Origin of the sequence: Bacillus cereus group sp. MYBK5-2 (assembly GCF_051915685.1) — a bacterium.
GTDB lineage: Bacteria > Bacillota > Bacilli > Bacillales > Bacillaceae_G > Bacillus_A > Bacillus_A cereus.
This window is the reverse complement of record NZ_JBQAFE010000013.1, coordinates 1-57,671: the sequence shown is the minus strand read 5'-3', so window position 1 is coordinate 57,671 and position 57,671 is coordinate 1. Positions and strand designations below refer to the sequence as shown.

Sequence of the window (57,671 nt, the reverse complement as noted above, 5' to 3'; positions counted from 1 at the left end):
TTTCAGGTTTGAAAGTCATCAATTTTTTCACGTTATGTTTCGAGATTTTATCTAGATACGCCATTAATTTAGCCTGTTTTTCCGGATGAACCGCTAGCAGTAAATCTACTAATTCATCAATCGGTTGTAAATTTAGTAACTTTTTAGCTTTGTTTTCAGATAAGTGAATTAAGATATTATATTTTTCTTCTGCACTCATATATTGAAGAATTTTAGAGCTTTTTAATACAGGAATCGTATTTAGCAATATGACTTGATTTTCAATTGAAAACTGTTTTACTTCTTGTGCAATATCATACGATGGATGACGTAAAACTTTCTCTGCATCCAAGTTATTTTTGGTTATAAGTAATTCCTTTAATAATTTCTTCATGTTAACTCCTCCTCATATTGCTAAGGGAGACTCTAGAGTTTCATGAGTGGTTTTGTTTTATTTTATCTGCCTTAAATTTTTTATTAGAGCAATAATAGTTACATTGCAATCAATTCATTAGTTAGAATTACCTCCTTTTTGAATATAGACCAGATAAAAATAAATAAAATTAAACAGAAAAACCTTTACTCAAAAAGGAGTAAAGGTTTTTTCACAATACAAATAAATGATTATTAAGACAGCTCTGCCAAAATCACAGAGGTGTCTTTCTATCAAATCGTATACCACTCCCTCGTTGAGTTTTAGCACTGTATAGCATAGGTTTTTATAACCAGCTACATTAAGAAGGGCCTTAATCCGACCGTTCCTGTTGACCCATTGGCGTCTCTCGACATTTTTGGGCAGCAGCGTTTCTCTATACAGGAGCCTCACCTAACAAAGCTTATTGAATTACTTCAAAATTTAAACCAGAATTTAATATTTGTCAACTGACTTTCAATTCCATTCATAAAAAAATCTTTTATAGAAAATGAAATTATATTTTATTATAAATTTAAAATTCCTCTTAAAAAACATAGAATTCAAATAGATTTAATTCGATCAAACGTTATAAAACATATGAACCTTATTGTTTTTAATCAAATTCCAACTTTATAACAGAAGATGAATAATTAGTCATTCTGTATATCAAAAGAACATTCTTAAAAAAATCTTCTTTTATGATTAAAATCTTCTTTACCATTTATCAAATTTATATGATTAAATTACTTAATCGAACTATACACTACAAGTCGAAAATATGTATTTATACGAAATGATTACATACATTTTCGTACATCATTTCTCAAAGGGCTATAAAACAATAAAATATATAAAATTAGCAATACGGTTACTTGACAATCAAAAAAAATATATTTATGCTTGCCACACGAAACAAATACATAAAATTTATATTGCTGAACCTGTTAGGTGAGGCTCCTATACAAACACAGGCTATTGCCCAAAAATGTCGAAAGACGCCAATGGGTAGAACAGGAATTGTCGGATTAAGGCTCTTCTTAAGATAGCTAAGTAATGAATTTTCATTACTTTACGTTGTATAGTGCCAAAGCTCTACTAGGGGGAGAAAAGCCTTATTTAGTCATGCCATTTTAAATCCCTCTAGTTACATACTAGGGGGATTTTTGCGTTAAAAAAACCGGGAGTAAGCGATAGAATCTTCCTAAACACAAGTCATATTTATTAATTGACGAGAACAAGATTCTATTCATTAGCAAATGTAATATTATGTTTTGTTTTAAATTAGGAGGATATTAAAATGAAAAAAATATTAAAACTCGATTATTTATTGCTCCTTCCTCTATTCATAACATGTACTTTAGGTATTATCATGATGTATAGTGCGAGCTCCATTGTCGCTGTCCAGCATTACGGTTATAACAGTAGACACTTTGTTGATTCTCAATTAACAAAGCTACTTTTAGGAACAATAGGATTAATAGTTTGTGCTATACTCCCATATGAAATATGGAAAAAACGAATAATCTCTGTCTGTATTATGGTTGGGGGGATTTTTTTATTAATTATGGTTTTATGGAAAGGAAAAGTGGTAAATAATGCTCAATCATGGATCTTTGGAATACAGCCAGCTGAATTTCTTAAATTAGGAACAATACTTGTAACAGCCCGTTTTTTTGCACTACGACAAGAACAAGCTAAAAATAACTGGAGTAGTATGGGAAAACTTTTATTTTTTTTAGCTACAATTTTTTTTCTTATCTTTAAACAACCAAATTTAGGATCTGCACTTTTAATATTAGGTATAGGTTTTAGCATATTTCTTTGCTCAGGAATAAATATAAATCTACTAATCAAAAGAACTACCATCGGTTCTATTTTATGGTTACCTATTTTATATTATTTGATTCAATATAGTTTATCAGAAGTTCAAAAGATACGTATTACTACGATTTTCAATCCCTTTGTTGATGCGCAAGGAAATGGATACCAGCTTGTAAATTCTTTTATTGCCATTGGCTCTGGAGGAATCACTGGTCGTGGATTTGGAAATAGTATACAAAAAACAGGTTATCTTCCAGAACCACACACTGATTTTATAATGGCAATAGTTTCTGAAGAACTAGGATTTATTGGTGTATTTATTCTATTGGCTGGAGTTTTGACTATAGTACTTCGCTCCTTAAAAATTGCACAATTATGTGTAGATCCATTCGGCAGTTTTATAGCGATTGGTATAGGATGTATGATCGGTATGCAATCTGTTGTAAATTTAGGTGGTATTACAGGACTATTTCCTCTTACAGGTACCCCATTTCCATTTGTAAGTTTTGGTGGAAGCTCTTTAATGGTTAATTTAATAGCAATAGGAATATTAATTAATATTTCAATTTTCAACAAAATTAAGTCTAATAATTAGAATATATATTATGTAATATTTTTCAGAAAAATATTACATTCAACCTCATTGAGTAATCTATATTTAAAGAATTTCTAATTAATTTTTTAACTGTATGAATACAAATATCTATGTTCATTTTAATACAAAAAAAAGGCAAGCATAAATTTATGCTTGCCTTCCGTTCTCAAAATCAATTACACCTAAAACAACGTGTGGTTAACCAAATTCAGATACTGTCTTCTAAGCCCTATTTTTTATTTTTCTAAAACAATTCCTGCTATTTCATTAGCATATTTTTTAGAGTCAAATTCATCATAGTTACTTAGTACCACAACAGACAAATATTCTTTTGGAAACCGCATGAAGTGTGAGCGGTAACCTGCCCAACTTCCTGAATGTTCCAAGTATCGAAAGTTAAAACCTTCAACAAGCCTTAACCCAAAAGCATAATCTTCATTGTCAATAATTGTATCCCCAGTTGAAGAAATTTTCGGACCTATTTCGCTCATTCTTTTAACGAGTTTTTTTCCACCAACGGTACCTGTAGTTAAATTTTCTCCCCATTTTACCAGGTCTTCAACTGTTGTATGAACTGCCCCATCCCCTGTATGTTCCCAAGGGCTTTGATAGATTTTATATGTTCCTTGCTCATTCCTCGAATATCCACTAGCAATTGAAATAGTAGTTGGGTAGCAATCCACAATCGCTGTGTCTTTCATGTGTAAAGGATCAAAAATACGTTCCTTTACAAACTGATGTAGGGACTTGCCACTTACCTTCTCTACCACTAGTGACAATAAAAATTATCCTGTATTGCTATACTCAAATTTTGTGCCAACAGGGAACCTTGCAATTTGATGCCCATTAAGGTGTTTTAGCGATTCTTCCACAGTTAATATATCAGTAAATTCAATATTTTCTGCTCCAGCCAATGCCATGTAATCAACTAGTCCACCAGTATGATGAATTAGATGTCTCAATTTTAAATAGTTACAATACTTGTATTGCTTCAATAATATATAATCATTCTTAAGAATGTCATTGAAATGTATCAATAGATTCTAGTGTAGCAAAATAAATTGTGCTATGATGTGAGCAAATATAAAGCTATCTAACGGAGGGATTCACATGCCACATGTTGTGTTTCGTGGAATTACTACTGAACAATTAAAACACATAAGCAAGCCATTAGTAGAAGAGCTCGCAGAGATTTGTGAGTGTGATACGGATAATTTTACGTTGGAACTACCAAGTTCTACGTTTGTATTCAATGGAGAAGAAATAGAAGCGTTTCCTCTTATTGAAGTGAAATGGTTCGAGCGTGGACAGGAAATTCGTGATCGATTTGCCAAGGCCATTACTACATATGTAATGGATTTTGGACTTCCAGAAGTAGAGGTTGTATTTACGGTTTTCACAGAATCAGCGTATTATATTAACGGGAAGCATTGTGCAAGTTAGAGCTATTTGAAAGATTTTTGTAACATTTATAAGGGGTAGCACCACACATCCATCAACTTAAGGATTTAGACTATTTTTGAAGTTAAAAGCACGTTACTATTTTCTTATGTTAATGAGAAAGGGTGACGTGCTTTTTATGAATATGAATCAAAAACAGGAATTATCTTTATTTGCTGAAGAGTTATATCGATATATGTCTCCCGCTACACTTAATCAATTAGCCATAGAAGCAGGCGGGATGAAACGAAAACGTAAGTGCCACGGGCACCATTTCTTATCTTTGTATGTATGGCTAAATCAACAAGTCGCTACTACCTCTCTTACTCAACTATGTAGTCAATTAGAAACTTCAACAGGAGTTTTATTAAGTCCGGAAGGACTTAATCGGCGATTTAACTCGGCTTCTGTAGCCTTCTTTCGAACTGTATTTACTACACTTCTACAAGCTAAAATTGGAGGCGTATCTAAGATTTCTCATTCTCTTTCTTCCTACTTTGAGCGCATTCGCATCCTTGATTCTACAACCTTTCAAGTTCCAGATCGATTCGCATCTACTTATCCTGGTGCCGGAGGATGTAGTCATAAAGCTGGTGTGAAAATTCAACTAGAGTATGACTTGTTAAGTGGAGAATTTTCTGATGTGAAAATTGAACCAGGAAAACGAAGTGATCAGGCGTATGGTGCGACTCGAACAGGCATGATACAAAAGAATGAGCTGTATATTCGTGACTTAGGATATTTTCGTCTACAGGACTTTAAGTCTATTCAAGACAAGCAGGGGTATTATTTATCTCGTCTTAAATTACCAACTAAAATATATTGAAAAGAGTTCGAAACAGTGGTATTTAAAACAAAATCCTCTCAATTAAAACCGGTATATATACAAATTCATTTGGAAGACATTATGAAACAACTACAACCTGGCCAAGTGTATGAATTACACGATGTATATGTAGGGAGTAAAGACAAACTGCCTACTCGTATTGTAGTTTATAGGTGTACCGAGGAGCAAAAACAAAAATGCCTACGTGACCGAGCTATTCGCGAAAAGAAAAAAGGAATTACATATACAGAGCGCACGAAGCTTTTACAAGGTATTACGGTATATATGACAAACATTCCTACGGAATGGGTACCAAAAGAGAAAATCTATGATTTATATTCATTACGTTGGCAAATTGAGCTGTTATTTAAAATATGGAAATCTTGGTTTCAAATTCATCGTTGTAAATCTATTAAACAAGAGCGATTAGAATGTCATCTTTATGGGCAACTCATTAGTATTCTATTATGTTCTTCTACTATGTTTAAAATGCGAGAACTCCTATTACGTAAGAAACAGAAAGAGCTAAGTGAATATAAAGCGATGTACATAATTAAGGATTATTTTTCACTTTTTTACCAAGCATTACACAAAAACACCCAAGAATTATCAAAGGTTCTCCTTCGTCTGTTTAACCTCCTACAGCACAACGGACGAAAATCTCATCGATACGAGAAAAAGACAGTCTTTGATATTTTGGGTGTTGTCTATGAGTATACCACTTCCATTCATCAGGTAGCATAATTATAGTGAAAAAATTGTAACCCGTCAGGGTTTATTTGATATGCCTACTTTTAGGATATCTATAAAAAATAATGAAAAACTAAATAGAAATATCTGTCTTTGTATAAACATATACCTTAAGTTGATGGATGTGTGGTGAGACCCCTAATTTAGTTTAATAATATTAATAGCCGCACCACTTTCAACAGCATCACAAAGAGCTAGAACATCTGCTTCTACACTTGTATTTCTTAATGAAAGAGTTGAATTAGCTGGTATTCTTAAAATAGCTATTCCTGAAAATTGGTCACATGATTCTTCAGAGCTAGCTACTACTCCAAAAGATGTTTGGAAATTAGGAACTGGCACTCCGTTTAGGATAGCAGTTACTATTTGTGATGAAAAACCTGTACTTGATATATTACTAGTTGTAATTACATAGTTAATTGCATAATCTCCAGCTATTGGAATCGATATGGTAGTAGGATTAAGTAAACTAATTCCTCCTGCTGTAGCTATACTTTGATTATTAAATGGAATATCCTGTCCGTTAGGTACCCTAACAAATGTATTTTGCCAAAAGTTACGATAAGCTGGTGAAAAAACACCTGTTGGCCCTGTTGGCCCTGTTTGACCTGTCGGTCCTGTTGATCCCGTTGATCCCGTTGGTCCTGTTGGCCCTGTTTGACCTGTCGGTCCTGTTGATCCCGTTGATCCCGTTGGTCCTGTTGGCCCTGTTTGACCTGTTTGACCTGTTGATCCCGTTGGCCCTGTTTGACCTGTCGGTCCTGTTGATCCCGTTGGCCCTGTTTGACCTGTCGGTCCTGTCGGTCCTGTTGGTCCTGTTGATCCCGTTGGCCCTGTTGGAAATGTAAAGGAAGGAATAGGTGGTAATGTAGGACCAATCAAATTTGGATCTAATGCAGTAGCACTCAACAATTCATTCGATATAAGACCTTTCCATTTTTTATTATTTAACATAATTCACCTCCAAAAAACTCTTACCATAACTAATAAATGCAACAGAAAAACAAAATGACCCAAATACAATATAAAAAAGAGTAACTTTTGCTACTCCATACATACATTTATTAAAAAATAAATGTCCTAACATACAAATAATAGATAAGCCCATTAATAAATAAAAACAATGGGCTTATTTTTATTTAAAATCTAAAAACTACCAAAGTAAACTTTTAAATATTAGTTTACTTTCAAATTGTTGATTTTATTGAATTTATCTCAACTTATCCATTTTCCTCAAAAATGAATAGAAAAATATACATTCAAAATACTATAAATAAAGAATCCAAAAACTTCATGAACAAAAACAAACATCTCATTGATATAAAACTGATTCGAAGTAATTCACCTCACTCTAAGGACTATCAAAAGTAATAATGACCCATACTAAAAATAGATGTAAACGCTTAGATGAAATGGGTGATCAATATGTATATGCCAATGGAACAAGAGGTTAAAGGATATTTAGTTACAGGTCCCTGTCTTGTAATTATAATTTCTTTAATACTTCTAATTTATTGGCTTATTAAATACAAAGAAAAAAATATCATCTGGTTTATTGCACATTTCTTAACCCTTGCTTTAAGTTTATTCCTTCTAATAAATCTTCTAATCGGACCTAACTTTTCTAATTACCCTATGGCATCAGAGAAAAATTCACTTCAATTGGCCCTATCAGGAATCACTTGGATAGTAAGTATTATTTTCCTTTCAAAAGGAATTTTGGAATTTATTAAACGAAACGTTCATAATTAAAAATAGCACCTAACCTTATTTTAAATTAGATAAGATTAGGTGCTATTTTAGTTACCGTAATACAACTTATCGGTAGCCCAACGGGTAGCATAATGTGCCTGTCCATAAAAATGTACGTATTCTTCAACTTATTAGCCGTTTCTATTTATAGTAAGTTATCATCTACTAATAACAGGGATTCATCTTGTTAATTCTTAATCATATTTCTTGAATCCCTTACAATAAATTGAAGGGGTCATGATATATTTGTCTAATTTATTAAACGACTTACAAACATTTCAGTATAGAATCGTATCTTTACGTCTCGTTTCAGGCGACACAATTGAAGGACTTTTATCCCAGATTAATATGATTAACGGGACATTGGTAATCAATAATATCAATGGGACAACAGAGATTGCAGCTGATGAAGTTGTTTCGTTTACCGTTATTCCTTTTGCCTATGTCACAAATGCAAGTACTAATACTGTTTCAGTGATTAATACGTCGACCAATGACGTTATCGGTTCTCCTATTCCCGTTGGATCCTTCCCTATTGGAATCGCGATTACACCTAATGGTCTTGCCGCTTATGTCACTAATCAAGGTTCTGATACGGTTTCTATCATTAATACGTCGACCAATGACGTTATCGGTTCTCCTATTCCCGTTGGAAATGATCCTACTGGGATCGCGATCACACCCAATGGTACCCGGGCTTATGTCACTAATCAGAGTTCTAACACGGTCTCTGTGATTAACATGTTTACGAACACCGTCATCGGTCCCCCTATTCCTGTTGGAGTCGGTCCTGTAGGAATCGCCATCACACCCGATGGTACTCGGGCTTATGTCACTAATGTAGGTGCTAACACAGTCTCTGTGATTAACACGTCGACCAACACCGTCATTGGTTCTCCTATTCCCGTTGGAGACGATCCTGTCGGGATCGCCATCACACCCACTGGTACCCGAGCTTATGTCACTAATCAGGGTTCTAATACAGTTTCAGTAATTAACACGTCGACCAACACCGTCATCGGTTCTCCTATTCCTGTTGGAAATGGTCCCACTGGAATCGCCATTACACCCAATGACATTCGAGCTTATGTCACAAATTTATTTGATAGTACAGTTTCGGTGATTAATACATCCACCAATACCGTGATTAGTTCCCCTATTCCTGTTGATGACCATCCTATTGGAATTACGATCACACCTGATGCCACTCGAGCTTATGTGGTTAATCAAGTTGCTAATACTTTCTCAGTCATTGACATTGCAACTAACAACATCATTGTCTCTTCTATTTTTGTTGGCTTCTTTCCTCATGGAATCGCCATTACACCAATTACGTTTTAAGAGTCCCGTCCACATATCATTTGATATTTGTCGCTACTAGTTTAAACATCTTTTTAGTAAATCTATATTAACTATATACCCTATACACGACCAGTTAATATAACATATCAAATTATTGCAACTCAATGTGTTTAAAAGACTATTAAAAATCCTCCAGATTTTTTAATTGGGGAACTTTTATATTCACATAATTAGACTTATCCGTATTCAATATTTCTAGAAACCTAGAAAAGTCTCTTCAAAAGATCTGAAGAGACTTTTCTTTCTCATAATCAATCAATTAGTTTTTAAACAAACCTAAAAAACCTTTTCGTTTTTGTTTCTGATTTTGCTTTTGCATATCTCTAATGTTTTCAAGCAATAATTGATCTCGTTTTTCTAACTTCTTCTCTATAAAAACTTCTAATTCACTATTTTTACTTTCAACTTCCATTAATTTTTTCTCTGTATTAACCAAATGCTCTTTTGTCGTTACTAATTCATTCGTAATTTCTTGTAATTTTTGAACAAGTGCTTGATTGAATTGATTTTGTAATTGCTGATTTTCTAAAACCTCATCCAATTTCTTTTCTAATTCCGATTTTTCTTCTTTTGAAACAAATGAATCAAGTTCCCCATTCCGCCATGCTCGAACCTGATCATAAGACCACTTTTGTACCTGTATTTTTTCTTTAATTGCTGTTAATTCTTCTATATTTTCTTTAGAATACCTACGATGCCCACCTGGGCTTCGTTCCGTCTGTATATTAAATTCGTTTGACCATACTTTTAATAAATCCGGAGTCATCCCTAAACGTTCCGCAACAATTTTCGGTGTATACATTTCCGATTTTAGTTCCAAATTTCATTCCTCCTCCAAAAACGGAATACATTTTCACTCACAAAACATTATTAAATCAATATTTTAATCAAAATCGGAATGCACTCACAACTGATATTACAACTGATTTTGAAATCGAATTAATTTCGAAATACATTTCGATTTTAACACTAATACTCATTACTTCTCGATAATAACATCAAAATCTTTTTTATTTATACAAGATTTTATGCAAAAAAAGGGTAGAGAGAATTCCCCAGATCCCCACTATATCAACCATGTATAAAATCCTGTATACGAGATAACGAGACAAAGAAAGAAGAATCCCTGTAAATACAAAGATTCTATAAAAAACTTGCTACCGATAATAGGACGTTATGTTAACTCTCTATGAATACTTATTCATAGAGAGTTTTTTCTTTTATATAGCTTTGTTCTTGTCTTTTGACCTAAAATTTGAGTTTTGTCTGTCAGCTTGGCAAAAAAAGCATATCAAGCCGAAAACTCATTTTTCATAAAAAATAGTGTCACATTTTTTATTGATGTCATTTTGTTTTTTTAATGCATTTATTAGTTATGATAAGAGTTTTTTGGGGAGGTTAATTATGTTAAATGAAAAATTCTCAAAGGGTTTCATATTAGATGAAAGTTTGAGTGTTTCTGCATTAGATCCAAATTTGGTTGGTCCTACATTATCACCTATTCCACCACTTACTTTGCCAACAGGACCAACAGGACCTCAAGGACCTCAAGGAAATACTGGACCTCAAGGACTCCAAGGAAATACTGGACCTCAAGGACTCCAAGGAAACACAGGGCCTCAAGGACTCCAAGGAAACACAGGGCCTCAAGGACTCCAAGGAAATACAGGGCCTCAAGGACTCCAAGGAAACACAGGGCCTCAAGGACTCCAAGGAAATACAGGGCCTCAAGGACTCCAAGGAAATACAGGGCCTCAAGGACTCCAAGGAAATACAGGGCCTCAAGGACTCCAAGGAAATACAGGGCCTCAAGGACTCCAAGGAAACACAGGGCCTCAAGGACTCCAAGGAAATACAGGGCCTCAAGGACTCCAAGGAAATACAGGGCCTCAAGGACTCCAAGGAAATACAGGGCCTCAAGGACTCCAAGGAAATACAGGGCCAAGTCCCGACAACGCTTGTCTCCAAAACCTCCGTAGTAAACTGCTGAACTGTACAGGTCAGTTGATTTCGTTAACCATTAAGGGATGTTGCGATCCTCTCCAAGGGCGTTTAACCGAAGTAGAGGATGCGGTGCTCATCTTAGACAGTACCCGTGTTTTTCCCATTTGTGATGTGACCTCCTTTTCTCCTGTTTTTATTGCCTATGTCTCTAATCCTGAGGAAATATCTGTGTTCAGTACAGTGACAAACACGGAAATAGCAGCGAGAATCCCTGTGGGAATAAATCCCCTCCAAATTGCCATCACGCCGGATGGAACGAGGGCTTATGTCGTCAAGCGTTTTGATGGTAATGTTTCAGTGATCAGTACAGCCACCAACACCGAAATTGTCCCGCGAATCCCTGTGGGAAATGCTCCCGAATGGGTTGCCATCACGCCGGATGGAACGAGGGCTTATATCAGCAATTCGAATGATAATACAGTCTCGGTCATTAACACTACCACCAACACCGAAATCCTCCCGCGAATCCCTGTGGGATCCATCCCCCAAGGGATTGCGATAACACCGGATGGAACAAGAGCTTATATCACGAATTCATTTAGTGATAATGTCTCAGTAATCAACACTGCCACCAACACCGAAATTCTCCCGCGAATCCCCGTTGGAAACGGACCAAGAGGAATTGCGATTATGCCGGATGGAACGAGGGCTTATGTCGTCAATTTTAGTGATGATAATGTCTCGATTATTAACATCGCTACCAACACCGAAATTCTCCCGAGGATTCCTATTGGAAACCAACCAACAGGAATTGCGATTATGCCAAATGGTTCGAAGGCTTATGTCATCAATTCATTAGATAGTAATGTCTCGGTGATTAACACTGCCACCAACACTGAACTTCTTCCAAGAATCCCCGTCGGAGACCTTTTAAATAACTTTGGAATCGCGATCACTCCTGATGGCTCAAGGGTTTATGTCTGCAATACTTTTGATGATAATATCTCGGTGATTAACACCGCTACCGACACCGAAATCCTCCCGCGGTTCTCCGTTGGAACCAGTCCATCAAGAATTGCCATCACGCCGAACTGTGTCTAAATCAATGGATGTATCCTAATTTTCTATGTCCCATTTAGGAAGGAATGAACATAAAAATAAAAGACATTCTTGTTTCTATCAAAAAGGAATTAGAGGAGAATCTTCGATTGAAAGAACCTTTTTTCAATACCGATAACGAGAATTATGTAAATGAACTGTCCAAATGGATGGCTTATTTTATTTTTTCTTAGCGTGGGTTTTTTCCGATTATCTTAACTCCAAAGTGACAATCATTGTTAAATCAATGGTTGTCACTTTGTTTACATGTATTCAATGTAGTTTTAAGTTGTTTAATTAACTCTGTTCGAGGAAAATTTATACTAATCCGGCTTTATAAACAAAAAACTAGTCAATAACACTTTATTATCGTGTTATTGACTAGTTTTTTGGTTTATTGCATTATCGATCCCCGTGAGCGGAACAAAAAAGGTTTGAGTCTCTTTGTCTGGCTGCTTTCGACCAGCTGTCCCGACGGTCGGATTCACATCGGCAAGTTCGTCGGCACACACAGTCCCCGCCATCAGCGGACGCAAGCTGCCATCTCCCAGCAAATTTTCGGCTTCCGGTAGCGGTGCATGTCCGTTTCCTTCAACACGTTGATCGCCCATCCGTCAAACAACCGACGCATATCTGCTTCGTCAAAAAAACGTTTCCGCCGCCCCTCATGCTCGTAATAACGGGGTTCCAATTCGATGCCCTGGCCGGCACCGTAATGAACATCGCACGTGGAATTCAAGCGGGCTAGCAGCAATCCGCCAGTACCGACAACTCTCGCAATTTCGCTAACAATAGAAACAGTATCGTCCCAGTGAAAATAATGCAGGGACAAATCCGCGACAACCGCCCTCGCGCTACCATCCGGAAACGGCAATCCTCCTGTCATATCGAATAGGTTTGTTTCAACGCCTGGCACATATTTGCGTATAATCGCCAACGACTCAGAGGAGAAGTCGCAGGCGATGACCCGATAACCTCGTTCTGTTAAAAACAAAGAGTCGCTGCCATATCCGCAGCCAAGATCAATGACCGGTCCATCTTGGGCCAATTCTAGCATCGGCTCGTATTTTTCCAGCCAAAAATCTACTTGCAGCTTGCCGAGATTCACATCGGCAAACACCTCGTTCCAATGTTCAGCTTCTGAACGTCTCGTCATGGTCAGAACCTCACTTTCTGCGGAGAAGAGCGTAATAATTAGATGCTTGCTATCATTTTGACAAAAGGAACGCTTCCTTCTTTTCGATGTACAATGAATTAGAACTGTTATTAGTAACTGACTAAAATTTAACTTTTTACAGAACTTTCCATTTACTGTAAAAATAAATCAATTGAAAGAGCACTATAACAACAGAAACAAAAGTAATAAGCAAAAAAGTAGTTAATTCTAGTTGTACAGAAGATAATATAAATAAAGCTAAAGCAACTAAAGGGATTGAAAAAACAGAATTATAAAAACGTTTTTTATGTATTGAATTATACTTTCTAGTTTCACACGTATTATTAACCACTAATGAATCACCTCAATATTTTTAATCGTGTGTAAGTTTATTGTAAAGATGGAAAAGTAATGCATATAAATATATTATCATACAATCTCTTTATTCGTCTAAAATTTCTGATTATTTAAATGTTGCAAGGATGATAAATTCTCTTTATTGATACCTAAAGTTATTTAAAATGAAATATTGGGTTCTGTTACAAAGATTCTCAAAAACCGTTAAACTCTAGAAAAAAGTCATGAGGAGAATACTGCGTAGGATATTATTTTGGTTATTTTTGGTTTGATAACTGAAAATTAAAACTCTCCAAACGAGAAAGATTGGTAATTTGCCAACCTTTCTTGTTTACTATCAATCAATTTAAAAAAAGAAAAATTTTCGTTTAGGGGCTACTTTAAAATCTTAAGTTGATGGGCATGGGGTACCGCCAGCATTTCGAAAAAAAACCACGTTAAGTAAATTTCAACAAAAAATAGCCAACTTTAACCTCTTTAAGACTAAATCGGCTGTTTTATATTCAAAACTTAGTTGTTTGTAATATCAAAAGAAAATGTTTCTTTTAGTCCCTTTTTCCCATCAGAAGTGATTTTTATTGCTCTTGTTTTAGGTAAACGTTGAACCCAATTTAGTTCTAATAGTCTTTCTAGAAGGGCATTTCCTAATGCTCCCGCAAGGTGGTGACGTCTTTCACTCCAATCTAAACATTTATGTGTAAATGAACGACGCTTTTTCTTAACCCTTTCAAGATCAATTTGAAAATTTGTAAAGAATGACTCCCCTTTTTCAGTAACAGTAAACCCGTCCTTTTCTTCATAAATAACACCTATTTTAATTAAAGAATCTGTTAATTGTACTCCTAAATTTCCCGCAAGATGATCATAACATGTTCTTGCAAAACGCATCGCTTTATCTTCCAAAGCCTGTTTTAATGATTTAATTTCAATTGGTGGAGCTATTGATAAAAATGACTCCATAACTTGAGCAACTTCCGGATTTCGAATTCCATAATATCGATGTCTCCCCTGTTTCTCCACTATAACTACATTCGCATTGACCATTTTTGTCAAATGGAAACTGGCCGTCTGTGGTTTGATTCCTGCCATATATGCTAATTCGCTTGCAGGGTGGAATCTACCATCTAATAAGACTGTTAATATTGCTGCACGAGAAGCTTCACTCACAAGAGTAGCAATCATTGCTACATTTGGATTTGCATTCATTTTAATCCTCCTCTAATGTAATCCATATTTCGATGATAATCGAAATGTTTATATTCTACAATAAATAAGGAAGAACATATGAATAGGAGGAGAAATAAAGATGAAAAAAATGGCTCATGTTCCAAATACAGAAATTATTAAACCTAAAATTCTATACTACGGAACTCCTGTGATTTTACTAAATTCGCTAAATGAAGATGGAACAGTAAATATCAGCCCTCTGTCATCATCATGGGCATTAGGAGATTGTATTATATTAGGGATTGGAATTGGCGGGAAAGCGATTGAAAATTTAGAACGACATCCTGAATGTGTAATCAATGTTCCGAGTCCTTCATTATGGGAGAATGTTGAACAGTTAGCCCCCTATACAGGGAAAAATCCCGTTCCAGATTATAAGAAAAAGAATGGATTTACATATGAAAAAGAAAAATATGATATTAGTAGATTAACACCTACTAAGTCTAAATCGGTAAAACCTACTCGAATTATGGAATGTCCAATTCAAATTGAGGCAAGGGTGAAACACATTCGAATTCCTGATTATTCTTCTGATTTTGCAATTGTTGAGACACAAGCTATACATGTGCATGCTCACAAGGAAATCATTATTGAAGAAAATCATATTGACCCAAATAAATGGAGCCCACTTATATATAATTTTCGTCATTACTTTGGTCTTGGTAACCAGTTAGGTAAAACCTTCCGATCCGAACTATAAATAAATATATTATCTTTTAAAGGGGACAATCTTTTCCTAATTGCAGTTAAATATTGTAGTAAGAAACCGAATTCCACCTGTCAAGGCATTCAGTTTCTTTATTATTTTTTCTTTTGCAATGATATAAAATGTTTATTAGAAAAGGAGAACAAGGATATTTAATTTAAAAATAAGACAAATATGTTGAGAAAACTCGGAATGGATTGAATATTTATATGTGCTTATTTATAATTGATTAAGAGTTGGAGTAGTAATCTGTCATCTGTTCCTTTTTTAAAGAAGATTGATCTCAATCTTCTATTTTTTTGTGTTTTTTCCTCTTCTCCCGAAAAAAGGAAAAAGAATTACTTAAGAATTGTAGAAATTATTTGCTTGTAGACTAGTTGTTGCTTACCATGAGACATCATTAGGACGGTAAATTTATCTGTTGCAAGGATCTGCCCACGTACTGGAACACCATTCTTTAAAAATACAGTTACTTCCCCTTTTTTCTCTTTCAATTGTTCATACATATCTTCTTGTAAGTTATACGTGAAATACGCCCTTCTATTTGTATCTACTTTTCTTTTAATACTTGCTGCCGCTCATTGTTATCTATTTGAATTTCCCATTTCCCTTCTATTTTTCTAAACCATTTTCCTATTTTGCTTACATAATATTTTTTCACTTCACCATTTGGAATCCATATTTCTTGTTCCTGTATTTAATTCATCACTTCATGAAGAATCTCATCATGCTCGTTTTTTCTAGGTTTTCGATGATGAATCCTTACAAATTGTATGTATTCCCTACGTAACCAATTCGAAATATAATCTTTTTGTTTTTGCCGGAAATGTGACCATTTTTTGTCTGAAGGAGTTTTCCATTTACTTTTATATGGTTTTTCATCAACACTCATCCCCTTTTACCATCTAAATGCATATATACAATTATCGTATCACATTTAAATTAACATACGGCTCTAGATACATATTTCGCAAGAAATCTATCGGAAATAAAAATAATATCTCCATTTCACATAAAATAGTATTCAAAATAGACGAAACCGAATCGATTAAGCGAATTAATTAGAGAGTCCCACCAATAAAACGCGAATTTCGTATGCTAAGGATTTATTTCTTTAAAGAACTTGGTTTTTTCATACGTTAAGAAGGTCCCTTAAATGGTATTTGATGTTTGTTATGATACTTTGTTTTTGGCAATGATTTTTAGAACTAGTTTTTGACCGTATTTTTTAAGTTTTGTTAGAACTAAATAGAGTTCCTTAAACAGTCGTTTATGGCACTTAGTTGATTACACTAATTTACTAAATATATCCCCTTTTATTTATTGTATATATTTCGAAAAAATTACCATTTACACACAATCAGTATTAGTGTATTATTCGTCTAGTACACTAATACTGAGGAGGGAAGAAATGGAAAATGAGTTTTCTCCTAATATCCCGATTTATATTCAGGTAATGGAATACATAAAAAAGGAAATTGTAACAGGTCGTTTAGCACCGGGTGATAAAATCCCAGCTGTACGTGAACTAGCCAGTGAATTACAAGTGAATCCAAATACAATTCAACGCACATTTCAAGAACTAGAACGAGAAGGTATTGCTGTGACACGAAGAGGAACAGGGAGATTTGTAACGAGTGAAGGAGAAAAAATTACTGAACTACGCAAAGAAATGGCAACAGAGTTGCTTGATAATTTTATAAATGGAATGGACAATTTAGGTTTTACGAAAGAAGAAATTCTTACAATCCTCCATTCTTCATTAGAAAAGAAAAGGAAGGAAAACGAATGACAGAGTTATTAAAAATTGAAAATCTGTGGAAAAGATATAACTTAAAAACAGTGCTTCAAGATTTAAGTGTAACAATTTCTGAAGGGAAAATTATTGGTCTTGTTGGTGATAATGGTAGCGGAAAAACGACATTATTAAAAATGATTGCTGGTTTACGTTATCCATCTAAAGGAACTATCACAATTGAAGGTCAGAAGGTAGGAATAGAAACAAAGAAAATTGTTTCATTTATGCCTGATGGTCCTATTTTTGACGAGTGGATGACGATAAAAGATGCTGTGGCTTTCTATCGAAATTTTCATCCTGATTTTGATTTAAACCAAGCAATGGAATTAATAACTGAATTTAAAATGCCATTAGAAGAGCATATAGTTACTTTATCAAAAGGTGAAGTGGAAAAATTACAACTTATCTTAACTTTCTCCAGGAAAGCAAAGTTATATATATTAGATGAGCCATTGGGTGGAATTGATCTTGTTTCCAGAAAACATGTACTAGATTTAATTCTTAAATTTTACCGAGAAGATTGTACCATTCTCATTTCAACTCATTTAATAGAAGAAATCGAAAGTATATTTGATGAGGTAATCTTTTTAAAAGACGGAAATATTGTATTACATGAAAACGTGGAGGAAATTCGTTTTCATCAAGGGAAAGCAGTACATGAGTTGTTTAGGGAGGTTTTTGAGAAATGAATCCACTTTTTCTCTATTTATATAAGTGCAATAGAAAAAAAATAGCTGTTTTTTATTCTGGTTTTATTATTATTTCTTTACTTCTTTTATTTAGTACGATAGGACTCTCAAGGGTACTACCTCCGTTTATAAAGGATTTAGTCTTAATCATATTCCTGATGATAATTGGTATAGCTGCATTTTTACTTCTTTTAATAGCGCTGCCTTCTTTCAATAAAATATTAAAAAATTCTATGATTCGTTATACAGCCATCCCAACCCAAAAATATATATATGCGAATTTATTATTTTTCACAGTAATGTTTATTATTTTATTAGGTATAGGCTTAATTTTTTCATATTATTTTTCACAAAGTCTTGATGATGGAAAAGTAATTGGTTATGATCCCAGTCTTTATGGTGGGCAAATAACCGGAGAATTCCGACGAGAATATCACAAGTTGTATAGTTATGGAATCTTCCAACACATATTTGCTTTTCTTTTATGGGGAATCGATTTCATGAGTATCCTTATTTCTTGTTATTTTATCATAGCAATTATACAGCTGTTTCCAGTGAAGTCATGGATGAGTAAAATAATTTTATTTATCATTTTCGTTGCTATTTTTTCAACAATACAAACAATGGTAATGAATGTGTTAAGTAAATTAGAGAAATATGCAGTTACTATTAAGAGTTCTGGGTTCATGGATAAGAATAATTTTTTTGATACATCATTTTACCCTATTGAAGATTTCACTATTTTTGGTCTATGTTTTGATTGCTTGTTAATAATTATACTCGTAGCGATTACAGGTCGCATTATCAATAAGAAATTAGAGATATAAAAATTCAATTTAAAAGTAAAAAATATTTTAGGAGGAAAACATGAGAACATCTAATCCAATGTTAAAAAAAGACAAATTTCATGAAGAGAAGACAAACGCTTCTACGATGACTATAGGTGGAACAATAGGAAAAACATTTATTATGCTTATCTTACTTCTTGCAGCATCTGTCTATTCATACTTACAAATGATGCAAGGTTCAATGAAAACATCAGTATTAATTGGAGTAGCAATAGTTAATATAGTAGTTGCATTTTTAGCTATATTTATCCCTCGTATATCACCAATTTGTGCACCGATTTATGCTGTGGTAAAAGGGATTGTACTAGGAAGTATTTCTGCATATTATACAATCCGTTTTGGAAATTCTATTCTTTTAACTGCTGTATTATTAACCATTTCGATTTTATTTGCAATGTTAGTATTATATGCTACTCGTATAATAAAAGTAACTGAAAAGTTCCGTACAGTTTTAACAGCTGCAACACTTGGCATTTTAATTATGTATTTGATTGTCTTCTTACTAAACACCTTTGTTTTGACTGTTCCATACATTCACCAAGATGGGGCAATCAGTATCATTATTAGTGCTGTTGTGATTGTCGTTGCTGCATTAAATCTATTACTAGATTTTGATTCGATTGAAAATGGTGCACGTAGTGGGGCAGCAAAACATATGGAGTGGTATAGCGCAATAGGGCTCATGATGACATTAGTATGGTTATACCTTGAAATTCTTCGTTGTGTTTCTTACTTTATGAAAAATGAAGAATAGAAAAAATCCTGCATGTTTCAAACATGCAGGATTTTTTTATCTAGTAGTGTCAATTTGAACACGAGAAAGTATAAAGATGCTTTACAACGGTTTCAACCATTGCATGTAAATTGTCAGTATCCCTTTTCTATAATATTCTTTCGACCACCACAAATAAATTAACATTAAAGAACTGATTCCCCCTTAGCGCACGAAATTCGCGTTTTATTGGTGTTCCCCCTTATATTTTTGACCGTATTTTTTAAGTTTTGTTAGAACTAAATAGCATTCCTAAAATGGTCGTTTTTAGAATTTGATAATCGAGTATATTTTATTGAAAAATTAGAGTTGACCATAAAACCAATATCCGATATATTGGTTTTATGAAAAAAGATATTATTAAACCCATTAAACGTATGTCATTTAGAGATGAAGTATATCTAACTTTGAAAAAAGCAATCATTACATTAAAGCTGCAACCGGAGCAACGCTTAAATGACAAAGAATTAGCAGAAGAATTTGGAATTAGCCGTACTCCAGTTAGAGAGGCGTTGAAGCGTCTTGAGGATGAAGGACTTGTTGAATCTATTCCTGGTTCAGTTACTCGTGTTGCACCATTAAATATTGAGGAGGCGAAACACGCATTTACTGTGGTAGCAGTTTTACACTCGTTAGCTGCCCGTTTAGCAGTACCATTATTAAAAGAATCGGATATTCAAGAATTAGAGTTCAGTAATAAGGCTTTACTATTATCTATTGAGAAAAAAGATATTATAAAAGCAATTGAAGCTGACGAGTTATTCCACAATGTTTTTTTAGATGTGGCAGGAAATCCTGAAATCATTCGTGCGTTAGAACGAAGTATATCTAAGATTCAACGTCTCGAAATTTCTCAGTTCACTTCGATAAATGGTCTAAAGTCAGTAGAACAACATCAGCAGATTATAGAGGCGTGCAAAAATAAAGATAAAGAAACAACAGCGCACCTTGTAGAACAAAACTGGTTAAGTCTTGAGAAATTAATGACTTATGAGGCAGATTGAGGTGAGAAATTTGCGTCCTATTTTTTTAGGTATATGTGCTGCTTTCTTTTTTGCTTTCACATTTATATTAAATCGAGCAATGGAATTATCAGGTGGTAGCTGGATATGGAGTGCTTCATTAAGGTTTATTTTCATGCTGCCATTCCTTTTACTTCTTGTTATGAGTCGAAAAAAATTAAAAATATTATTACAAGTTATGAGAGAGGATTTAAGTGCATGGTTTTTATGGAGTTTTGTAGGTTTTGGTCTATTTTATGCTCCATTATGTTTTGCCGCTGCACATGCACCAGGATGGATTATTGCGGGGACATGGCAAGTTACTATTATATCAGGATCTTTGTTAGCTCCTCTTTTTATCCAAACCTATCAAACACCAGATGGAATTATTAAGAAAAGAGGAAAAATTCCAATGAAGGGTATGAGTATGTCACTGATTATCCTTCTTGGTATTTTCCTTATGCAAATAGAACAAGCAAAATCGCTTGCTGTAAAAGATATTATGTTAGGTATTATCCCTGTTATTGTAGCTTCTTTTGCTTACCCACTCGGGAATCGTAAGATGATGGAGGTTTGTGGAGATCGTCTAGATGCTTATCAACGTGTCCTTGGAATGACGTTAGCTAGCTTTCCATTTTGGTTTTTATTATCCTTGTACGGTCTTTTTACAGCAGGAATACCTAGTAAGGAGCAAACCATGCAATCTATTTTAGTTGCCATTTGCTCTGGTGTAATTGCAACTATCTTATTTTTTAAAGCGACTGATATGGTTAAAGGAGATATGCAGCAACTTGCAACCGTTGAAGCAACACAATCCATGGAGGTGCTTTTTGCTATTATCGGAGAACTAATCTTATTACATTCTTCATTCCCCTCTATTTTATCTTGGTGTGGCATATTTGTAATAATGCTAGGAATGATAGCACACAGTTATGTTTCCCATAAAGGTGAAACGGTGCATAACCAAAATATTAGTGCTTAATTGATATTTTAAAATGTAAAGTATCAACCCTTTTCTAGCTAGTAAAAGTAATGTTATTATTATAAGTTTTATGTCAGAAATTGATTAAGTAAAAGAATATGAACAAAAGCCGATACCCTTAATATGTAGGGAAATCGGCTTTTTCTTTATAAAAATTTTTCTTAGCTTCCTTTACATTAAAGGATTAGTTTGTATATTTAAGGGGATGTGCGAGACAGGTGCACATTTAGGTTAATCTAATATTTTCCATTTGAATATGATAGAATAGAAGTATATCCAAAATGGAGGAATAGCAAATGAACTCAAACACAAAACAGTTTATTTATGATATCCAGCAAAGAAAGAACAATTATATAGAAAATGCTTTAATAGCAATACAACACCCTCAAAAAGAGCAATCTGAACAGGTCATTCAAAATATAGTAGAAAAGATGGATATGATGATTAGTCTAGTTACTACGTACATGAAGATTGAATCAGGATCTACGGAAGAGTTAAAAGAACTTCAGAAAGAAATTATCCATGCTCAAGCATATATCAAAAAAAGAAAATTTGAAGAAACACAGAGATAAACCCCTGTGTTTTTCTTTGGACGTCTATGAAACCAATTTTTTATAAATCAAATTACATATAATTTGATCATTGTTTTGGCATAATCCATACAATTTGTTGAATTCGTACAATATACGGTACCGTATCTTCAATGAGCAAATGATCTGGTTTCACATCCTTTAACTTTCCTCTTACATTACCTCTTACAGTTTCAATAACCACATGTTTACCAATTACTGATTGTAATGTCTGATATACATAGGGATTAGGCACACTTACCATATTTTGTTCACTAAAGTCATTTCCCTCCAAATAACTCATTCTATAATGCTCCCTTCTAACTTGCATTCTTTCTCCTAATATATGATATAAATCTTATAAATATGCTAGAAGGATAATTCATTATAGGAACGGAAATAACATTTTAATAAGGTACGGTTTCTATTCCTAAATTGCTAAAAAACTATTTATATAAAGTTACTTTTACTAGTTAGTAGGTGATGATATAGGGATATTTTGAATGTACATCTAGTTTGTTCCTTTCAGGATATGTATCATTTTAAATACGCCCTTTATTAGAATAGTGCTCATACTTTTTTTGAGATTCTTTCATAATACGTGCGTTAAGTAAAATTGCTAACAACAAAAACACTCCATATTTTCCCCCTGTAGCTCCTATGATAATTACACTACTACAAACAAGTACTATTAATAGGATAAATGAGATTAAATAAATACGTTCATAGTTCCTTGACATCTTCTCGTATTCTATGCGTTCTTTCCTTGCATCCATCTAAATCCCTCTTCGCCTTCATTATATTCTTTAGTAGTATCGTATGGATTCCCACCTTTAATAGACGAGGGGTGTCTTTGATTCGGGCCTATCTCATCTTGAAAAGTATTTACTTGATTTTGGTTAGACCCACTTATGTCTTCTTGAATAAAAAGATTTTTATGCTTCCGGTAATTTTGATGTTTTTGAATTAAAGCTAAGAACGAATTCTTCAACCTTGGTACCAAAAATCACCTATTATGAGCTCACAAAAGATTTTAAGTACTTTTAATTGTGGATTTAAAACAAAGTTAAACTTCTTATATGTGGAATTTTGATAATGTAGGATTTTTTCTTATTAAGCAAACGGGCCATTTTATTGAATAATTCTAACCGTTTCCTCTAGAAACGGTTAGAAAGCTTATTCACTCGTATTTCTTTAAAACAATAGCTGCATTATGACCTCCGAAACCAAATGAGTTAGATAGACCTATATTTATTTTCACTTGGCGAGCAACAGATGGTACATAATCCAGATCACATAATGGATCAGGGTTTTCTAAGTTAATTGTTGGAGGAACTATACCTTCCTTTAAGCTCATTGCTAAAGCAATTGCTTCAACTCCACCAGCTGCCCCTAACATATGACCCAGCATAGATTTATTAGCTGTTACCGGAATCTGATAAGCTTGTTTTCCAAACAGCTGCTTAATAGCCATCGTTTCAGAGATGTCCCCCACTTTTGTACTTGTTGCATGGGCACTAATAACATCAACTGCTTCAGACGATATATTGGCATTTTTTAAAGCAGATCTCATTGCAAGATAAGCACCTTTACCTTCCGGATGTGTAGCTACGATATGGTGCGCATCTGAACTTGCACCATATCCAATGACTTCTGCATAAATCTTTGCCTCTCTACGTAAAGCGTGAGATAAAGATTCTAAAATTAAAATTCCAGCTCCTTCTGACATGACAAATCCATCTCGATTTTCATCAAATGGACGACTAGCCTTAGTGGGATTATCGTTTCTTGTTGATAATGCTGTAGCGTTACCAAAGCTGGCTATTGATAAGTCTATTATAGCTGACTCTGTTCCACCCGCAAATATAACGTCAGCTTCCCCAGAACGAATTAGTCTAAAGGCTTCTCCGATAGCTGTATTTCCAATTGCGCAAGCAGAAACAGGTGACATAGAAGGCCCCATCGCATTCCACTTGATACTAATTTGTGCTGCAGCAGCATTAGACATTATGGCAGGTACTAGAGTTGGGCTGACTCTTCTTGGTCCCTTCTGCCTAAGCGCATCAACATTTTCAATCAAGGTTTCAATCCCTCCGATACCTGAACCTACGTATACGCCTAACCTTTCTACATCTATACGATCGAGGTCTAACTTAGAATCTGACCAAGCTTGTTCAGCTGCAGCCAAAGCAAATTGAGAAAAACGATCTAAACGTCTTGCTTCTTTCTTTCCTAAAACTTCATCTGCATCAAAATCTTGGACGATACCCGCAATTTTTGTTTTATGATTGGTAACATCGAAAGTATCGATATTGACTATACCAGATTCCCCTTTAATTAGATTGTTCCAAAATGTTTTGATGTCGTTTCCTATAGGAGAAACTACTCCCATACCAGTAATCACAACTCTTTCCACTTTGCATTCCCTCCAATCAATAATATACTTGTATTTTACAGTCAATTTATCCTATTACAAGGGGGGGATTTATCCTAGTATAACTACTACTAGGATAAATTGATAAGATAAGGAGTTTTAAAAATGAATAATAAAACAAGGCTTAAAGCTCTGTCGGCATTCTTAAAAGCTAAGCGCGCCCAAATTAGTCCAGAGTCTATTGGTTTGTCTGCCGGAAACCGGAGAAGAACACCTGGGTTACGAAGAGAAGAGGTTGCGCAGTTAGCAGGTGTAAGCACCACTTGGTATACATGGCTAGAGCAAGGAAGAGATATAAAGGTTTCTACACTCGTACTTGATTGTATTTCTAAAGCTTTGCAATTAAATATTGATGAAACCGACTACTTATATGACCTAGCATTCGAAACAAATTCAGAAATTACAAGTCAAAAAAAAGATCAATCAAAGATTAGCCCTTCTTTAATACGAATACTAGATGAGTTAACATATTGTCCGACTATCATTACGGATCGACATTGCCATATTGTAGGCTGGAATCCTGCAGCAGCTTATGTTTTTTTAGATTTTGAACAAATACCGAATGATCAAAGAAATTTGATTCGTTTAGTATTCACTAGAAAGGAATTAAAAGCATTGGCTGTCAATTGGGACCATTTTGTGAAAGGTTTTCTTGCGATTTTTCGTACCTATTATGGACGCTATTTAGACGATGAATGGTATAGCCAGTTTATTAAAGAAATGAGTAATTCCCATCCAGAATTCCAGGATTTATGGAAAGAAAGTCAAGTGAGTAAGGCTCCAGACATGATAATTGAATTCAGACATGCTAAAGCAGGCAAAATGTTGTTTAATTTAACTTCTCTTCAAGTTCAAGGTGATATGGATTTACGGTGCAGTATCTACACGCCAGTAGGGGAAACAGATACTGAAAATAAATTAAAGCGATTAATGAAGAGGGTTTCCGTTGAAAATTAATAAAGTAGGTTCATTACATTAGCAAAATGATACTGATTATTAAACAAAGTTATTATTCCTTATGGGGAAAATGTTAACTTTACCATGGATAGATGGCGTTAGTTGAAGGAAAATAAGCTAATTTGCATTCGAATTTCTATTTTCGGTATTCCATTATAGAGCGCTTTAATGAAGAAAAAATCACAAAAATGATCAAACTTTTTTATGAAAGATAAATAGTCAATCTCAAAAGTGGAATCAATTTTAATCAAGGATTTTTCAAACTGGATTCTTTTTCTTACCATCCAAATAAAGAAAAATATTACACAAACTCAGATCCAAAAATCAGTGCAAAAAATAAAAAAGCCTAACATATTAGTCATATATAATATGTTAGGACTCTTATATTTTAGGTTTCTTTGAATTTAGGTCTTGATAACGTACGATATCCGCATTTTGTAGTTGGTAGCCCTTGATGGGCTAGTACCACATACCCATCAACTGAAGGATTTGGTAGTTCCCACAAACGAAGAAAATGAGTTAAACTCTCATAAACAACTATAAAATAATAAAATTTTCGTTTTGGAGATACTTTAAAATATTAGCGTGATGAGCATGTAAGGTGACTCTCAATTAAAAATTTCAAAATAGCATAAGTTAACTCTTAGAAATTCATTTTTTCTAATTTATGTATAGCATTTAACTGATTGTCCGATTAATCTTCTGTGCTACTTTTAGATCCTTAGTTTTAAATCCGCTATTTATAGCCCATCTATAAAATAGAAAAGAAACAATTGAAATGAGTACCATATCCCATCCGTAAGTTATAATATTTAACCCACCAAATCTTTCACTTCCAATGTACGATATACAAATCATAAATAATAAATACCCCACAATCCATAATCCAGCTAAAAAATTCTTCTTAAATCCAACCCATTTTGTTTTTAATTGATAATAAAAATATATAGGTAAGCCCATAAGAATAATAAACATTACTTCTCCTGTTAATGGCCATCTTGCCCAATATAATGTTAATGATGCAAATATGAACCCTAAAGGCGCAATAATGTTTAATCTCTTTATATAGAAAGGACGATGAAAATTAGGTGCAGTTTTTCTCAAAGTCATTACTGTTATAGGTCCAGTAACATATGAAATTAATGTAGCTACTGAAATAACTTCAGCTAAAACACCCCATCCTTTAAATAAAAATAAAAAAACAAAACAAATCAATAAATTAAACATCATGGCAAATCTAGGCACACCATATATAGGATGTAATGTCCCAAAAACTTTTGGAAAATATCCATTCTTCTCCATTCCGTATAGCATGCGTGATGTGGTTGCCATATAAGTAGTACCTGTACCAGAAGGAGATACAAAAGCATCTAAATATAATACAATAACTAGCCAATTAATATTTAGTGCTATCGCTAAATCAGCAAATGGTGAATTAAAATTTAAATTTGACCATCCGTTAATTATCATATTAGGATTCACAGCACCGATAAAAGCAATTTGTAATAATACATATATTACAGTTGCAATTAAAATGGATCCCACAACTGCCCGAGGAATGGATTTCCCTGGATTCTTTGCTTCACCAGCCATATTAATCGGGCTTTGAAAACCATTGAATGCAAAAATAACACCAGATGTTGCCATAGCAGTTAATACATTTGACCAATTAGATACATGAAAGTCCTGATGACTAGTAAAGTTCTCTCCATGAAATCCAACAAATAGCAATGCACCAATTGTAAGACCAGGAATTATAATTTTAAATATAGTAATTAACGAATTCACTTTTGCAAATAGACTAACTGTCCAATAATTTAAAAAGAAATATATGATTATAAGTAAAGAAGCAGCTGCAAGACCTTTTGAAGTCAGCATTCCATTATCCACTAAATCCTTGGCCCAACTTGCCCACTCCCAAGGCCACGAACTCATATATTGTATTGAGGCTATAGCTTCAACCGGAATAACTGAGACGATGGCTATCCAATTAGCCCATGCTGCAATAAATCCTACGAAATCTCCATGTGAATATTGGGTATATTTTACCATTCCGCCAGCCTCTGGAATCATGGCTCCTAACTCGCTATATGGTAAGGCAATAAATAATATTACAATCATTCCTAAGACCCAAGAAAAGATAGCGGCCCCCCCTGATATTTTGGCGGCCTTCCATGCACCAAATAACCAGCCAGACCCTAAAATCGAACCAATCCCAGTCATTGTAAGTGCAAAGGTTCCTAGCTTACGTTTCATATTTTTCATTTTTCACACGCTCCCCGTTTACAAAATAAATAGAATCCTCTTATTCATTAACCTTTTACTCATATATACTCCCCCTTTTTATTTAAAGTAAGAATGTAAGTTTTATAGACCAATTTAAAGTTTATCTCCAATTAACTCTTTATAATGTATGTATACCCTCTATAACTCTCTCTAAACCTAAAAACTTTTAACTACATTTGTTACGGAAAAACATCATAATCTAGTATGCCTCTATATTGAGGGTTCAACGAATCATGTAAGTGAAGCATTAATAACCACATTTGTAAGAGTCTACCTCTACATTAAGAATATTTTAGTTCTAATAGACGAAGTTCATCTTGTCTATGTTCTTAATTTGATAGGCATGGGATTTTCCCCCAGATGCATTCAAGATAAACACGGAAATGAAGGAAACTGTTATAGAAATCTCTATATTTCTTTGGTAATTTATCGCTCCTTTCTTACAAAAAACCCAACTCTATTACGTCAAAAAGGTTCTGTATGAAAATATGTAGAATTAGTACATATACGGTATTTTATAAATGAAGAGGTGATTGTGTTGAGTTATTTAACAAAATCAAAAAACTCATCAACAGGTCTGAGAGGGTATTTGGAATCCTATCCGTTAACTTCATTTTTTGTAATGGCATATTTATTCTCATGGGCTGTATTAATTCCATTTATCTTATCCCAATGGGGTATTTTCCCTAAAACAAAGGCATTTGATATATTCTTTTTTGCCAATGCATTTGCAGGCCCAATGTTAGCAGCGTGTATCATGTTTCGCACTCTTGAAGGCAAAGAGTCATGGAAAAAAGTTAGAAAAAGCATTCTATCTACTAAGGTCAGTTTGAAGTGGTACTTGTTTACTCTCATCGTTATCCCCGCTGCAATGTTTCTGGGGATGGTGATAGTAAATGGAGAGATACCTACTTTCCGTGACCTTAATTTTGAATTTTTTATAACCTATCTCTTCTCTTTTGTAGCAATTTTCTTTCTCGGTGGGCCTTTACCTGAGGAAATCGGATGGCGTGGTTTCGCTCTGCCTCGATTACAATCGAAATTTGGACCGTTAAAAGCTACTTTACTACTTAGTGTTTTGTGGACTTTTTGGCATCTTCCACATTTCTTAACGGCTGCACAAAGGGGGGGCCCGGGTTCTGACCTTTCTCTCCTATATATTCATTTACCAATTTTTATTTTACTATGTTTGCCGATTTCAATTATTCTTACTTGGGTCTATAACTGCAATCACGGTAACTTATTTATTGTCATGCTAATTCATGCGAGTGTAAATACGTTTAGTTTGGTACAAACTCATTCCACCAACCCTGTTTTAAAGAATACGGATATATTTGTAGTGATAGGATTGGGATTTGTTGCTTTACTTATTCTTATTTTCACACGGGGCAACCTGGGATATAGCCAAATTTTTAATGAAGTAGAGTTCAGTAACAATGAAAATATTAGTAAGAGGTAGAATCTGCCGCCCTCACGCTTGGCCCATGCAGCAGCTGTTTTCTTCGGTAACACATTGTTTTCTAATTTTTGGGCTAAATATTGAGTCAGCACATTTTGCCCTAATCCCGGCAATAATTCATATGTGCGCTCTCTCAAAAATTCGCCCCGATGGTCACATAGCTTACATTGAGTATGACGAAAGAGAAAACTGTAAAGATTGAAAATAAAGTTGAATGATTTAAAAAAACTACTATTTATGGCATGAAGTAAGAACTTTCTAGTATAAACATTAAAACAATAGAGTTTCATATGCCCCCACAACTATCAGTGGGGGCATTTTATATTAAATGAATTGCATTAAAACCAACTTCTAACTGAAATTTTCCAATTAATTCCCTATATTGATTAATAATACTAATATCTATTTCCAATATTACATTCATGTTTTTTCAACTCTAAGGTCACCACGGATACTAAACATTACCCTCAAAATTCTTCACATATTCTAATAATGTTTGATATTGTTGATCAAGGGCATACTCATCTGCTCCAATTGGTGATTTAAAAAAGAGTGAAAGATGTTCCATTATTCCTACTTTCCTCTCTCTAAGTGCATGATCCATAAAACGGGACAAATCAATTATTAGAGGCGCAGCTAAAATCGAATCGATACCTAGCCAATTAATTTTCATTGTCATTCGTTCTCCTAACCAACCTTCAAAGTCAATCGTATCCCAGGCCTCTTTCCTATCTCCTCGGACAGGAAAGTAATCAATTCTTACTTTATGATCAAAATTACTGTATCCCAATATTTGTTCTAACCCAATGGATTTCGAATCAATTTTTGTTGAAGAATGTATTGGATGTTCCAAAACTGCACCATCTTGATTCCCTAAGATATTCGTGCTATACCACCCGACAATATTCAATCCGCGTTGTTTAAACATTTTTCCTAAAACATGTTTATATAAAGTCTGCCCTGTCCGTCCATCTTTTCCTGCTGTCGGAACAGCTTGTAATTCTGCTAATTCCTGTAGTGCTGGTATCTCAGTCGTCACACTTGGCGTGAAATTTACATAGGCACATTTTGATTTCATAGCTGCATAGGCATAAAGCATACTCGGTCGAATATCCGATGAATTTTCCCTTAACCCTGTCTCAAATGCTTTTAAAGACTGATATAATGAATGATTTTTTGTCTTTGCTTCCGTTGAAGCAGTATTTATCACAACAATTCTCTCAAGATTATATTTTTTTCTAAAATCTTCAATGTCTGCCTGAATTTGATTCACTGCGCTCATTAAGTTCTCAGGCTCTCCTGTCAGACTATAGACTCCTTTAACAAAATCATTTACATTAGCCAGTGGTGCTTGCCAAATAGGAACATCATTGAGTTGCACTTCAATTTTCTGCAAAATAGATTCCTGAATGATACCATATTTTTGTACTACTTCTATCAATGAATCCTTTTGTATATCCCATCCACCAAAAGCAATCTGATCGAGTGGAGTTAGCTGTAGTGTCTCGAATTCTTTCTCTGTAGAAATAACGCCCTTTAGTGGAGCAAGATTTTGATTGACTGCAAAGATTCCGGAAATTGTTGTTGTTGCCACTGCGCCTAGTACTCCAACAAATAACACACCTATCTGATATGTCATTCTTTCACCACCCCTCATTCCCCACAAGTTTTAGCAACAAGTCATGGACTTCGGTTGCTTCTAATGTATCTGGAAGTTCAAAATCTCTCCCTGTTACTACAAGTGACACATAATCTCCTTTATCCTTTGCTAGTAAACCATGAGATCCTTTGATTCGCTCCGGTTCTAGTGGTATTTGGAATGTCTTTGGATTTACAAACAGCTCTACCGGATCATAACCAGGCTTCCTATGAATATCTACATTGTATGCAAATTCTGGTGCCTGTTCATCGTTCAACCACCAGTAATACACAAACCAACTGTCAGGTTCCGCAATTGCAATTAATTGCCCTGAAAGCTCGTGATTAATCTTATGAGCCCGCTTCTCCTCTTCTCCCCATACCTCGGCTATACCTGGTATTCTCTCCAGAATTGCTTTCACTACCCCAATATCACGTGAATCTTGAATATATACATGGGCCAATTGATGGTCTGCTAAAGCAAAAGCTTTTGACATCTCTAAATCGAGAAAATCCATATTTTCAATATGCTTGATAGCCACATATCCCTCTTTATTCAACGTTTGATTGATAAATATAGGTCTATTAACTGTCTTAAAGTTGTATTCTGATAAAATAACTAGCCGTGTTTGCTCCTTCAAGTTGCGCTCTTCCAATTGCTCGACAAAGTTTCCAATTAAACTGTCAATTTCTTTAATGGATCTCTTCGCAGCTTCACTTTCAGGCCCAAACCTTTGTGCGTTATAATCTATATTGGGTAGATATACAAGTGATAATCTTGGTTTATATTCTTCTAAAACATCTATTGCTGCATCTAATATCCATTCACTGGATTTAACTGAAGAGAGCGGACCCCAGAAGCTCTTCAAATCGAACTCCCCATATTTCCCCCTCAATTTTTCATATAGCCCCCTCGGCTTTGAATCACACCACATAATTGTTTTTTTATCGAGATGAATTGGGGCAGGAGTAACTACATAGTCTGCTGTACTCAACTTACTGAACTGCCAAAACAACACTGCTGTTTCAGCTGTCAAATCTTCTTCCTTCAACTTCTCCCATATCTTTTTACCTTCAACAGGTAGCATTGTTTGATTCCACATTGTTATCTCTTTTGTATCCCAATTTGGAAGACCGTTACAAATAATTCCATGTTCAGCTGGTGAGGTTCCAGTAATATACGTAGCCTGCATTGAACCAGTTACAGCCGGAAATACAGGTTTAATTTTTGCTTGTTGGCCATTCTCTAGCAACTTCTGAATATTTGGGGTTAATTCAGCATCATTTAGATGCTCCTCCGTCAAACTAATAATATCTAATACAACCACGTTCTTTTTCTCCATAGATATCATCCTTTCATCTATGTAACGGGAAAGATATGAGACATGATATAGCTTATAATTAGGAAAGAAGATACAGAAAAGAAAGCTGGCCATCCTCCAAATGAAGCAGCAATTGCTCCATCCAATAATGGAAGACCAATTATACATGTTCCTACTGCTTTTTTAATATTAGATGATATTGGATTTGCTAATGCTGGTAAAATTCCTGAAAAAGTCCATAATAAAAAAACTATTACCGTAATAACAGTTGTTCCCCATACACCATAGAAATGCAAAAGCAAAATAGCAATAGCACATGTTAAGACCGCTCCTGCCATAATTCTTACTCGTATAGGATAGAGGCCGGATCCAACCTCACCTTTAGACATTACAGTAACAGTGAAAATATATATAAACCCTAATCCCGCTAACCACCAAAATTCTACTAATTTATCTGGTACAATACTTAATCCTAGTAACAAGTTAACTCCTCTACAAAGCCCCATCGTTAATGGTCCTAAAACGTCATAATGCTTTGAATAGCGATTATATACAAATACCAATATAATGAGGATACAAGCAATTAAAAAGCTGATACCTGAAACAAAACATACAGATATGATACCTACAGTAAGAAGCACAAAACTAAAACATAAAGCAGAATGAATTGATATACGACCAGATGGTAAAGGTCTCTCAGGACGCTCACTTTTATCTATTTCAAAATCAAAAAAATCATTTAAAATAATCCCTGACGCATATATACATGCGCTTGCTAACAGAAGAAGAATAATCTGACTGAAATAACTTTGATTCAAAACTATTCCTGCAATCCAGGTTCCTGCCAATATATCTGCCATCGCTGTAAAGGTATTTGGAAATCTTATCAGTTCAAAATAAGTACGAATTCTTCTCATAGGCTGTTAAGGATACTTTGCACATAGTCATAAGATTCTTTGGCAGCCGATATTGCATGATTTTCATAAGGATATAATTCAATGGTAATAAAACCGTCATAACCCGTTTTCTTTATAGATTGTAAAACTTCCAGGATAGGAATAGCACCGTGACCAGGAATTAGATGCTCATGTACACGATTTGCTGCAATATCCTCCAGATGATAATGTTGTGTATATGGTAGCAATTTATAAACCAATGCAGCGGGATCTTCTCCAACACAAAAGAAATGTCCTATATCAAAATTTAATGCAATTGCCTGCGAAGGAACAGCCTTCTTAAATTCTATAAATTGATCTGATGTTTCAATTAATAAATCAGGCTCAGGTTCAACGAGGATTGTTACGCCAGACTTTTCGGCATGATCAGCCAATTCTTCCATTGCAGAAATAAAAACTTTATTTGCCCATTCCCTCCCTACATTGATGAGTGGCCCCCCTGGTTCGGTAGATAGTGTCTTTGCACCGAGTTTTTGAGCTAAATCAATACAGTTATGGGTATGTTCTATACGTTGTATTCTTTCTGTTTCATCTATCTCTACAAAAGACGGGTGCCAATTATCTTTTATTCCATACAGCATGAATGCATTTAAATTTGATATAGTCATGTTCCGTTGCTTCAATTTGTCTTTTATCATGAGTATTTTCTCATTCGTTACTTCAGGTGGAAAAGCATGCGGGATATCTAGTAAGATTTCTATGCCTTCATATCCGATTTCGGATAATATATCTATTGTTTTTAACAGGTCATATCTTTTAAATCCATTACTGCTATATGCAAGTTTCATAATCTTTTCACCCCTTATGAATCTAGTTTTAATTTTCCAGATTGCTCATAAAAACGAACTGGATTATTCCAAACTAGTTCTTGAATGATATTTTCCGCATGCCCTTTCTTTCGCATCTCAAGCGCAGTTTTTACAACATTAAGAGGATTAGATGGTCCCCAATCTGCTGCAGTGTTAACCATAATCTTATTTATGCTGTAATGTTCAATTATTTCAATTGCTTCATCAGTTGAAACTTTCGTCGGATAAATTGTCATTCCGCTCCAGCCTCCATATTCAAAGGAAAGATCAATAGTATCTGAATTATTATGATCTATTAATACCCTATCAGGTTCAAGCCCTTCTTCCCTTAGGATTTCTATTGTTCTTCTTGTTCCCTCCCGCTTATTTTGATGGGGAGTATGCACCATAACTAACATATCGAGGTCTTTAGCCAATTTCAGTTGTCTCCGCATCACATCTTCTTCCTCAGGAGTAATCCTATCAAATCCAATCTCCCCAATTGCAAGACACCGCTCATGTTGCAAATACTCGGACAATCCATCAATTACTTGATAGGCAATATCAATGTTATTTGCTTCTTTTGGATTCATAGCTAAACAACAATAATGAGTGATTCCATATTGCTTAGCACGCTCAGGTTCAAAGGTAAGCAAATGTTGGAAGTAATCAAAATAGGTTTCAGGATAACGGCGTTCGCTTCCAAGCCAAAATGCGGGTTCTACAACAGCGCGTACACCGGCCAGACTCATATTTTCATAATCATCGGTTGTACGAGAATAACAATGGATGTGCGGATCAAAATATTTCATAAATTATCTCCCCTCATAAAAGGCTATTCTTAAAATATGGTGTAAGGAATTCTATAGATTCCTTTGCTGCCAGTACTGGATCATTGCAATAGGTATATAATTCTACTGTAATAAATCCCTTATATTTAATTTGCTTTACATAATTAAATAATTGATTAAAATCAATATTCCCATGACCAGGTATAAGATGATAGTGTTTATGATCTGCTATATCCTCTAGGTGGATGTTCCATATCCTAGACTTTAAACTTGATAATAAAGTGGGAATATCCTCTCTTATTACATCTGCATGCCCGAGATCAAGGTTTGCACCCAGCCTATTTGATCCCACTATTTGAATTAATTCATTCAATTCTTTTCCATTTTCTATTAAAAGGCCAGGTTCGTACTCAATCCCTACGTTGATTTCACGTCGTTCAGCATAGTCCATAATCTCTATTAGTGAATTTATAAGATGATTAATTGCTTGATCTGGTGGGTTCCCTGAAAGACACTTTCCACTTGTAATACTGATGTTTTTGGCATTAACTATTACAGCTAAATCTATTAATTGTTTTGTATATTTAATTCTCTGATTCCTCACCTCTTCTCTTGCATTACATAATGAAGGCTCAAATGTAGGTTCTCCAGTAGAATATGGAAAAAATCCAGCTGCTGTATTTCCGTTTATATTTGAGACCTCGAGGCCATATTTTTCTAGTTTTTGTTGTACATCAGTTACCCAAGCAGCATTATGTGCAGGTGGGAAAGCATGAGGAACATCCGCTAAAATTTCAACCCCTTTATACCCCAACTTTCCAATCTCTGAAATAGCTTCGGGTAATGTGTATGTTGTAAATGCATTTGTACTAAAAGCTAGCTTCATCTTGCGCCTCCTTTTAAAACCTCTAATATTACAACACTTATTCGTTCAATAGAATTTAGTCAACATTTATAAAAAACGATACAATCTATTAAAAAATATTCTACAAAGTTCAACGAATAGCCAGGAGTAAAAAAAACTTAATATAAATATTATTGCAATAACCTTAGCATCTATAATTGTATTAACAGTAGGGCCCAGTACTGGGAAACGGAATACATACAGTATCACCAGGATACCCGCCAGTAGACATATTGATGAAAAAGAAACAACCCAAATTCTCTTATTCAATTGAAAAAAAGACACACCTATAGCTATACCTAATAAACCTGTTGTAAATGGAAAAATAATTAATTCACTCGGCTGAATGATAAATAAAAGGAGAATTGTAAGGATATAAGAAAGGATTCCTTGACGAATAGAAAGGGACGTAACTAAAAAAATTGGTAATGTCGCTAAAAAACTAATTAAGTAGCCTATACCTGGCATAAAGCCTCCTGCTGATTGAAGCATGGTAGCAAGTGTACTCATCAAGGCTGTAATAACCAAGTTGGCTGCAAAAGGGATCTTTTTCAAGTGAATATGGTCTCCATCTATCCCTCTCATCGATTGATACCAATAACGGACAAACCATTCGATTAAAATCACCACCTAAAAATATCCAAACAGCCACTTTCTATACTATTCATTCCCGCGTGTTTTATGCAGTATTGCCTTTATAATAAAATCGCGAGAACGATTGCTCCTCTGAAAATATTTTAAAATAGCAGTTATTTCAATTGGTATTACTATAAATTCATGAACGTAAATTTTGCAAAATATTGCTGAATACCCTTTTTCTAAATTCGCAATTATATTTATTTTGAAATGCCTTCTCTTTATTTTCATAAAGATATAACATACCCTACCGTTTGAATTTTTATGATAATGTTTTATAGAACAATTTCAAAAATAGTACCTTTGTTCAAATCAGTCACATTTGTAGATTCATAAACCCCTAAATATAATCTAGTTTGATTTAGGTTTGTTCCCAAGCTAACATAATAAGCTGATTGAGATCCAAAATTATAATCGGTTTCAATAACACTAAAATCATTTAATTTACCATCTATACTAGGACGAGTATAGGCTAAACTCCCTCTAACTGGGGAGTTAGATTCTTCCTTCCGAGCAAGATCGGTAAACACAATACTTCCAGTTAAATTCGGGATTCCATTCCCCATATATGGTTGGACACCTGTAAGTGCAGTTCCATCAAATTTATCAGGCCCTGAACCTTTATGAAAATAACTAATAAATGGTTGAAGCCGCTTCATTGAGGTTTTAACTGTTTCATTATAATAAGCTATTGTTTTCTCATCTAAAGTGGGAGTTGAAGAACAGCGTCTTATAAAAGAAGTAGGAAAATTCCCTTCCCATCCACGCCAACCAAAGTTAATAAATCCGTCTTGGTCAGAAGTAGATCTCATCATTAAAGAAGCTTGAACAAGTTGAGTGACTGGTATAGGTCTATAATGAACAAATGAAAAAATTGATTCCACCAAATCCTGCCCAACATTTCCCACATATTTAATATACTGATTATAAAACCTTTGAAATGAAATACCTGTGATATTACGAACGCCTTTAGCAATTACCGTAAGAGTTTCCTGAATAGATGAGGGAAGTTCATCAAAACGTGTGACTACAGGAGGATTATTGATAAGTGTATTCTTAGCTACATCAATTTCAATTATTTTACCGGCTATCTCCATATCATCCTGGCTTAAATTAAATGGATCATAGCCCGATCCACCATCTCCAGTTGTTAAAACAAGTGCCCCAGTTTCGGGTGAAAAACTTAGGCTATTAACTCCATTATGATTAAGAAATGGCCTTCTTATATTAAGTAATGTACGTCTTTTTTGAGGTTGACCATTCGGTTGTAAAATCCATTCTTCTACGGTATCAATATGATCATATTGAGTTTCCCTGTTTATCCACCTTAAATTTAACGTTTTTGGGTCACATGGATTAGGCTTAAAAGGTTCAGCAAGAGCGCCCGGTCCTTGTGTTCCAGCCAATGAATAATGAAGATAAAACAAACCGTTATAATGAAATTGTGGATGAAACGCTAGTCCTAGCAATCCTCTTTCATCATATCCACTGCCAGATCCACCTTGTTCAGACTTCCCTAATTTTATGATTCGAGAACGAATATCTAAAAAAATTCTTATTTCTTCGTCTCCTATGTAAAAGATTTCTCCTACTTGGGTTGCAATAAATAATCTTTCAATTGATTCACCTGGAAGTATAGTTGTTTTTAAAACAGTGGGTAGATTTATCTTACTTACAATGGGTTGTAAACGAACTTTTACTTTTATCAATTAACTTTACACCCCTTTCTATTATAAGAATATGATTTGGACTGTGCTATTAGTATCAAATAAGGGATGGCAATTGAATATAAAAAAAGCGTGTTATGATTATCTTCTTCAAAACACGCTTCTTCCTAATATATCGAACATTCATCAACTTTATATCTTAAAATACACCTAACAATTTTTCTGTGAATTTTTCAGAATTCCTCTAAAAAAATTAGACTTATCTTCCTGGTCTATTCAAGACTATTGCTGAGTACGCTGCATTTCCTGCTTCTCCATATAATTGCGCATCTTTTTCATATATCTAGATGCATCCATTGGATCTTTTACAATCATTTCAATAATACAGAGTTTTTCAGTACTTTCTATTTCAGCTTGGTTTATTGCCTGATCAAGCTCTCCGTAGGTACGGACTGTAGCTGTAAGCGCATCGCCTCCAAAAACTTCCGCTAGCTTAGTATAAGACCATTGAGGAATTTTGTTGTACTTTTGATTTTTTGTTTTTACATTCAAATATTTTTCAATCGTATAACCATCATTGTTTAAGACAAAAATTATAGGCTTGCATCCATAATAAAGCATGGTGCTGATTTCTTGAGCTGTCAGTTGTAAGGCTCCATCCCCTGTAAACAGAAACACTCGGCGTTCAGGCACAGCCATAATAGCACCGAACGCTGAGGGGGTTGCGTAACCGATGGACTGCCAACCACCTTGCCCAATATATATTACATCGCTCGGTAGTCTCACCTCTGCCATTCCGTAATAGAATGTACCGGTCTCGACAACTACAATGTCTTCCTCTTTCAGCATCTGCTGAAAACGTGGATAATAGTTCGCCGCTATTAGAGGGGCATCGGTGTTAGTATTTAATTGGTCGTAAGGGAATGACATTTTTTCCACCAAGCCTTGCCCCTTATAACCCACATTCTGTATTGCAAGTAACATGTCAGCTGCAAGAACATTCGAATACTCTGCCTCAGCAATTTTAACCATATCCGGTTGAATATTGACGGTTATCCGCTGGTTTAGTTTTGCGGTAAAACTCGCGGTATTAGTATCTGCGAATACCATACCAATTGCGATGATACAATCTGCATTTTCTACCTTACTTTGAACTTCAGAATCTCCAAAAGATCCTAAGTACATTCCCACATAATTTGGATGGGTTTCGGCGAATCCTCCCTTTCCGTACATCATCGTTGCAACAGGAACATTCATGGTGTCTGCCAGTTGTTGAACTGCCGCTTGAAGACCGAAACGCATGGTTTTCACATCCACCAGTATAACTGGTCGATGTGCACGATCTAGTAGCTTATGGACATGATTGACCGCAGCTTGAAGAGTTTTCAAATTGGATGTTGGGCGTTGGGGTGTTGGCTCTACACGATTTTTAATCGGCTTGGTGACTAAATCATCGGCCACAACAAGATATACAGGCTTTTTCTTTTCTTTAGCAATCTGAATTGCGGCTGGAATTTCAATTTTAGCGTTTTCAGGCGTAAGCACCGTGCTGTATGCAGTAATTTGCTCATACATGTTGCGAAAAACATCAAAATTCCCATCCATTAAAGTGTGATGCATCAGCTTATGCTCTTTTTGATCATTTTCGGGAGGCGCACCCACTATATGAATGATTGGTACATGCTCACTATTAGCTCCGGCTATAGCATTACAAGCGCTGAGTTCTCCAACTCCAAAAGTTGTAATAAGAGCGGACATCCCTTTAATTCTTGCATAGCCATCTGCAGAATAGCCCGCGTTTAGTTCGTTCCGCCCTTCTATAAAGCGGATACCTTTATAACACTCTAAAGTATCAAGAAGTGTAAAATTATAGTCCCCTGCAATACCAAAAATCTCGTTAATGCCCTCCAATTTTAAACAATCGAATAAATATTGACCAACCGTTTTTTGAGAAGGTTGCCTTTGTAAACCCAAATTATCCTCATTTATCATGTTTTCCACCACTTGTTCACCCCTTATCTATTTCTTAAATTGTTTTATAGTATTCTTTTTGATAATACCCTTTAATTGAACCCATTATCCGTTGCACTGAGCCAAAGCAGTATATCAAACGCAATTAACTAATGTAAAAACATGTTGCTATTAAGGATACATTTTGTATAATTCAAAACAATTTTAAGCTTGAGATAAGGTTTAAAAGTTAAAAAAGAGCGCCTTTTGAAGAAACCTTAAACATTTTAAATGTGTCAAAATCTATTAAATATCGTTATATTAACAGTTATTTAGAATTATGATTGCACCTTTCCCCCTTTTTGATGATATAAAGGGCATATTTATAATGAAAAGAACATCTTCTGGTAGTGAAAGAGCAATTAAGGAATTGTTGAATGACAATAAACTATTCCGTTACAGAACCATTTAATTGAATAACCGTTATTAAGTTAACAGTGAAATTTGATATGGATAATAAGGTCTTTAAAAAAATATAGAGAAAAGAATATAATTATATTGAGTATAATAACGTATTTTTAACTATACCTTTAAGGAGGCGTTGTCGATGAGAAATTATTTCTATTTGATTGGGCGAAAAAATAAGGGGATAACGTTCCAATAGCCCATAAACTACGTGGTTCCCCTTTAATATTAGAAGGAGAGTATCAGATTGAAAACAATTTATTTAAAGCCAATTGACAAAAGTAATTGGGAAGAAGCAATTAGATTATCTGTTAACAAAGAACAACAAACATTTATTGCATCCAACCTTTATTCTATCGCAGAAGTTCAATTTCTAGATAATTTCTATGCAAACGGTATTTATCTTGATGAAAAAATGATAGGATTTACTATGTTTGGGATAGATCCTGATGATAATAATTATTGGATTTATAGACTTATGATTGATGAAAAATTTCAAGGACAAGGTATAGGTAAACAAGCTATACATCTGGTAATTGATGAGATAAGAAGTAATAATAACGCGAACATTTCTATAATAATGATTGGATATGCTCCTGAAAACCTTACAGCTAAATTTGTATATAAAAAAGCAGGATTTATTGAAATTGAATTATCATCTTGGGGTGAACAGTTAGCTAAGTATTCCTTATAAGCACTTGAATTCTGCACATTAACTATTAGACATATTCAAGAAAAGAGTCTAATAGTATAGTAATGCAGATAGGAAATGATTAAACTTTTTATAAAATAATAAACCAACTGAAAATATTAAGAGCGTGTTTTGATTTACCTTTTTCAAAACACGCTCTTTTCTATGATTATTTATCAAATTTATTAGTATCAATTTGAATAAGCTTCATTTAAAAACAAAAACAATGTTCAAATAAAATTATCTCTTAATTGAATATACTACACAGCCACTATTTGCTGTTTTCTAAGCTCGAAGTTTACCTCTCCAATAAGTGGAAATAATAAAACTATAAAACATTGGATGGAGGATTTATAGTGACGAATAATGAGAATTACAGTGGAATATTACCCCATAACGCCGAATCTTATTGGACGAGCAGTATCGATTTACCAAAATACTCTTCCTTGGAAAATGACATGCAAGTCGATGTTATTATTGTAGGTGGAGGAATTACTGGCATTACTTCTGCCTATCTTTTAGTAAATGAAGGTCTAAAAGTCGCTGTTATAGAGGCAGACAAGTTATTAAATGGAACGACTGGACATACGACAGCTAAAATTACTGCTCAACATGATATGATTTATGACGAGCTTATCAGATATACTGGAAAAACTACCGCAAGATTGTATTACGAAGCAAACATAGATGCTTTAAAATTTATTCAAACCACAATTAATAAACATCACATTGATTGCGATTTTACTAAACAAGATGCTTATCTGTATTCCACAACAGAAAAATACGCATTTAAGTTAGAAAAAGAAGCAGAAGCTTATAAAGATCTTCGTATTGAAGGCGAACTTGTAAACAAACTTCCTTTTAACTTAAAAATACACAATGCACTTGTTATGAGAAATCAAGCACAATTTCATCCCCTCAAGTATTTAGCTCATCTTTCAAATATAATTACAGAAAAAGGTGGATACATCTTTGAAAATACCACAGCAGTAAATATAAAAACAGGCGAACAACCTGTAGTTCTTACCCGTGGAGGAGCTCAAATTACAGGCAAGTATATTCTCTCTTGTTCTCATTTCCCTTTTTATGAAGGCGCAGGACTTTACTCTACAAGAATGCATGCAGACCGATCCTATATAATTGCCGCTAAGACAAAAACAGATTATCCAGGTGGTATGTATATTAGTGTAGATGAACCAACCCGTTCCCTCCGTTCTACAACAATCAATGGAGAAAAATTTATTCTTATCTCTGGAGAAAGTCATAAAACGGGACAAGGCGGAGAAACACTAAAACATTATGAAGCCTTGGAAATATTCGGGCAACAAGTTTTTGGGCTTGAAAATATTGCATACCGTTGGTCAGCTCAAGATTTAATTACACTAGACAAAATTCCTTATATCGGAGAAATCACCTCCGATCAGAGAAATATATTAATTGCTACTGGATACAGAAAATGGGGTATGACTAATGGGACTGCAGCTGCTCTTTTATTCCGAGACATCATATTAAAGGAAAAAAGCAAATATCGGGAATTATATACTCCCTCTCGTTTCCACATGAATCCTAGTTTAAAAAATTTCTTAGTCGAAAATGCCAATGTTGTTGGTCACTTAATTAAAGGAAAGTTAGAGATTCCTCAAAAATGTATTCATGATTTATCTAACGATGAAGGAGCCGTCATTGATATTGATGGCCATAGAAAAGGAGCTTACAAAGATGCAGAAGGTAAACTTCATATTGTAGATACAACTTGTACTCATATCGGATGCGAAGTTGAATGGAACAATGGTGAACGTTCTTGGGATTGTCCATGCCATGGTTCGCGATTCTCGTATACAGGAGAAGTACTTGAAGGGCCTGCTGAAAAACCATTGCAAAAATACGATTATAAAATGATAGATAATCTTACTTCAGAAGACTCTGGTTACTAACTAAATTTATAAATGAGTGATATTAAATTTACAATATAAAACCAAGATACCTCGTTTGAGGGTAACTTGGTTTTATTAGCTTGATGATGTCGTAGCCATCCCCCTAAAATTGACAACTTATAAGAGAATATCTTTTTCACCTTCTATCCTAACTAACACGTCGTGAAATTCTTTTCTTTTTCCATGAAAATTTATAATATCCATATTTCAAAAGTAAACTTACAATAAATGCAGCTGGATATCCAATCCATATTCCTTTTATACCAAGATTTGTATGATAAGAAAGGTAATAAGCAACTGGGACTTCTACAAGCCATATTGATACGACACCGATAATAGTGGGCCATAATACTGTTCCACTCGCTCGTATTGTCGCACCAATAATTTGAGCATGGCCGAAAATTAAGTAACTCCAAAGTGTAATCATCACCAAACTATTTGCAATTTCGATTGTATTCGGGCTCGTTAAGAATAACGATAAGATTTCTCTTGAAAACAAGTAAATAAAAGCAATTAATATACCACCAATTATATAGTTCATAACGATTCCAGCACGAATAACTTCCTGTAATCGATTAAATTGCTTTGCACCAATGGATTGCGTAGCGAAAATGATTCTACTGGCTCAACTTTAAAATTGGCTTCTCGATCTTGATAGCGATGTGGAGGGACCTCAGATAATAATAGCTTAATTTTTAATAATGTTCATTTATACCGTCTACTAAGCAATTTAAACCAATCTTCTACTCAAACTGAAGCTTATTAATGAACCTCAATAGTATGTTTGAAGGTTGCTTGTCTTTACTAAGGACCCATCCATAAGAAAGGGGCTCAAGGTTAGGTACATCTAATACAATAGAAACCATTTCTTTTTGATTATTTAATAGATTATGTTTGAATGAATAATCCAATCCAATTGTAATAGCTAGTTCTTGCTTCACTGCATTTTCTATTGCTTGCGTATTATTAGAGATGAATAATATATCCACATTCCCATACTTAGAAAATAACTTATTAATGCTATCCCGAATGTATTCATCATCATATAAAACCAAATCCTGATTTACTAACTGTTCTGGTACAAGGATTTTCTCTAATGCAAGTGGAGAATTTTTATTAACTCCCACAACTATTTTAACGTCTATTATTTTTTTAAATGTAAAATTATTATGCCTCTCTCTAAACTTCTCTGATGATGCAATAAATCCAATATCAATCTCGCCTTGTTGAAGGTCTTCTAGTATTTTTTTATGATCTTTTTCATAAACCTTTATATTTACATAAGGATGCTCCTTTTTGAATGTCGAAATTATATTTATTAGTACATGCATAGGCCCAGGGATCGTCGCAATTCTTAACTCCCCGTTTAAAGTATGATTGTAGATTTGCGCTTCTTCTTTCAATTCTTTTACTTGCAGTAGAATATCACTAGCTTTTTTTATAATCGATTTCCCCTCGGAAGTCGGAACTGCCCCCAACCCTCGTGAACGTGCGAAGAGTTTTACTCCCAGTTCATTTTCTAACAAGGAAATAGATTGACTAATTGCTGATAAAGTAACGTGAGACTGTAGTGCAGCCTTAGTAAGTGATCCAGTATTCGCTACCGCTACGATATACTCCATTTGTTCAAAATTCATCTTAATACTCCCTTTATTAAGATTTACTTAATTATTAGTAAATATATCTAAATTTTAATGAATTATAAATAGAGTTACAATACAGATAGTTGTTATTAATCTTTCAATTAATAACAATTTTGTATAAACACATTTAACATTCATTATATAAAAATAAAGGAGATGGATAACACTAAACCCGAGAAGAGTCGCTTTTATCACTGGTCGAGACAGAAGAATTGGTAAAGAAACTACATAAAAGTTTGCTCAAAAGGAAATCAAGTTGTAATAGCTAATTTTAATGTGGAGCTAGTTAATGCAACCGCTATAGCCATCCAGGAAAATGTTGGAGGATCGATTGTTATAAAAACAAATGTTTCAAAGTTTAAAGGAACTGAGTGATTAATAGAAAAAACTGTTCAAGCTTTTGAAAGAATTTACATTATGTTTAACAATGCCGGTATTGGCTATCCCACTGCTGTTTTAGAACATGACTTGAATGATTACCATCGTATCATTTATATCAATCAACACGGCGGAACCTATGGTATTATTGACAACGCTAAAAAACGCGTGAATTACATATTCATGGTGTAATTATTAATATTGCCTCTGTTTTAGTTTTCTAGCATCAATAGGTACTTATGTTTATCCTGTTTCAAAGGGTGCTGTTATTATGATGACAAAATCAGCAACTTTAGAGTAAGACGATTATGGAATACGGATATTTGCAATTGCACAAGCAATTGTTGATACACCTCTTAGCTGGTATCCAGATAGCAGGCAATGCAACTAAAAACAACGAAAAATCAAGGATATGCATCATTTAAATAAGCATTATTAATATGATTAAAAACTTATTACTAAACAAAAAATTTATAGAAATACTATGATGTTTACTAATCAAATGGAAAGTAGGTATTATATATGTGCGGAATAGCGGGATGGGTTGATTGGTCAATGGACCTTTCTAAACAAAAAGAAACTTTAAAAAACATGACAAATTCTATTATACATCGTGGACCAGATGCAGAAGGATTTTGGTTCTCTAAACATGCAGCTTTTGGTCACCGTCGTCTTATTGTAATTGACCCTGAAGGTGGTCTACAACCCATGTTGTATAAGGATGAGGAGACAACTGTTTCACTAACATTTAATGGAGAAATTTATAACTACCAAGAACTACGTATTGAACTAGAGCATTTGGGCCATGTATTTCAAACAAAATCAGATACCGAGGTATTATTACACGCATATCTAGAATGGAAAGAGGATTGTGTACAACACCTTAACGGGATTTTCGCCTTTGGTATTTGGGACGAGAAATTGCAACGACTCATGTTAGCCCGTGATCATTTAGGGGTGAAACCACTCTTTTTTGCACAACGTGATAATTCGGTTATCTTCGGATCTGAAATAAAAGTATTACTTTCTCATCCAAATGTACAAGCAGAGGTAGATACAGAAGGACTTTCCGAAATCTTCTGTCTTGGTCCAATGCGAACACCTGGTCATGCAGTATTTAAAGATTTACATGAAGTGCGCGGGGGACACTACATTCTGTTTACTACTAATAAAACTGAAAGTAAGCAATACTGGAAACTAGAAAGCAAACCACATACAGATGATATAAATACTACAGTTAATACAATTCAATCTATTTTAGAGGATACAGTGAAACGACAATTAGTTGCCGATAGACCCGTGGTTACTATGTTATCAGGAGGTTTAGATTCCAGTGGTTTAACTGGGTTAGCAGGAAATGAATTCAAACAAATCGGAAAGACACTTCATACTTATTCTCTAACTTTTACAAATGAAGAACGAGATTTCGAAGAAGATTTTCTTCGCCGTGATCGGGATGAACCTTGGGTACAACGTGTATCTGAGCATGTTGGAACACAACATCATTCTTTTGAATTAGGATCTGAAAAGCTCATTGAAAATTTATTAATTCCAATGAGGGCTCGTGACTTACCAGGTGTTGGGGAACTTGAAACATCTTTGTATCTTCTCTTTAAAGAAATGAAAAAAGATGCTACAGTAGCCCTTTCAGGAGAATCAGCAGATGAAGTTTTTTCTGGATATCCTTGGTTCCATCAAGAAGAGTTTTTAAAAGCGGATATTTTCCCTTGGAATGTAAACTATTCTTATATTACAGAAATTTTATCAGAAGACTTAAAAACAAAAATAAATCCTATCAACTATCAAAAACAACGTTTTCAAGAAGCTGTAAATGAAATACCCTTTTTAGAAGGAGAAAATGATTTACAAGCAAAACAACGTCAAATGTCTTATATGTTTATTACACGCTTCCTACCTTTTATGTTAGAGAGAAAAGATCGTACTAGCATGATGACAGGTTTTGAAGTACGTGTTCCATTTTGTGATTATAGACTGGTTGAATATCTCTGGAATGTACCGTTTGAAATAAAAAGTATCGATAATATTGAAAAGGGAATTTTACGTCGAGCTTTCCAGACTGTTCTTCCCACAGATGTATGTTATCGTAAAAAAAGTGCATATCCAAGTACAAAAGATAACGCCTATTTACAAGGAATTAGTGTATGGATGCTAGATGTATTAAACGATAATACCTCTCCTATTCTACCTCTTATTAACGTAGAAAAGGTTCGTTCAATTGCACTAGGTACAGATGAAATCATTACTGGTAATGAGGCTAGAGGTTTAATTGATTATCTACTTCAAGTGAATAGCTGGCTTCAAGAATATCAAATTAAACTTATCTAAAATATATTCGATAGATAGCAAAGTAACATTTTATATATGTCGAACAATTAGGATGGATCCCTGCCATCCCTTGTTCGAAGCCAATTCATTTCCCGCCTACTCACTGGTCTGTAACTCTTCACGCTCCTTGAGGAAGGAGTCTTCTTGGCTAAAATGATAGAAACCGTAAAGATTAGAAATCCTTACGGTTTTTATTTGGATTATTTATATGCGTTGCGTATTCGGATCTATATAGTTATTCTGAATCACTTTATTTTTAAAAATTTAACTTCATTAGATTTATTTAATTGTAGCCTCCACTTTTATTTGTTCTTTTTGGGTATTGTTATCTATAGCTATATATATTTTTTCAATTTTATAGACGGTATTTCTTGGCAATAATAATTCGTATTGCCCTGGGTACGCAGTCAAGTCATCTGAATTCATATAAGCACCATGAGTCCCAGAGCCTACCTTAAATTCTGTCATAACTGGTCTTGTTTTGGCATATCCAGCATCAATAAGTATAGAAGTGCTTATATACCCAAATTCTGTTGTTGTTTTTCCTTGGAATTTTTTTTGTATTTCCTTGAATTTCTCCCTATCAACCTTGCCGTTTTTTATTATGGAATTATCATACTCCTTTCCAAAAATCCATGCATCATCCCCTCGATACACTTTTATATTGTCATTCACTTTTGCCTCTTTTCTATTTAATGCTTTATCTAAGGATTCAATTTTTTTCTTCATTGTAGGATCAGAATCTAATTTACCCGCATGCGTTCTTAAAAATTCATTATACGGTCTTGCATTTTTTGTATAATCTCTTATGGCAAATTTCTCTTCTTTACTCCACTTATTAAATTGTTTTTTCCCCCAAGCATCAGCTTCTTCTTTGTTTGTACACAGCTTATATTTGTCTACATTATTACAGTCCTTGGGTTTTGACGGTATATTGCCTATATATTTTGATGTAGATTGAACCGTCACATTATCGTTTGGCTCACTCATCGCAAATGTAGATGTAGTACCACCAAATACAGTTATGCTTAATGATAGAATAGTAGCTATAGCTAGACTTTGTTTTTTCATATTAAAAAACTCCTCTTATTCTGTATTTTTTAAAAATTAAAGGTTGCCATACCAAAGGAACAAACTTATTTATTGAACATTATTTATTAATTTGTTTGTATCAAATCTCAGAGTCCTTAATTATCTCCTATTAAATTTTTTTGATTCTGTCAAACTATAAAGAACCCTATAGTAAGAGGTATCCATTCTCCAAAACTATGTTTATATAGATACGTAAATCATGACTATGAACTTTTATAAATGGATAACATAGTTATAAAACAAAAGAAAAATATCATTATAAAAATAGTATTCATTTCAAAGAATAAACAACCCCATAAGAACTCGTATCTTAATAGTTATTCCTACAATTTATCTCTAGTTATTTATTGTATATAAAGTGAAGTACGCATTGTATTGAATGGGAAATTAATAGAGGTTTTTTGATATTCAAATGTCCCCTGTTGATGTCCAGATGCATCCCATTTATAATACCAACCAACAATTGGGTTGCCCCCAATTACAGTTGATCCAATACTCTTTACTGATGAACCATTCATTTTTGCAATTGGATTTTGTCCATACCCAATCTCTTTTGTGTAAATATATAGGTAACTTCCCCCATGGTTTCTTGTTGTACTAAAGCTATTAGTATTGATAGTCTCTATCCCACCTTGCTCAGACTCTACTTGTACAACGTTTAATGAAGATAATGGTGCTGCAGGACCAGCAGATGCCTCTGTTGCCATTCCTAAACCTACAAATGTAGTGATTGCTAACGACGAAATCCCTAATGCTACTTTTTTAAACATAATAAGATCCCTTCCCTCCATTTATTGTATATCATCACAAACATAACTTCGTTTCCTAAATATGTAAATCACTTGAAGTTTTAGAAATATAAGATGGAATATTCTGTTTTATATTTCTGCAGCTTTATCAACACAAGAGATAGGATTTTCAAAGCATTTAGGGGTCACACCACATCGCTATCAAGCTAACAAAACAAAATACCCCCTAAAACGAAAAAGGTAGGAAGAAAATAATAAAAAGCTTATCATTATTTGCTAAAAGATAAGCTTTTTTGTCTATACTTATTGAATTTTATTGGATTTTATTGGATTTATTCCATGCTAATATAGTAATAAAATATTGAATACCGAACAAAATAATAACAAGTAGAATGAACTTTATACATACTAAGATCCATCCAACAATATCTTGAGGTAATTGATTATGATATGTAGTGTATGCCATTCTTCCCTTATTGTATTAAATGTAATCTTATCTCTACACACATCATAAAATTTCACGCATCGTAATTATTAATTATATTTAAAATATAGTGACCAAAGGGATTTCTATGTCAAAAGAAAAAGCATCCCTCTGGATGCCTCACTTATCCTATTTATTAATTAAATACAGTTTTATAATGATGATATAGGGGTAGCACCACATTGCTATCAAGCTAAGAATATGAATTTTATCAATCCATATTTTTCTTTTGTATATTGGCTAGTATAGAACAAAAAGGTTATCAAATGCCGAGCGAACTCTCAGCAGATGATAACCCTTTGAACTAGCGTATCAATGATTTAATTAGATAACCTCACAAATATATTATTGAACCACTCCAAATACATTAATTTCAGCGGCGCTTGTCCATGGATTGTTGTTTACCTCGCTTAATGCACGTAGTTTAATATAACGACCTGTCTTGTTTGCAAAGCTGACCTCTTTCAAGTTAGTATTGTTTGCAAAAGCACCTATGGATACCGCTGTTCCCCAGTTTACTCCATCACTACTGACGTAAAACTCATAGTCCTTAATCGTTCCATTAATTTGGCCGTCTTGCCTTGGCAAGTAGCTGAATTTGGAGAGGTTATAAGTTGCACCTAAATCAATTTGAATCTCGTGCGGCATTGGAGCTACCGGGCTCCAGTTTGTATGCCAAAATGTGTCTTTGTTTCCATCAAAGGCATACGTACCTAAATTGTACCAATTATAGCTATCTACATATTTTAGTGTCCAGTTTGTTTGCGGAATTAAACTAGCTTCTTTTGTTGTGACTGCTACATTCATAGCAGAATTACTTGTACTTGTCGTTGTAATCATTACTCCTGATTTTTCTCCCGTGTAGGTATTACTATTCGGATTAGTGTCTGGACCAAAGGTAGCAGCATGATTTTGATTCGTGTAATAGAACGGGTCTTGATACTCACTGACTGATTGCTCTATATCAATGAAGGGATGAGGATCACTGGAATTATTATTCATGGATTCATCAATATGCCAAACCGCAATACCACCAGAATTTGTTGGTAAGCTCGCATCATACCCAACCTTTGCGCGATTCTCAACTAAAAAATACGTATTATCCTTTAAAGGAATCTTTAACACATTATAGTTATTTGGGATTGCATTTAGAGTAAAGTTATTAGTGGTATTTACTACAGTTGGTGTTACAAAGCCTAGTTTTACCTTTGACCAAGCATCCATATGATCTGGGGTAGTTCCATACTCTTCTCCTTGAAGACTATTCCAAGCTCCATTCCCCATTATACTTAGACTACCTACACGGTTATTGTCACCATATAGATCTGGAAGACCAAAGGAATGACCTAACTCATGAGCAGGTATACCAATTGTCGCCATATGACCATATTGTTTTTCACCCTGCGCTGTATACATGCCTGATACTGTAACACCATCGTGATTTGTATTAGGAGCATATGACTGATGCGCCCAAATGTTTGGAAGCGGACCCCCACTAGCCTGTTCATTACCAGCAAGAAAACTTACAATGTAGAAGCCATCTTTAGAGTCAACGACTTGATCATTATTAGTATCAAGACTAGCAAAATTCACTTGAGAATCAGCTTTAGCCAGTGCATCTGTTATAACCGTACCCATACTTTTTCCCGATGTACTCGGATGAGCGTAATCTAATTTCACTTTAACCACTCCATCATTTTGAGTACCATATGTTTCAGGAGCTGGAGTTATCTGTACTTTTCCGTTACTTACTTCATTATAGTAATTCTTAACTGACTTTTGATTTGTAGAAAAGAATTTGTTACTCCAGTCGTTATCGTTATATGCAATATCAACATCTGTAAACCCAATTAACAAAACAAGTAATTTTTTGTTTCCTAAAACTGGAGTGACAGTTCCATCAATATTTTTTGGTGATTCTTTTTGTAATTTATTCATGTGCTCCTGTTTTTTCTTTGCTTGAGGGTTGTATTTTTTTATCCATTTATTCAAATCGCCCTCATTTACCGCCATTGAAGGCTTCTTATCGATTTTATATTTTATACCCGTTGATTTCAGCTCATCTGATGTAAGCTCAGCGTAATTCCAATATCCTTTCTGATCTTGTAAAAGTATGTCGCCATCCTTTGTACTTACCCAGTGGAACCATTCATCTCCATGTAACGTGCCTTCAAAAGTTTCGCCTGACGGCTGCTTCATTTTGACAACTCCCTCGTATGCTGGTGCGGCAAAAGCGTTCGTTTGAACATACAAAACACAAATCAAAGAAAAAACGGACATGAACAGGAATTTTAAAATTCTTTGCATAAACTTTCCCCCTTTTTCAATTGTGTGTGGAATATTCTGTTTATAGCCAGACTAGATTCATACATGGAATAGATTGAAAGATACATTTGTATAACACTAACAGAATACCTTTAATTATAATTACAGTAAATTGAAAAAATGTTAATTTTTTATCTAGATAAATACTTTCTCAATATTATCCAATAAAACGAGATTGAGAATGGTAGTTCTTCAGAGAACTAATAATTTTCTACCTAAAATGTGTCTTAACGTAACATTCATTTTTTTTGATATGGTGATTCCATCGCAATTAGACTACAGTTTTAAACTATCGCAAAAGAAAAACCAATGATTAAATTTTAAACCTAGTCATTACCTTATCCATTGCATCTTGATTTACACCTATATAACGTAACGTGACCTTCTCTGACAAGTGATTAAATATCTCCATGAGCAATGCTATGTTTTTCGTTTGCATGTACATGTGATACCCGTACGTTTTTCTCAACGTATGTGTTCCTATTTCATCTAATCCAAACTCCGCCGCTGCTCCGCTTAATATCTTATATGCCATACTACGACCAATTGGACGATTCCTACCTTGTCTACTTTGCAATAAATACTCATTATCTTCCCTTTCTTCGATAAACCATTTAAGCTCTCTTTTCAGTGCTGCAGTAATTTGTATTCGTTTCTGTTTCCCTGTTTTCTTTTCTCTCATAGATATATGACTACCTTTGACATCTCCTACTTTCAATTTCAAAATGTCCGAGATTCTCAGTCCTGTATTGATTCCCATAATGAAGAGAATGTAATTACGTAAGCTCTTTTCCTTAAAATAATCTTTTAGCTGCTGTATTTGATCTGGATCACGTATTGGCTGAACAAAATTCATTATTCATTACCTCCAGTTTCATAAACTTCTAATCTAAGAGCAAAAGCAAGTTTATAAAATACTCTAGCCTTAACACGTCGATAAGTACGCTCGCTCATGCCGATTTCGTTATATACCATATAATCACATACATCTTCATCTTCTAAATAACACTTAATGATGATGTCTCTTTGCCCCCTTCCTGCACGCCCATTACCCAAACGACTAAGAAACTGGTCAATACGAAATGATGTTTGCTTAATCCATTCTTCTCTTTTACTTTGTTGAATATTAGCCATCGCTACATCTTCTAATGGCTTTCCTACATCATTTGTAGGTCCGTGATATCTAATTTCATAAGAAGGAGTAACTTTCATTTCTTCACGCATCATTCCAAACTGTCTATATAAACGTACATTTTCGAGAACACCTTCTAATTTTTTCTGCGTTGCTACTCTATCGATTTTTGGTAAGAAAGATAATTGTTTAGTCATGTAAGACCACTCCTTATTATTTTAAAATTACTTTTGTCTTAATGCTCCACGTCTTCGTTCATAACAAGGTCTATGTATCCCCATTAAATCCTCAATTTCACGAGTCCTTAATTTCTCTTTTGGTTTTGTCTTATTTTTCTTCTTTCCTTGATTTGATTGCTTTTTCCATTCACGTAGCTGATCCATTCCCCCATCTCCCTTTTCAAAATAAAAAGGACACCTATTCCTAAAACAGCTTTAATTGCTGCTTTAATGAATTGGTGTCCTCTAGTTTTCTAGCCGGACGATATTCCAATGTTATTTTAAATATCCCAATAGTCACTATTAACATCATTAGTATATTTGCTGATTCCTCCTTGAATAAATCCCTAAACCTTGTCCATACTATAAATACACTTGAGTTCTGAACTTCCTTCTTAATGCTTTTCTGGAGAGCAGTTAGCTTTTGCTAGCTGCTCTTTTTACGTTTTAAGTGAATAAAATTCTAAACATTGTCTAACACTGTAGACAAGACTTTAAAAAGTCGATTTCTCCCACTCTAGCTTTCTTGGTCGAGAGCCGAGCGGTTAGCAAAAGCTAACTGCTCTTTTTTTAATTGAAGGTTTTCTATAACATAATTTATCTGTTTTATGATTAAACTTTCATGATTCTATCTATACTAAACTTGGGCATTATAGCTCAAAAAATCTTTCATTCACTTGGCAGACAGTTTATTTAATAAATTGTCTGCCTAAGCCATTTAATAATTCTGCTTTATATTAAAATGAAAGTTTTATTAAGATCATTATTATTTCCACATAATACTTTTAATTCTGCTTATACTATAGCTGTAACTTGAAGTTACATATCATTTACTTGTAGGTTCTTTTGTACAACAGGTAGTTAGCTCATTAAGCTAGCTACTTTGTTGTGCAAAAGAAAGTTTTTATTTAGTTTACTTTCCTGCATAACATTTTCAAATCTGTTTATACTATAATTGTAACTTGTGGTTACAATTTGCGTATCCATGTGGAATAGTATTTACAGCAGGCAGTTAGCTACTTTAGCTAGCTGCTTTGTTGTGCAAAATAGCGTTTTTTTTCAAATTAACGACCATACAATTGGACACATTTACCAGTATTTTTACCAAAAAATTCATGATATGGTTAATTAGTCGAGTACGTCATTACTTGGCACTTACCCTTAGAAGCCCTGTCGACAATCGGGGTTTCTTTTATTAATATATATTTGTCAAAATAGTTAGTTGAGTGTTAAAATATGATGAATTCTCCTTAGGGAGTTTTCATGTAATTAAACAAGAGTTTACAAGTTCTCGAATCTTAGCCCCTTGGAGCGCCCTTCAAGGGGCTGAACTAATTAAAATAACGATTTTACAAAAAACGCACTTATATTAAAAACCTACATAAAATAATCATGACCTACTCAGAATTAGTCATTGAGCACCTTTTATGGTGTTCTTTCTTTGTTACTTAATAAGAATTTTATTAAATAACTGAATAAAATTAAACATTCCGTCAATAATAACCACAATACAATCTGCTTCTTACCCAGGTTGTATCAAATGGAGCAGTTAATGCAAATGACTGCTCTATTTTATTTTCATTACATAAACTTGATATTTTTGTCCATACTATACAAAACTCACGAAATATTTATGCTCCTTAAATTCGTGGATGTAATGTTCTTATAGCAGTTAGCCTGTGCTAGCTGCTCTTTTGTATTTAGTTAAAAATAAGTTTTAGGTCTTATTCCTTTTCTACATCATATACTTTTAACCTAAACATCCAGCTCAAAGTGTTACCTCCTATCTTAAAGAGCACTTATGCATGGTGCTCTTTTTTATTTTATCTCCTTTCATTTCCGCATAATATTTTCAACCCTCTTCATACTATTTTTGTAAGCGCAGCGTTTCTTTTGTACAACAAGCAGTTAGTTTTATTAACTAGCTGCTTTGTTGTGCAAAAGAAAGATCTGCACATGTATTAAGAACATACATAAAATATCATGTGGTATTCTTTTTCAATTTTAGTTTTGGTCATGGAGCGCCTTAAAAAGCGCTCTTTATATTTGCAAATAACCATTTCGTTCAAACATACACACGATTTATATAAACTAAGCATATATTTACATAGACAAGACATAGCTTTTACTTTACATGCACAATTTTTGTGCATGTATTTTGTTTAATACAATAACTATACCAACCTAAACATGGTAAAATTCAAATAAGGTAGGTGAATAAAATGAGTGGATTTGTAGTTTGCACACTTGTTGGTCTAATCATTGTAATAATAGGTTATCTGATTCATATTAAAAAACAATTATTTCTTATTGCTGGATACCAAGATGCTACTTTTATTGGTGATAAAAATAAACTAGCTAAATTATTCGGCATATTTGCTTACATAGTAGGAATTGCTACTTTTTTACTACCTTTCGGACTTGAATTTTTCGGTGACATAAGTGGCAAAATCTATGCAGCCTGTGTTGTTGCAGGTACAGTTTTTGTTTTGGTTAGAAAACAAATGATTAATAAACCTTTTTAAAAAGAGTCTTAATATGGCTCTTTTTTTATTGATAAAACTAATTCAAATAACTATTTTATTATGTTTCCTAACTCACAGTAATGACCTAAAAAAAACATTCATATATATTTATCAGATGCACTTTGAAATCCCAGAATATCTAATACTTTTAAGAGTTAACTGAACAATAATATTCGACCTCTCTTTTAAAAATTATTAAAAATAACTTAGATACAAAAAAGCTACGTTTTATATAGGATAAAAAATCATCTTACGTAAAGGAGCTTGATTATTTGTGAATTACCAAAATGATAACCACTCCAAACCTTGCAATTGTCCATCCCCCACGTCTAACAGTTTAAATGTTGTTCAAACTACTCCAACAATAGTTTCTGTAAATTCTGCGATCCCACTAGATACCGTGGTAAATTCTAATGGAACGGCAATCTCATTCACACCACCAACAACTGTTTTACTTGAAGGTGGAAGAACCTATTTAGCAATCTATGAAGTGCAAGTTATTATTCAACCAGGAGGTAGTTCGGCAGGTATCACTATGTATCTGAATAATAATGCACTCATTGGCTCAGGTACTTCTCTAGGGTATACTGCAGGATTTACTTCTGTATCAGCACCCGCAATTTTCACTACACCTCCAGGTTTACCAAGTACACTTACTGTTAATGTAGGACCGTATTCTAGTCCATTAAATACGTTGGGCTTAACTCTTGCTGTTGTAGCATTAACATAGTAAATCTAATACTTTCCAAAATAAATTTCTTTGTCCTTTAACTGCAGTTTGGAGTTAACCTCTAAGAACTCACTATAACTACATATAGAAAAAGAATATTATCTCGATCGATAGTACTGGGTGACTCGGCTAACACAATTCCTGAGTCACCTATTTTTCTAAAATAATGCTTTTATGAAATTTCATTGTCAAATTCCTCACTTGTCCATTTCTCCGACCTCCTTTTTTAATAAAATAGCGTTTTTATTTAACATCAATGTATCTAATTTAATAATTGCACTTAAATCCTAATATATAAGCCGTTTCTAGTACTTAAGTACGTCATAGAATACAATATAGGACAAGCTTTCTCCTAATCTAGTCCTAATAAAATTGAGAAGGAGGTGAATACCAATGGCTATTATACCTCTATTTATGGCTTCCAGAAGATTTACTTCTACACTAGGTGCGGGTACAGGTACAGGTGCCGCTTTTGCAATTGCTGCTACAGCTTGCTTAAATGATGCTGGTGTTGCTGCTACAGCATTCCCAAAATTCACGTATTATAATTTCTACCTAAACGGTGTACTTCAGCCAGGCGGAGAATCAAGTGTTACTACTGGACCAACTGGAGCGATTACAATTCCAGGTGGCGATACATTTGATCCTGCAATCCCAGTTACTATTGAATTTATCGTAACTTAGTTATATTCAATTATTTCGCAATTAATTACTGCAACCATATACTAGTATAGAATGATAGGAATTTATACTCACGCTTGAAAAGGGCACTGTTTAATGGTGCTCTTTTTTATTTTTAATTTTAATATCAAATAACGCTTTTATTTTAAAACTACACCTATCTAAAAAACATACATATAATATCTTGGTTGTTCTTCTTCAATATTAATTTTGGTCAGAGAGCACTTTTAAAAGTGCTCTTTTAATTTATTTAGATGTATCACGTTTTACATACCATAAACATAGAATGCAATGAGCACGCAAGACATAATTTTTATATAATCGTGTACATTTTTTGTACACGGTTTTTTTATTAAATAAGAATTCTGTTTAAATTTCATCAACCTTATTGATTCCTTTGCAT

Annotated in this window: 50 protein-coding genes, 6 pseudogenes and 2 riboswitches (1 of these 58 running past the window's edge); of the genes and pseudogenes, 25 read left to right on the top strand and 31 right to left on the bottom strand. The window is 34.2% G+C overall.

Translation table 11 applies throughout. The features are described 5' to 3' along the window. On the bottom strand, positions 1-373 hold the 5' end (the start) of the coding sequence (gene mgtE, locus ACTFP3_RS27485) for a magnesium transporter (protein WP_440011852.1). The gene continues 956 nt to the left of window position 1, outside the view; the window shows 373 of its 1,329 coding nt (coding positions 1-373); its start codon is at positions 371-373; the stop codon falls past the left edge of the window. Between the two features lie 281 nt (positions 374-654). Further along, a riboswitch (M-box (ykoK) riboswitch) is annotated at positions 655-820 on the bottom strand. 507 nt (positions 821-1,327) lie between these two features. Further along, positions 1,328-1,504: riboswitch (M-box (ykoK) riboswitch) on the top strand. A 187-nt stretch (positions 1,505-1,691) separates the two neighbouring features. On the opposite strand from mgtE, the gene ACTFP3_RS27480 reads away from it, so the two are divergent. Further along, the gene (locus ACTFP3_RS27480) at positions 1,692-2,810 is read left to right on the top strand and encodes an FtsW/RodA/SpoVE family cell cycle protein (protein WP_440011850.1); all 1,119 of its coding nucleotides are present in this window, start codon (positions 1,692-1,694) and stop codon (positions 2,808-2,810) included. Positions 2,811-3,046: 236 nt separating this feature from the next. On the opposite strand, the pseudogene ACTFP3_RS27475 reads toward ACTFP3_RS27480, so the two are convergent. Beyond that, positions 3,047-3,775 (bottom strand): annotated as a pseudogene (locus ACTFP3_RS27475) (serine hydrolase domain-containing protein); the annotation flags it as partial. Positions 3,776-3,920: 145 nt separating this feature from the next. Here ACTFP3_RS27475 and ACTFP3_RS27470 point away from each other — a divergent pair. Then, positions 3,921-4,253, top strand: a complete 333-nt coding sequence (locus tag ACTFP3_RS27470; protein ID WP_001120953.1) for a DUF1904 family protein — start codon at positions 3,921-3,923, stop codon at positions 4,251-4,253. Between the two features lie 136 nt (positions 4,254-4,389). Further along, positions 4,390-5,820, top strand: a pseudogene (locus ACTFP3_RS27465) (IS4 family transposase). A 144-nt stretch (positions 5,821-5,964) separates the two neighbouring features. On the opposite strand, the gene ACTFP3_RS27460 reads toward ACTFP3_RS27465, so the two are convergent. Further along, positions 5,965-6,780, bottom strand: coding sequence for an exosporium leader peptide-containing protein (locus ACTFP3_RS27460; RefSeq protein ID WP_440011848.1), 816 nt, complete (start codon positions 6,778-6,780; stop codon positions 5,965-5,967). Positions 6,781-7,257: 477 nt separating this feature from the next. Between ACTFP3_RS27460 and ACTFP3_RS27455 the strand changes: the two genes are divergently transcribed. Then, positions 7,258-7,578, top strand: coding sequence for a hypothetical protein (locus ACTFP3_RS27455; RefSeq protein WP_440011846.1), 321 nt, complete (start codon positions 7,258-7,260; stop codon positions 7,576-7,578). Between the two features lie 246 nt (positions 7,579-7,824). Further along, positions 7,825-8,919 carry a YncE family protein gene (locus ACTFP3_RS27450; RefSeq protein WP_440011845.1) on the top strand — a complete coding sequence of 365 codons (1,095 nt, stop codon included), beginning with the start codon at positions 7,825-7,827 and terminating at the stop codon, positions 8,917-8,919. A 280-nt stretch (positions 8,920-9,199) separates the two neighbouring features. On the opposite strand, the gene ACTFP3_RS27445 is transcribed toward ACTFP3_RS27450, so the two are convergent. Next, a complete protein-coding gene (locus tag ACTFP3_RS27445) occupies positions 9,200-9,760 on the bottom strand; it encodes a MerR family transcriptional regulator (RefSeq protein WP_440011843.1) in 561 nt (186 codons plus the stop codon). A 521-nt stretch (positions 9,761-10,281) separates the two neighbouring features. Here ACTFP3_RS27445 and ACTFP3_RS27440 point away from each other — a divergent pair. The 3 genes and pseudogenes from ACTFP3_RS27440 to ACTFP3_RS27430 form a co-directional block, all read left to right on the top strand. Continuing rightward, positions 10,282-10,434 (top strand): annotated as a pseudogene (locus tag ACTFP3_RS27440) (exosporium leader peptide-containing protein); the annotation flags it as partial. Next, positions 10,421-10,930, top strand: a complete 510-nt coding sequence (locus ACTFP3_RS27435; RefSeq protein ID WP_440011887.1) for a hypothetical protein — start codon at positions 10,421-10,423, stop codon at positions 10,928-10,930. The pseudogene ACTFP3_RS27440 and the gene ACTFP3_RS27435, both read left to right, overlap by 14 nt. A gap of 14 nt (positions 10,931-10,944) precedes the next feature. Next, a complete protein-coding gene (locus ACTFP3_RS27430) occupies positions 10,945-11,985 on the top strand; it encodes a beta-propeller fold lactonase family protein (RefSeq protein ID WP_440011886.1) in 1,041 nt (346 codons plus the stop codon). Between the two features lie 520 nt (positions 11,986-12,505). On the opposite strand, the gene ACTFP3_RS27425 is transcribed toward ACTFP3_RS27430, so the two are convergent. Continuing rightward, positions 12,506-13,138 carry a class I SAM-dependent methyltransferase gene (locus ACTFP3_RS27425; RefSeq protein ID WP_440011841.1) on the bottom strand — a complete coding sequence of 211 codons (633 nt, stop codon included), beginning with the start codon at positions 13,136-13,138 and terminating at the stop codon, positions 12,506-12,508. Positions 13,139-14,005: 867 nt separating this feature from the next. Further along, a complete protein-coding gene (locus ACTFP3_RS27420; RefSeq protein ID WP_440011839.1) occupies positions 14,006-14,701 on the bottom strand; it encodes an ArsR/SmtB family transcription factor in 696 nt (231 codons plus the stop codon). 100 nt (positions 14,702-14,801) lie between these two features. Here ACTFP3_RS27420 and ACTFP3_RS27415 point away from each other — a divergent pair, with 100 nt between their 5' ends. Continuing rightward, positions 14,802-15,422: a flavin reductase gene (locus ACTFP3_RS27415; RefSeq protein ID WP_440011838.1), complete on the top strand. Its 621-nt coding sequence runs from the start codon at positions 14,802-14,804 to the stop codon at positions 15,420-15,422. A gap of 344 nt (positions 15,423-15,766) precedes the next feature. On the opposite strand, the gene hfq is transcribed toward ACTFP3_RS27415, so the two are convergent. Together hfq and ACTFP3_RS27405 are read right to left on the bottom strand one after the other, a co-directional pair. Next, positions 15,767-15,994, bottom strand: coding sequence for an RNA chaperone Hfq (gene hfq / locus ACTFP3_RS27410; protein ID WP_440011884.1), 228 nt, complete (start codon positions 15,992-15,994; stop codon positions 15,767-15,769). Further along, a pseudogene (locus tag ACTFP3_RS27405) lies at positions 15,979-16,310 on the bottom strand (transposase). The gene hfq and the pseudogene ACTFP3_RS27405 overlap by 16 nt, the downstream one beginning before the upstream one ends. Before the next feature lie 529 nt (positions 16,311-16,839). On the opposite strand from ACTFP3_RS27405, the gene ACTFP3_RS27400 reads away from it, so the two are divergent. The 7 genes from ACTFP3_RS27400 to ACTFP3_RS27370 all read left to right on the top strand — a co-directional run bounded on the left by ACTFP3_RS27400 (position 16,840) and on the right by ACTFP3_RS27370 (position 22,090). After that, entirely contained in the window at positions 16,840-17,220 is a 381-nt protein-coding gene (locus ACTFP3_RS27400) for a GntR family transcriptional regulator (protein ID WP_000426666.1), read from the top strand. Continuing rightward, positions 17,217-17,915, top strand: a complete 699-nt coding sequence (locus tag ACTFP3_RS27395) for an ABC transporter ATP-binding protein (RefSeq protein ID WP_440011836.1) — start codon at positions 17,217-17,219, stop codon at positions 17,913-17,915. Before ACTFP3_RS27400 ends, ACTFP3_RS27395 begins: the two co-directional genes overlap by 4 nt. Further along, complete coding sequence (locus ACTFP3_RS27390; protein WP_440011834.1) at positions 17,912-18,742, top strand: ABC transporter permease; 831 nt, start codon at positions 17,912-17,914, stop codon at positions 18,740-18,742. The genes ACTFP3_RS27395 and ACTFP3_RS27390 overlap by 4 nt, the downstream gene beginning before the upstream one ends. Before the next feature lie 40 nt (positions 18,743-18,782). Next, positions 18,783-19,517, top strand: coding sequence for a Bax inhibitor-1/YccA family protein (locus ACTFP3_RS27385; RefSeq protein WP_440011832.1), 735 nt, complete (start codon positions 18,783-18,785; stop codon positions 19,515-19,517). 362 nt (positions 19,518-19,879) lie between these two features. Continuing rightward, the gene (locus ACTFP3_RS27380) at positions 19,880-20,539 is read left to right on the top strand and encodes a GntR family transcriptional regulator (protein WP_440011830.1); all 660 of its coding nucleotides are present in this window, start codon (positions 19,880-19,882) and stop codon (positions 20,537-20,539) included. Continuing rightward, a complete protein-coding gene (locus tag ACTFP3_RS27375) occupies positions 20,526-21,518 on the top strand; it encodes a DMT family transporter (RefSeq protein ID WP_440011828.1) in 993 nt (330 codons plus the stop codon). Before ACTFP3_RS27380 ends, ACTFP3_RS27375 begins: the two co-directional genes overlap by 14 nt. A gap of 296 nt (positions 21,519-21,814) precedes the next feature. Then, positions 21,815-22,090 (top strand): hypothetical protein, encoded by a 276-nt coding sequence (locus tag ACTFP3_RS27370; RefSeq protein WP_440011827.1) that lies wholly within the window; start codon positions 21,815-21,817, stop codon positions 22,088-22,090. A 67-nt stretch (positions 22,091-22,157) separates the two neighbouring features. Here the strand turns inward: ACTFP3_RS27370 and ACTFP3_RS27365 are convergent, their stop codons facing one another. The 4 genes and pseudogenes from ACTFP3_RS27365 to fabF all read right to left on the bottom strand — a co-directional run bounded on the left by ACTFP3_RS27365 (position 22,158) and on the right by fabF (position 24,503). Continuing rightward, complete coding sequence (locus ACTFP3_RS27365; RefSeq protein ID WP_002068860.1) at positions 22,158-22,391, bottom strand: YuzF family protein; 234 nt, start codon at positions 22,389-22,391, stop codon at positions 22,158-22,160. 238 nt (positions 22,392-22,629) lie between these two features. Next, on the bottom strand, positions 22,630-22,863 hold the full coding sequence (locus tag ACTFP3_RS27360; protein ID WP_440011824.1) for a hypothetical protein: 234 nt from the start codon (positions 22,861-22,863) through the stop codon (positions 22,630-22,632). Beyond that, positions 22,839-23,021, bottom strand: a pseudogene (locus tag ACTFP3_RS27355) (hypothetical protein); the annotation flags it as partial. The pseudogene ACTFP3_RS27355 and the gene ACTFP3_RS27360, both read right to left, overlap by 25 nt. A 246-nt stretch (positions 23,022-23,267) precedes the next feature. Then, on the bottom strand, positions 23,268-24,503 hold the full coding sequence (gene fabF / locus ACTFP3_RS27350; RefSeq protein ID WP_440011822.1) for a beta-ketoacyl-ACP synthase II: 1,236 nt from the start codon (positions 24,501-24,503) through the stop codon (positions 23,268-23,270). A gap of 123 nt (positions 24,504-24,626) precedes the next feature. On the opposite strand from fabF, the gene ACTFP3_RS27345 reads away from it, so the two are divergent. Continuing rightward, positions 24,627-25,478, top strand: coding sequence for a helix-turn-helix transcriptional regulator (locus ACTFP3_RS27345; protein WP_422424606.1), 852 nt, complete (start codon positions 24,627-24,629; stop codon positions 25,476-25,478). Positions 25,479-26,156: 678 nt separating this feature from the next. Here the strand turns inward: ACTFP3_RS27345 and ACTFP3_RS27340 are convergent. Then, complete coding sequence (locus tag ACTFP3_RS27340) at positions 26,157-27,743, bottom strand: APC family permease (RefSeq protein WP_440011820.1); 1,587 nt, start codon at positions 27,741-27,743, stop codon at positions 26,157-26,159. 559 nt (positions 27,744-28,302) lie between these two features. Between ACTFP3_RS27340 and ACTFP3_RS27335 the strand changes: the two genes are divergently transcribed. Continuing rightward, entirely contained in the window at positions 28,303-29,223 is a 921-nt protein-coding gene (locus tag ACTFP3_RS27335; RefSeq protein ID WP_440011818.1) for a CPBP family intramembrane glutamic endopeptidase, read from the top strand. A gap of 454 nt (positions 29,224-29,677) precedes the next feature. Here ACTFP3_RS27335 and ACTFP3_RS27330 read toward each other — a convergent pair whose 3' ends face one another. From ACTFP3_RS27330 to ACTFP3_RS27290, 9 genes are all read right to left on the bottom strand, one after another. Continuing rightward, positions 29,678-30,862: an inositol-3-phosphate synthase gene (locus tag ACTFP3_RS27330; RefSeq protein ID WP_440011816.1), complete on the bottom strand. Its 1,185-nt coding sequence runs from the start codon at positions 30,860-30,862 to the stop codon at positions 29,678-29,680. A 4-nt stretch (positions 30,863-30,866) separates the two neighbouring features. Next, the gene (locus ACTFP3_RS27325; RefSeq protein ID WP_440011815.1) at positions 30,867-32,204 is read right to left on the bottom strand and encodes an alkaline phosphatase family protein; all 1,338 of its coding nucleotides are present in this window, start codon (positions 32,202-32,204) and stop codon (positions 30,867-30,869) included. A gap of 17 nt (positions 32,205-32,221) precedes the next feature. Then, positions 32,222-33,100, bottom strand: coding sequence for a UbiA-like protein EboC (eboC, locus tag ACTFP3_RS27320; protein WP_440011813.1), 879 nt, complete (start codon positions 33,098-33,100; stop codon positions 32,222-32,224). Further along, complete coding sequence (locus ACTFP3_RS27315) at positions 33,097-33,927, bottom strand: sugar phosphate isomerase/epimerase family protein (RefSeq protein ID WP_440011811.1); 831 nt, start codon at positions 33,925-33,927, stop codon at positions 33,097-33,099. The genes eboC and ACTFP3_RS27315 overlap by 4 nt, the downstream gene beginning before the upstream one ends. Before the next feature lie 14 nt (positions 33,928-33,941). Further along, positions 33,942-34,739: a TatD family hydrolase gene (locus ACTFP3_RS27310; RefSeq protein WP_440011810.1), complete on the bottom strand. Its 798-nt coding sequence runs from the start codon at positions 34,737-34,739 to the stop codon at positions 33,942-33,944. A 13-nt stretch (positions 34,740-34,752) separates the two neighbouring features. Further along, entirely contained in the window at positions 34,753-35,604 is an 852-nt protein-coding gene (locus ACTFP3_RS27305) for a sugar phosphate isomerase/epimerase family protein (RefSeq protein ID WP_440011809.1), read from the bottom strand. Between the two features lie 66 nt (positions 35,605-35,670). Beyond that, on the bottom strand, positions 35,671-36,240 hold the full coding sequence (locus tag ACTFP3_RS27300) for a hypothetical protein (protein ID WP_440011883.1): 570 nt from the start codon (positions 36,238-36,240) through the stop codon (positions 35,671-35,673). 293 nt (positions 36,241-36,533) lie between these two features. Next, a complete protein-coding gene (locus ACTFP3_RS27295) occupies positions 36,534-37,967 on the bottom strand; it encodes a PQQ-dependent sugar dehydrogenase (protein ID WP_440011806.1) in 1,434 nt (477 codons plus the stop codon). Positions 37,968-38,207: 240 nt separating this feature from the next. Further along, a complete protein-coding gene (locus ACTFP3_RS27290; RefSeq protein ID WP_440011804.1) occupies positions 38,208-39,926 on the bottom strand; it encodes an alpha-keto acid decarboxylase family protein in 1,719 nt (572 codons plus the stop codon). A gap of 661 nt (positions 39,927-40,587) precedes the next feature. On the opposite strand from ACTFP3_RS27290, the gene ACTFP3_RS27285 reads away from it, so the two are divergent. Both ACTFP3_RS27285 and ACTFP3_RS27280 read left to right on the top strand, forming a co-directional pair. After that, on the top strand, positions 40,588-41,034 hold the full coding sequence (locus tag ACTFP3_RS27285; RefSeq protein WP_440011803.1) for a GNAT family N-acetyltransferase: 447 nt from the start codon (positions 40,588-40,590) through the stop codon (positions 41,032-41,034). 353 nt (positions 41,035-41,387) lie between these two features. Next, positions 41,388-42,965 (top strand): FAD-dependent oxidoreductase, encoded by a 1,578-nt coding sequence (locus tag ACTFP3_RS27280; RefSeq protein ID WP_440011801.1) that lies wholly within the window; start codon positions 41,388-41,390, stop codon positions 42,963-42,965. A gap of 148 nt (positions 42,966-43,113) precedes the next feature. On the opposite strand, the pseudogene ACTFP3_RS27275 reads toward ACTFP3_RS27280, so the two are convergent. Then, positions 43,114-43,578, bottom strand: a pseudogene (locus ACTFP3_RS27275) (MATE family efflux transporter); the annotation flags it as partial. 130 nt (positions 43,579-43,708) lie between these two features. Continuing rightward, complete coding sequence (locus ACTFP3_RS27270; RefSeq protein ID WP_440011799.1) at positions 43,709-44,602, bottom strand: LysR family transcriptional regulator; 894 nt, start codon at positions 44,600-44,602, stop codon at positions 43,709-43,711. A gap of 423 nt (positions 44,603-45,025) precedes the next feature. Here ACTFP3_RS27270 and ACTFP3_RS27265 point away from each other — a divergent pair, with 423 nt between their 5' ends. Beyond that, the gene (locus ACTFP3_RS27265; protein ID WP_440011797.1) at positions 45,026-45,178 is read left to right on the top strand and encodes a hypothetical protein; all 153 of its coding nucleotides are present in this window, start codon (positions 45,026-45,028) and stop codon (positions 45,176-45,178) included. Between the two features lie 330 nt (positions 45,179-45,508). Beyond that, on the top strand, positions 45,509-47,332 hold the full coding sequence (gene asnB, locus ACTFP3_RS27260) for an asparagine synthase (glutamine-hydrolyzing) (RefSeq protein ID WP_326036788.1): 1,824 nt from the start codon (positions 45,509-45,511) through the stop codon (positions 47,330-47,332). A gap of 279 nt (positions 47,333-47,611) precedes the next feature. Here asnB and ACTFP3_RS27255 read toward each other — a convergent pair whose 3' ends face one another. From ACTFP3_RS27255 to ACTFP3_RS27225, 7 genes are all read right to left on the bottom strand, one after another. Then, positions 47,612-48,403 carry an ADP-ribosyltransferase gene (locus tag ACTFP3_RS27255; protein WP_440011794.1) on the bottom strand — a complete coding sequence of 264 codons (792 nt, stop codon included), beginning with the start codon at positions 48,401-48,403 and terminating at the stop codon, positions 47,612-47,614. Between the two features lie 365 nt (positions 48,404-48,768). Beyond that, on the bottom strand, positions 48,769-49,194 hold the full coding sequence (locus ACTFP3_RS27250) for a DUF4879 domain-containing protein (protein ID WP_098559473.1): 426 nt from the start codon (positions 49,192-49,194) through the stop codon (positions 48,769-48,771). 292 nt (positions 49,195-49,486) lie between these two features. Then, positions 49,487-49,639 carry a hypothetical protein gene (locus tag ACTFP3_RS27245; protein WP_440011792.1) on the bottom strand — a complete coding sequence of 51 codons (153 nt, stop codon included), beginning with the start codon at positions 49,637-49,639 and terminating at the stop codon, positions 49,487-49,489. 363 nt (positions 49,640-50,002) lie between these two features. After that, positions 50,003-51,964, bottom strand: coding sequence for a M6 family metalloprotease domain-containing protein (locus ACTFP3_RS27240; protein WP_440011790.1), 1,962 nt, complete (start codon positions 51,962-51,964; stop codon positions 50,003-50,005). Positions 51,965-52,295: 331 nt separating this feature from the next. Next, positions 52,296-52,838 carry a site-specific integrase gene (locus tag ACTFP3_RS27235; RefSeq protein WP_440011788.1) on the bottom strand — a complete coding sequence of 181 codons (543 nt, stop codon included), beginning with the start codon at positions 52,836-52,838 and terminating at the stop codon, positions 52,296-52,298. Beyond that, positions 52,838-53,311 (bottom strand): ArpU family phage packaging/lysis transcriptional regulator, encoded by a 474-nt coding sequence (locus ACTFP3_RS27230; RefSeq protein ID WP_440011786.1) that lies wholly within the window; start codon positions 53,309-53,311, stop codon positions 52,838-52,840. Before ACTFP3_RS27230 ends, ACTFP3_RS27235 begins: the two co-directional genes overlap by 1 nt. Positions 53,312-53,338: 27 nt before the next feature. Then, positions 53,339-53,497, bottom strand: a complete 159-nt coding sequence (locus ACTFP3_RS27225) for a hypothetical protein (RefSeq protein WP_440011784.1) — start codon at positions 53,495-53,497, stop codon at positions 53,339-53,341. A gap of 2,057 nt (positions 53,498-55,554) precedes the next feature. Here ACTFP3_RS27225 and ACTFP3_RS27220 point away from each other — a divergent pair. From ACTFP3_RS27220 to ACTFP3_RS27210, 3 genes are all read left to right on the top strand, one after another. After that, positions 55,555-55,857 (top strand): DUF3784 domain-containing protein, encoded by a 303-nt coding sequence (locus ACTFP3_RS27220; protein ID WP_149214562.1) that lies wholly within the window; start codon positions 55,555-55,557, stop codon positions 55,855-55,857. A gap of 274 nt (positions 55,858-56,131) precedes the next feature. After that, positions 56,132-56,587 carry a hypothetical protein gene (locus ACTFP3_RS27215; protein ID WP_440011782.1) on the top strand — a complete coding sequence of 152 codons (456 nt, stop codon included), beginning with the start codon at positions 56,132-56,134 and terminating at the stop codon, positions 56,585-56,587. Positions 56,588-56,980: 393 nt separating this feature from the next. Then, positions 56,981-57,271, top strand: a complete 291-nt coding sequence (locus ACTFP3_RS27210; RefSeq protein ID WP_440011781.1) for a DUF4183 domain-containing protein — start codon at positions 56,981-56,983, stop codon at positions 57,269-57,271. Positions 57,272-57,671: the final 400 nt, after the last annotated feature.

Bases quoted from the DNA above. Each gene is read 5' to 3' on its own strand.
- ACTFP3_RS27425 (WP_440011841.1), bottom strand. From the start codon at position 13,138: ATGACGAGACGTTCAGAAGCTGAACATTGGAACGAGGTGTTTGCCGAT.
- ACTFP3_RS27345 (WP_422424606.1), top strand. From the start codon at position 24,627: ATGAATAATAAAACAAGGCTTAAAGCTCTGTCGGCATTCTTAAAAGCT.
- ACTFP3_RS27370 (WP_440011827.1), top strand. From the start codon at position 21,815: ATGAACTCAAACACAAAACAGTTTATTTATGATATCCAGCAAAGAAAG.
- ACTFP3_RS27460 (WP_440011848.1), bottom strand. From the start codon at position 6,780: ATGTTAAATAATAAAAAATGGAAAGGTCTTATATCGAATGAATTGTTG.
- ACTFP3_RS27210 (WP_440011781.1), top strand. From the start codon at position 56,981: ATGGCTATTATACCTCTATTTATGGCTTCCAGAAGATTTACTTCTACA.
- eboC (WP_440011813.1), bottom strand. From the start codon at position 33,100: ATGAGAAGAATTCGTACTTATTTTGAACTGATAAGATTTCCAAATACC.
- ACTFP3_RS27470 (WP_001120953.1), top strand. From the start codon at position 3,921: ATGCCACATGTTGTGTTTCGTGGAATTACTACTGAACAATTAAAACAC.
- ACTFP3_RS27270 (WP_440011799.1), bottom strand. From the start codon at position 44,602: ATGAATTTTGAACAAATGGAGTATATCGTAGCGGTAGCGAATACTGGA.
- asnB (WP_326036788.1), top strand. From the start codon at position 45,509: ATGTGCGGAATAGCGGGATGGGTTGATTGGTCAATGGACCTTTCTAAA.
- ACTFP3_RS27390 (WP_440011834.1), top strand. From the start codon at position 17,912: ATGAATCCACTTTTTCTCTATTTATATAAGTGCAATAGAAAAAAAATA.
- ACTFP3_RS27360 (WP_440011824.1), bottom strand. From the start codon at position 22,863: ATGGATGCAAGGAAAGAACGCATAGAATACGAGAAGATGTCAAGGAAC.
- ACTFP3_RS27455 (WP_440011846.1), top strand. From the start codon at position 7,258: ATGCCAATGGAACAAGAGGTTAAAGGATATTTAGTTACAGGTCCCTGT.
- ACTFP3_RS27265 (WP_440011797.1), top strand. From the start codon at position 45,026: ATGTTTAACAATGCCGGTATTGGCTATCCCACTGCTGTTTTAGAACAT.
- ACTFP3_RS27380 (WP_440011830.1), top strand. From the start codon at position 19,880: ATGAAAAAAGATATTATTAAACCCATTAAACGTATGTCATTTAGAGAT.
- ACTFP3_RS27365 (WP_002068860.1), bottom strand. From the start codon at position 22,391: ATGAGTTATTTGGAGGGAAATGACTTTAGTGAACAAAATATGGTAAGT.
- ACTFP3_RS27400 (WP_000426666.1), top strand. From the start codon at position 16,840: ATGGAAAATGAGTTTTCTCCTAATATCCCGATTTATATTCAGGTAATG.
- ACTFP3_RS27315 (WP_440011811.1), bottom strand. From the start codon at position 33,927: ATGAAACTTGCATATAGCAGTAATGGATTTAAAAGATATGACCTGTTA.
- ACTFP3_RS27230 (WP_440011786.1), bottom strand. From the start codon at position 53,311: ATGACTAAACAATTATCTTTCTTACCAAAAATCGATAGAGTAGCAACG.
- ACTFP3_RS27325 (WP_440011815.1), bottom strand. From the start codon at position 32,204: ATGGAGAAAAAGAACGTGGTTGTATTAGATATTATTAGTTTGACGGAG.
- ACTFP3_RS27245 (WP_440011792.1), bottom strand. From the start codon at position 49,639: ATGGCATACACTACATATCATAATCAATTACCTCAAGATATTGTTGGA.
- ACTFP3_RS27420 (WP_440011839.1), bottom strand. From the start codon at position 14,701: ATGAATGCAAATCCAAATGTAGCAATGATTGCTACTCTTGTGAGTGAA.
- ACTFP3_RS27385 (WP_440011832.1), top strand. From the start codon at position 18,783: ATGAGAACATCTAATCCAATGTTAAAAAAAGACAAATTTCATGAAGAG.
- ACTFP3_RS27240 (WP_440011790.1), bottom strand. From the start codon at position 51,964: ATGCAAAGAATTTTAAAATTCCTGTTCATGTCCGTTTTTTCTTTGATT.
- ACTFP3_RS27225 (WP_440011784.1), bottom strand. From the start codon at position 53,497: ATGGATCAGCTACGTGAATGGAAAAAGCAATCAAATCAAGGAAAGAAG.
- ACTFP3_RS27310 (WP_440011810.1), bottom strand. From the start codon at position 34,739: ATGAAATATTTTGATCCGCACATCCATTGTTATTCTCGTACAACCGAT.
- ACTFP3_RS27375 (WP_440011828.1), top strand. From the start codon at position 20,526: ATGAGGCAGATTGAGGTGAGAAATTTGCGTCCTATTTTTTTAGGTATA.
- ACTFP3_RS27340 (WP_440011820.1), bottom strand. From the start codon at position 27,743: ATGAAAAATATGAAACGTAAGCTAGGAACCTTTGCACTTACAATGACT.
- ACTFP3_RS27235 (WP_440011788.1), bottom strand. From the start codon at position 52,838: ATGAATTTTGTTCAGCCAATACGTGATCCAGATCAAATACAGCAGCTA.
- ACTFP3_RS27415 (WP_440011838.1), top strand. From the start codon at position 14,802: ATGAAAAAAATGGCTCATGTTCCAAATACAGAAATTATTAAACCTAAA.
- ACTFP3_RS27255 (WP_440011794.1), bottom strand. From the start codon at position 48,403: ATGAAAAAACAAAGTCTAGCTATAGCTACTATTCTATCATTAAGCATA.
- ACTFP3_RS27305 (WP_440011809.1), bottom strand. From the start codon at position 35,604: ATGAAGCTAGCTTTTAGTACAAATGCATTTACAACATACACATTACCC.
- ACTFP3_RS27395 (WP_440011836.1), top strand. From the start codon at position 17,217: ATGACAGAGTTATTAAAAATTGAAAATCTGTGGAAAAGATATAACTTA.
- ACTFP3_RS27220 (WP_149214562.1), top strand. From the start codon at position 55,555: ATGAGTGGATTTGTAGTTTGCACACTTGTTGGTCTAATCATTGTAATA.
- ACTFP3_RS27330 (WP_440011816.1), bottom strand. From the start codon at position 30,862: ATGACATATCAGATAGGTGTGTTATTTGTTGGAGTACTAGGCGCAGTG.
- ACTFP3_RS27480 (WP_440011850.1), top strand. From the start codon at position 1,692: ATGAAAAAAATATTAAAACTCGATTATTTATTGCTCCTTCCTCTATTC.
- ACTFP3_RS27250 (WP_098559473.1), bottom strand. From the start codon at position 49,194: ATGTTTAAAAAAGTAGCATTAGGGATTTCGTCGTTAGCAATCACTACA.